Raw genomic sequence first — 57,671 nt, 5'->3', positions numbered from 1 at the left:
TGGAGGACGTGGGGGGCGACCAAGTCGGCGCCGCCGTCGTCCCAACGCACGGCCTGGTAGGCGTAGGGGGCGGTACCGTCCGCCATGCCGAACGTGGTGCCGGTGCGCTCGTTGCCCTTGGCGCGCATGACTACCCGGGTGCCGTCCGCGTAGTAGGTCAGCTCCTGGTCGAACATGGTCGCGGCCGTGACGGTGTCGGCGGCCAGGGGGCGAACGCGCCGCTCGATGTCGGCGACCTTGGCGGCCTGGGCGTCTTCCGCCGGAGTAGCTAGGGCCTGCTCGGCGACGTTACCGGCGGGGGCCGCGGTCTCGGCCGACGGCTCGGCGGCCAGGGCCTCCACGGCGCGCTTGCACGGGCCGCACGCCTTGCCGTCGGCTGCCTCCTTGGCGGTCAGCTCCCGGGACACCTGACGCTTGCAGCCGATGGTGTGGGAGTGGAACGTGTCCTTGCGGACGTAGTGCACGGCCTTGCCGTTGCCGACCTGGGCAGGGGCGGTGGTTATCGCGGACATGGATCGGTTCTCCTAGAGCGTAGTGAAAACAAAGGGGACAGGGCGCGCATCGTTCCTGTGGCGCGCCCGGCCGTCGGGCCGGGCGCGACACGGCGTGTTCATCGGCCCACGGCGGCCGGGGTTGGGTGAGGTCAGCCGGTGGCGGCGGCCAGTTCCCGCAGCAGGTTGAGTGCCTGCTCGTCGTCGGGGTCGCACAGTCGGCGGGTCTGGGCGTCGTCAAGTGCGAGGAGCCGCTGCGCGGTCTCCCGGACGGGGGCGGTCATGCGGTAGGGGCCGATCGCGTGGGCTTGGCCTGGCACGATGTGGAGCGTGTACCGGCCGAGGTGGCAGATGATCGCTGCAGCGGTCATCGTGACGCCGGCCGTGACAGGGTCCTGATCCTTGGAGAGGTGGGCAATGCGGCTGCCGGAGTGGGCGTTGAGGCTGCCCATGCCCTGCTGGTCGTGGATACCGGGGTGGTTCTCGATCCAGTCGAGGACCTGCCGGGCCAGCAGACCCTGGTCCGTCTCGGACAGCAGTCCCTGTGGCCAGGTTCCTTCGCTGCGGGTGCGCTGTTCGCGGCGGCTGTCCTCGGCCAGATGCTGGCTGGCTGCGCGGTCCAGGGCGGTGGCGGCCGGGCAGTAGGCGAAGGTGCCCTGGTACCCGTCGTCGGTGAGGACCGACTTGCCGGGGCCGCAGCCTCCCCCGGAGGCTTCGCACTGCCGGGCGTGAGCAACGACGGCCGCGCCGGTGTCAGCCTCGGCGGACGACAAGGAACCGTTCGCACGGCGGGCGAGAGTGAACACCGGCAGGACCGGAATCGTGTCAGGCATGCGGGGCCTTCCTCGTGAGGATCAAGTGGTGCCGGGGCGGAGCGGCGGGGGGATTCACCACCCCGTCCCGACACCTGCAAACTATGTTGTCATGCGCAGTAGTTCAATAGATGCGACGTGCGCGCCACTGAGCGGTACGAGGCTTCCGTCCAGGCAACTGGTACGGGCCGGGGCGGGACGCAGTCAGGCGCGCTCCGCCGCTCGGTGAACGGCAGTTCAGTCGGTGAGGTCGACGGCGAGGTCCGCGCCCTCGTCGGGGTGCAGCAGCCCGGCGAGCGTGCCGAGCACGGCGGACAGAACATCGTCGTCCAGATCGACGGTCTCGGCCGGGCCGTCCTGCTCGTCCTCGGGCCCGTCGTCCTGCCCGATTTCGTCGTCGTACAGCTCCACGTCGTGAACGCAGTAATCGGCGTGGCCCATGCCCAGCTTGGAGTCCCGGGCCGCGAAGACCACACGAGAGTAGGGGCGGCCGTCGGCCGGCGCGAGCAGACGGACCCGGCTGGCGATCGTGTCGCGCAACGCGTCCTCCTCGGCTTCGGCGACGGTCTCCCGCAGCTCGGTCAGCATCGCCAGACCCACACCGTCCAGAAGCCGCCGCAACGCCGCCTTCCGGGCCCGGGCGCGCGCCCCGTCGACGGCGACCTGAGCGCAGCACTTAACACGCCAGCACACGCACCGGTGACAGTCCAGACAGGACTGGGCCCGGTCACAGCCACAACGGCAGTCGAAGGGACGGCAGTAGGCGCCGTGTTCCGTCTTCGGTGCATCGGGGATGACAGCCAGGGAGCGGGATATCTCGGTGAAGTCACGGTCGTCTTCCACCAGGTTCGCGGCTAGGGCCTGGCCGCCGTCGCGAAGCATCGCGGCAAGGTGGTCGCAGGTCTGTCGGCGTACCACGAGGGCGTACGCCTCGACCTGCGCGCCGACGAGGAGGGGGAAGGAAGCCGGGGCTGGGTCGTCGGTGTCGGTGTCGGTGTCGGGGAGCGCCTGCTGCGGGACGGTGGCCGTGGCGCTGATCTGTTCGATCTGGTGGAAGTGCTTGTTGATGAGGCGTTGAGCGGTGGAGCGCAGGGCTTCGTCGGGGATCTCGTCCAGGGAGTGAACCGTGTGGGCTGGGCCGGTGGTGAGGCCGGGGTAGTCCGTGGTCTGTGGGCTGCCGTCGTTGGTTCGGAGGGTGAGGACGGTGAGGGGACCGTCGGGGCGGATGCTGATGGTCCAGCCGGGGGGCAGGGCGCGGTCAGTCGACAAGGGGGTGCCTTCCGTGTGCTGGGCGGGGTGGGGTGCTGTGGGAGGAGTGGGGCGCGGCACGGGTGCCGCGCCTTCGCCGGGGGCGGCCTGCGGGGAGGCGCAACTGGCTCCTACTGGTCGGCGTCGAGCCGGGGCAGGGCGCAGCAGTCGGCGGCGTGGGCGCGGTGCGTGGCGCACGTGGTGCGCTCAGCCGGGGTGATCACGCCGTACCGCTGACATGTGTCTTCCAAGGCAAGAAGGAGCACCAGGTACGTGCCCTCCCGCGGGTCGTAGTCCGGGGCGATGAGGTCGGCGTGGATGGCGGCCAGGGATTCCACGGCGACGCGCGCGAGCTTGGGGGGCTTGAGGTCGTTCCCGCGTTCCCTGGCGGCAGCAAGGGTCGCAGCTAGGGAGCGCGCAACAGGGCGGCGGAGCCCTCGTCCCTGCGCGGCTCGGAGGCGTCGCGGTGCTGCTGCTCTCGTTCGTGCTGGAGAGGTGTGGCCTTGGCGCCGGCTGCGGTGACGGGCGGCGTCGCGGGGATGAGGTCAGGCGCGATCATGGCTGTGTCCTCCGGGGGCAAGGAGCGTGGGTGAAGGTGGAGGGGCCGGGTGGGCAGCGGAGGGTGCGCGGGGCCGCCCGGCGCTCTGCGGTACGCGCCGGAACCGGCTCATGTTCTCGGGCAGTTCGTCGTTGGTGGTAGTCCGCGGGCCGGTGACGGTCCACTGCGGAAGCGCGGCGGTCTGGGGGTCCATCATCACGGTTCCTTTCACTGAAGCGGCGGGAGCGGGACGCTCCCGCCCCGGCGGCCGACCCACCGGCCCCCGCCGGGAGCGGGGCGGCCAGGCGGACCGGCCGAGAGCCGGGCGCAGCGCCGGGGGCTACTTCGAGGCGTCGTACAGGGCCTTCACTGCGTGGATCAGGGCCGCCAGGTCACCCCACAGGGAGCCGGTGTAGGTGAGGGGGATATTCGTCTCGGGGGCGTCGGTCTCGTGGGAGTCGAAGTCGAGCCACTCGCGGTGGACGGCGTCGAAGCGGAGGTAATCGGCGGCCGGGCGGGCGGCGTTCTCGTGAGCGCCGTCCCAGACCTGGACGCCGGATCCGTCCGGCAGCTCGATCGTGACGTTCGTGACTGAGTTGCCGTCGTGTACGGCGGTGATGCCGTGCGCCTGGAACGCCCGCTCCAGCACCAGCCCGAGGCTCCCGCCGAACCAGCTGGTGAGGTCAGTGCCGCGCTCGACCTCGGCGGCGTAGCGGACCACGGCTTCGGCCGCCCACGCCGCGTCGGTCGCGGAGTCGATGTCGGCGGGGACGTCCTGCTCGGTGGTGTCATAGATGACGGTCCAGCCCGAACGGGCCGACCAGCGCGGGCCGTTGGCCGACTCCACTACCGCCAGATAGACCGCAGTGCCATTGATCAGGTCGACACGCAGCCCCCTGCCATGAGGGTGCACGGTCAGACGGTGCGCGGTCAGCGTCTTCTGCATGGCCGTGATCGCCTCGTCCGGTCCGGAATGTCCTACGGTCATGGTGTGGGCCCTTCTCGGTAACAGGCGGGAATCGTGTGGGCCGGGGCGGAGCGGCGGGGGGATTTCGCCACCCCACCTCGGCACCTGCAAACTATGCTTTCCGGCTATCTCATTCAATGCATGGAATGCCGCAGCACGCCCGCCCCTCACCCCCTCCCCGCCGACCGTGTGCGCCGGTAAGCGGCTGCGGTGATGCCTCGCGCCAGAGGGAAGTCGACACTGACCCTCCCGCCCGCTCCCCCCTTTCTGCTGCTACCACCCACCACAGGCGAGGCGCGCATCCCGTAGGTACGACGCCCGACGGCGAGCGAAGGGCGACCACTGCCGGGCGTGAAAAGCGAGCTTGCGGATCAGGATGTGACGATGGCCGCGCTGGCGCTTGGCCGCGACCGCTTCGGGCGGTCTGGGTGGGCGCTCCCTGGGTCACCTCCTCGCGCGTCGCGATCCCATCGCCGAACCAGACCCAGCCACCGTCATCGCGGGTGCGGTGGCGACGTTCCCTTTTAGGCTTGGTGGCGTCGCGCCCCTTAGACCTCTGGCAGGCCACATCGCAGCCGCCCGGACTGCGTCACGTGAAAGCAGCGGGCATGGGTGCTCACTGGGTCACGTCCTGCCGCTTGGTGCGGATCTTGGCTACCTCCGCGGCCATCGCGTCGACCTTGCGCTCGGCCTGGTCGGTGGCCTCCCGCAACACATACAGCAGGCCGTCATGCAGGCTGTAGGGGTTGTGCCACCCGGCCAGCATCCAGCTACGTCCGACCGTTACGTCGCCGACCTCGACCGAGGCGAACACAATCACCTCGTCGCCCTCGGCCGTGGCGGTGTAGAGGTCGCGGTCTTCCTCGGTGGTGTAGCGCACGAGGACGTCAACCAGGTGACCCTCGTACTGGAATCGGGCGGTACCGTCGGGGTTGAGACGAAATCCAGGGTCGGCCTGCGGGAACGGGCGGAGCTGCTTCCAGGGCAACGGCGGCTGCGTCACTGTTTCTCCTCGGTGGTTTCGGTGGTGAGGTTCAGCGCGGGACTCTCCAGGCGGCCCGCGCCCGGCCGGCAACTCCGGCGGGCGCGGGCGGCCCAGGCATCTGTCAGGCGAGGTTCGCGGCGGCCAGCACCAGGGAACCGAGGGCGGCGAACACGTAGGCGTCACCGTGGCCGTATCCGGCTTTGAGGCCGTGGGCTCGGGCGTTGGCTAGATGCGCCATGCCCCGGATGCTGTCGTCGTCGTCCATGTCGCCGTACTTCGCCTCCGCTGTCTGGATCACGTCCGCGATGAGGTCGGACAGGTCGGCGGCGGTGCGCATCTCCCACCGGGCGGGGATCTGCACGACCGTCCCGAACGTGGCGGGCGCCCACGTGGCAAGCTGCACCCGGACAGTCTCGATCAGCGCCGCTTCGCTGATCTTGCGCTGGTCGTCGTTGAACGGGTCCAGCTCGAAGCGGCCCTCGTAGCCATCACGCAGGTAGGCGCGGGCGACGATGAGCGAGTACAGGGCTCCCAACAGGTGGGTGTCACCGCGCCCGTGGGCCGCGTACAGGCCGTCGGCGTGCGCGTTGAACAGGTGCGCGATACCCCACGCCTCGGCGTCTCCTTCCGCCTCCACGCCCCAGACGCGGACACGCTCGGCCACATCGGCGATGAGCCGGGAAACGCTGTCGGCTGGCGCGGCGGCGATCGCCTCCGGAGCGGGGACGGTGATCCCGAGCTCGGCAGTCACCCAGGTCCGCAGCTGCACCCGGATCGCTTCGGCCAGTGCCTCCGCGTCCAGGACCGGCTTCGGGTGCTGGTAGGTGCTCATCCCTGCCGCGATGCCGTCGGCGACGTAGGTGCTGATGGTCTCGGACATAGAGTGATCTCCATTCGTCAGGTTTCCGATACCCGGTCGGACACGGAAGCCGGTTTGGGGCGGCAGCGCAGTTCGCACCCGCCATTGCCTGCAAACTATGTTTTCTATTAATCCCATTCAATGGCAGGCGCGGACAGCATCGGGAAAGGCGCAGCGCGCAGGTCGCGCAGGGGGGAGCGGGACGACACGGGTGCGGCGGGATACCGCACCCGTGAGCGTTGACTGACCAGGAGGACCGGGGGTGGGGAGGCTCAGCCTGCGCTGCGCACGTCATGCAGGGTCACGCGGCACGCGGGGCGCCGCCGTGACCGAGGCCGGGTGACGTTGGCGGCTGCACGGGCCGTCACGCACCCGGTTGCACGACGCCAGCAAAGGGGCGCGGCGCAGTGTAGGGGCGCAGAAGGCGTTCGCTGTGGTCCTCGTCTTCGGCTTCCCACCGCTCGGGTCGGGCCTCACCGGACAGCAGCAGGCACGGAATGTCGCCCTCGTCGTCCTGGTCGTTGCGCAGGTCTTCGGGGAAGTTGTCGAAGTCTCCCCCGCCCAGGCGCAGGGTCCGCAGGAGGTGACGGACCTGGAAGACGTCGGCCGGCTCGTGACTACCCCATAGAGCGCGCAGCGGGTGCGCGCCAGGCAGCGGCGGGAGGGGATCGGCCTCCGTGAAGTCCGTCAGTATCCGGCCCCCGGCGTCACGGATGCTGTCGGGGAAGAGGTCCGTGGCCGTGTCGCGTTCATGGTCGATCCACAGGACAAGGTAGGCAGCCTGGGGGAACTGGACGCGCAGAGTGTCCGCGATGAGACGGGCCACGCCTTGCGCGGCAGCACGCTGGGCACGGACAGCCTCCATCCAAGAGACGATATCGATAGCGTCGGCGCCGGGTACGGCCCGGGCGCTGGTCTGGCCGGCGGGGTGATGCAGCTTCATTAGGGCAGGTTCCTTTCCATGACGGGAAGTACAGACATATGCGGGAGGGGCGCAACGAGGAACCGCGCACCAGAACCGCAGGCTCCGGTGCCGTAGATGGCGGCGCGGGCACCTTCGGTGATACACAGGCACAGGTCCGCGAGCTGGACGCCAGAGCCTGACGGCAGCCGCGGCGATGCCGCGGGGCCGCCGCCTGTCAGCGGCAGGTGATGGCAGCGAGAATCTCGACCGCGCGGGCCATCGCGGGCCGGGCGGCGAGTGCTGTCTTAGAGCAGCGTGGCCCGCTCGTCCTCCGCCCACTTCGGCGGGAAGAGTTCGGTCAGGGCCTCAAGGGCCGCAGTTGTCTCGGGGTCGTCGCCGAGGTCGAAGGTGCAAAGCTCGGTGCCGTCCTCGGCTATGAGACGGACGTCCGCGTTGTCCCAAACCGGCCCGCGCTTGCCGTCCACGGCCCAAAACTGTGCGATAGCCGGGACCGCGGGATAGACCGGGTGCAGGTAGGCCGGGTGGCGGCGGATGTTGTCGGCGAGGATTTCTTCCCACGCGGCCTCGGCGGAATCCCGCGTCTGCCTCCACCGCTTCATGAGATCCTCCGCCGTACGGTGGGACGTCATGTTCCATGGGCAATCGCCCGCGTCCGTGAAGTGGGCGCCGATGACGACGGGCGCGACCGTTGAGCACCGGTTGGTGCTCACGTTGGTGATCAGGATCATGCGCGGGTCGTCCGGGCAGAACCCGGCGTAGATGAACGCGGGCGCCGATCCCGGGTCGTGGCTCATGGTGTCCGCGGGGAAGCTCACACGGTCACCCGGACGGATGCGCTCGCCGTCCACGTCCACCAGAGCCCGCACCCCGGCCGTGACTGGCTGTCCCTTAGGGCCGTCCGTGCCCGATTGCAAAGCCGTCCACTGCGCCTGGTGAGTGCTCATGTGCACTGATCTCCTTTAGTGATTGGGGCCGCCCCCGGATGGGGCAGCCCTGGCTCCCCGGCCCGGCTCGAACGAGCTGCCCAGCCGTCGGCCGCTCGGGCGGGGGGCGGAGTTGAGGTCAGAACGGGGCGCCGTCGTAGGGGCGCACGAGGTACAGGCAGCCGTCGTGCACGTCCAGGCGCTGGCCGTCGGACAGGTCGAACGCGGAGTGGTCGGCGGTGTACAAGCGGTGTCCTCTCATCTCGTGTACGCCCGGCTGTTCGCTGCACAGGCCGTGGGGCGCCGACGACCCGGGGCCAGCCCCGGCCGCCATGACCGAGCGCCGGGGCGGAGCGGCGGGGGAATTTGGCCACCCCGTCCCTGGAGCGCCGCCTGCGGTGCAGGTGACTCACGCGCCGGTCTCGCGCTGTTTGGGAACGACCAGGTGGAGAACGTTGCCCCTGAACTCCAGCGCCGTGAACGTCTCGCCGCCGGACAGGTCCACGTCGGGGTAGGCGGCGGCCGGGTCGAGGATCTCGTACTCACAGGCCCGGCAGACGTACGCGCCCTTTCCGGTGAGGGCCAGGGTGCCGATCTTCTTGCAGTCGGGGTCGGGACAGTGCATGGGCTGGGGGCGGCCGGGCGCGGCGGGGATGACGGGCCGCTCGATGGTGAAGCGGACGGGCCAGTCGGCGCGGCGTCCGAACTTCGCGCGGGCGTAGTCGTGGGCGACGGTGATCAGGTCGTCGTGGATGCGGCGGTGCATGGTCGGCGCGAGCGGGGTGGTGACGCGTCCCTTGGTGTCGAAGCCGAGGAAGAGCGTGAGCTTGGACCGGCCGCCGTTGTTGATGAAGTGGAGGGCCTGGGTGCCGGTGTGGCCGCGGTCGTCGGTGTCGAACAACTCGACGGCCAGGGCGGCGGCGCGCTCGGGGTCGGGCTGGAGACGGGGCATGAGAGTGTCCTTTTCGGTACGGCTGAGCTGGGCGGTGCTGCGGGATGGGGCGCGGCAGGAATGCCGCGCTCCTTGGGAGTGGCAGATAGTGAGTCACCTGCAAACTATGTTGCTGACTATGTCCATTCAATGCGCGGCGGGAAACGCCGGGCGTGGTGGGAGATCAGCGGTGCATGCGGCCAAACATCACGTCGGCCACCGAGTGGGAGTGGTCGCCGCCCCCTGAGCCGGGGAGGCTGCCGTAGACGACGCCTTCGCCGGGGCCACGGTCGTGCTGTGGCCTGGTCGCGAGCCCGGCCGACACGAGCGAGTCGCGTAGCCCCGCCAACTCGTAATTGCGCAGCGTACGCAGAGCTCGCGCGGTCACCTCGGCGTGGTCGGTACACGAACCCAGCCCGAGACCGCTGGTAGCGGTGACGACACCACCGGCCTGCCCATCACCGCCGGCGATCTCGCACGCGATGCACGGCATCCGGAAAGAGCTCGCTATCTCCTCGAAGCAAGTGGCGAACTGCCCAGTCATCGAAGCACTCCTGTTCTGAACTTGGATAAGTGCGCTGTGGGGCCCGGACGATTGGCCCCCCGCGACCCCGGCCACACCAGCTCGCAGACATAGGCCACAACCGAATCTCCTGCCCGTCTTCCTCAAACCGGAGCCAGGGGCCGAGTACAAATTGAGCCTCCGTCCCGGCGGCACCTCAGGGCTGCCGTCCAGTAACGGACCGGAGCAGAGAGTCCGAACGCCCGTCAACTCTGCACGACCTCGCTCACGCGGCCGTGGCAGGTCACCGAACAGTCGGGCTCGGCATAGCGAGCGGCAAGTGCTGACCCGCCCCAATCCTCAGTCTTCACCGATTGCACCAGATGCCCCAAGGGACAAAGGACGAGTACGCGGCCATAGGAGGTTGGCCGGATCACCGGGCGTCCCGTATGAGGCTGCACGTCGACCGTGCGACGTCCCGGGAACAGCGGCGCGTGGATCTGGTCGTGCACCTCACCCGCGCGGCTTTCACCGATCCCGTACAGAGCGAATTCCGCCTCTGCCTCAGCCAGGCGCTGATGTGCCTGGGTTGCGGCCGACCGCGCCCTGTAAACCTCTGCCAAGGCATGGGCGGCGGAACGCTCGCGCGAAAAGAGCAGCAACGGTGCTAGGTCACTGCGGTGGTCTTCCACGATCTTCGCCGCTGCCAGCTCTGCCTGCGGGCGAGTCTTTCTGACCGACTCAAGCCAGTTGTCCTGATCGCACCTGGAGCTAACCAACTTCCATTCGTCACCGTCGCATTGGCGGAACAAGACGTTGAAGACGAGGGGGATCCGGTAGCGGGTACTTACCCGCACGGCGACACGAGGCACCAAAGCGTGGTTCTCGACCTCGGCCAGTGCGGGCCTCAGCGTGAACTGCGCTTCGCGACCTGCCACGGAGCCAGCGATGCGCAGCTCCGGCGGAAACGCCGAGTGATCGTAGTCCAGGGCTTCTGTCTTTGAGAGAGTCACTGAAGGCTCCGTCATGGGTAGTAGGGCGTGGTTGTACGTCGGTAAGCGGCGGGGCGCGGGACGCCAGCACAGCCGGCCGTGGGGGCGAGCGCCGGGCGGATGAGAGACCGCTGCGGGCCCCAACACGCGGACGAAGCCGGCTGGCGGTGTCATGCCGCGCGGGCGGCTTCGGCTCTCAGCCGTTCACGGGTCTGTGTCAGGGCGAAGCCCAGCAGGTTCAGGCCCCGCCAGCGCGCCGGATCGGTGCAGCACGGGTCCTCTGCCGCTCGGCCGATCCCCCAGATGCGGTCGTAGCGGCTGGCCTCCACGAGCAGGGCGTCGCCCGTGCTGAGCAGGAAGTCCCGCAGGTCGGGGTGCTGGGTGAACTTCAGGTGGGTGCCCGTCAGGACGATGCCGTAGCGTTCACGGATCCATACCTGCTCGTTGAACCCCCGGACTCCTCGTCCGGCCCGTTTGGCCGCCACGGGGGAGGCGTCGGCGAGCACTGCGCGTTCAGCGTCTGTGTCTCCGAACAGCCGGGCTTTGGCCGCCATCATCCAGTGCTCGGCGGTCGCGTAGCGCACCCCGTCGTGCGTGAACGCGGCTGGCCACCACTGACTCAGACAGCCGGGTCCCGGCGTGCCGTCGGATTGTTCCCGGTGCCCGTAGAAGGGCAGAACACTCGGACGCACGTCCGTGCACCAGCGCACATCCCCCGCTTGCTCCGGAAGCCGCCCGTTCCAGGACCTCATACATCCTCCCCAAATCGTGCCGAAAAAGGCGGGAACCGTCACTGATATGAGCGTCGGGCGGAGCGGCGGAAGCACTCATGGCCCAACACAGGCAAACTATGCTTTCAAGAATCCAGATTCAATACAGGACGTCGAGGGCGGGCTGGTGGAGCGGGCTGCTGGGAGCGGAATGTAGGAGCCCGCTCCGCCGGAAGGGTGGCTACCGACGTAAGGAACCGGCGGGTGCCTTGGGTGCACGTGGTGGTGGAGCGTCGGGGGCGGCCGGCCGGGGCGTCAGCCGCTCATGCACTGGCATCGGGTCAGGCGGTCCCAGGGCACGCGCGGGTGCTGGTGGACGGTCTTCCCGTCGGCGAGGGCGTTCGTGGGCTATCTCGGCGTCGACATCCCTCAGAGGCGCCTGGGATGCGTCCGATGACATGGTCGCGCCCTGTCTGGTCACGCGGCCGGGGAGCGGTGGGCGCTCCCCGGCGGGCGGCTGTCAGGCGGACGGGCGCAGGTCGCGCACCGGCACGTCCTCGGGCGGCTCGCTCTGCCACACCACGTAGGCGGTCTTGACCTCGTCCACGTCGCGCCATAGATCGACGACGGTTCCCCGTACGGCGGGCCGGTGAGGCATCGCCACCGTGTCGCCGTGTGCGAAGCCGTACATGTCCCGATTGGATTGCGCAGTGTCCGCGTCGACGTGCCGGACCATGCTCGTGGGCAGAGTGACGGGGAACACGTCGCCGTCGAAGCGGACCGTCACCGCGCCGTCGACGGCGCCGGTCACGGTGCCGTGCTGCTCGAACCGGCGGGAAAGCGTCTCGTGGTGCGGGCGCCGTTCGGCGATCCGCTCAACGCGGTCACCGGCGGCGTACGTCGCCGGGGCCAGCCCCGCAGGGACGACCAGCGCCAGGTCGTGGCCCATCCACTGGAACAGCATGCCGTCCAGGGTGAACAGGTCGCGGTACCGGTGGTGCCGTGCGGGCAGCGCGCGAAAGCAGACCTCCCCCACGCGGGCGGTCGGCATCCAGCGACGACCGGGTAGCTCGTCAAAGTAGCCAATGACGAGATCACCACCACGGACCATGTCCGCACGCGCCACCCGCACATCCCCTGGGGCGACCCCCTCTGGCAGCGGGCCGAGGTCCTCCCGGCCGATCACGACGTTCCACAACGGCAGGGACACAGCGGCGGTCACGACGGGCAGAGCAACACTCACAACAGAATTCCTCTCGCATGCAAGACGGGGTGCGACCGAATGCCGCACTCCTCGGGAAGGGCTGTGGGGCGGGGACGGCGGGAGTACGCCACGCCAACGGATGCGGCCAGGCCGCGCAGAGACAGCCAGCGGCAGAACAAGGGGCCGGGGGGCCGGGGCTGCGGGCCCCAGCCCCTGGGGCGGGTCAACCCTTCCAGAGCATCCGTCGGCCGCCGAAGAGGTAAGGCTCGGCGCCGGTGTCGTCCAGGACGTGCGCGTCTCGGGCGGCGTAGCCGTATCCCCATGCGGCGGCGAGCTGCTTGGCAGCGTCGATGGCTTGCTCGTCGGAGGTGAAGTCCGTGTACTTCTCGGACGTGAGGGTGGCGCGGCTCTCACCGTTGCGGCCCTGAACCTCGTAGCTATAGCTGACCTTCGCGTCCAGGGAGACCGGAGCGAAGCGGACCCAGAACGAGGGCATGTGGCTGCGGTCGGCCCAGCGGACCTCCCCGCGGACGACCTTGCGGGCCTCGTCGCGGGCGTCCTCGAACCGCGCGAACGGATCGGCGATCCGGTGGCCGTCGGTGAAGACGTAGAACTTGCCAGGGACGGCGGTCGGGGCCCACGCGAGGTGCGTGGCGACGATCGCGTCGCTGTGGATCTCCTCGGTGCCGGAGAAGAGCCCAGCCTCGCCGAGGTGGACCGCGCCACCGAAGGGGTGGGCGTAGTCGCCCAGGATCTGCGCCATAGGCGCCCGGCTGCTGGTCGTGATCCGGACAGGCATCAGCTTCCCGGCGACGCGCATGTCCCGTGCGACCTCGGAGTGCGCGATCCGCATGAGGACGGTGTCCCCCGGCCTGACGATCGTCTTTCGGCCCAGAAGAGAAACAGACATTGATGCCTCCCGGTGTTGTCCCGATGTGATGCGGCGGGTTCACTGCGGTGCTTCCCGCATTCCCTCGCTGCACCTGCAAACTATGATGTTGATTAACTTCATTCAATAAATGCACGAGATTCCGTGAGAGCGCATCACGCAGGTCAGAGGGCCGGGCGTACGGCGGGAAGGCGGCAGGTGACCCGCCCGGCCACCCCCTCCCCTTCTTGCTGCCTCGCTCTCCCCACCCGCCAGCCATGCGCCGGCGCCGCACCCCCCAGTCGGCAACAGAAGCCGAGTCCACGGTCCGGGAAGGCGTAGCCGCGGTGAGGAACGACGGGCGCGTCGCTCATAGCGCCAGCATCGGAGAATCGGCCGCAAGGGGGCCGTTAGGGGCCGCCCGCCCGAATCGGCAGGCGGCGCGAGTCGGATTCAGATTCAGCGGTCGAGGACGTAGTCGACCGGGACGTCCACTCGCAGTAGGGGGTGCAGGACCATGCGCGCGTTGGTGGCGCCATCTGTGCGGCCTTCCGGACAGAAGAACGTCTCCACGATGGGTGGGTGCGCGGGGATGTGGCCAAGGTGTGTTCTGATACCCGCGGTGAGTGTGGCCGTGATGCTCCTGCCGCCAGTGTCACTGCGGCAGAGCACGCGGATGTGCGGCGAGCCAGTCTCAAGGGCGGTCAGTTCCTCGGGCGCGCCGGCGGCGGCGTGGTAAGCGCGGGCCGCCGCGCGGATGCCGTCGGCGGTGACGGGCATGTGGGCACCGTCCATGCGCGCAGCGTGCGGGGCGACAGTCAGGATCACTGCGCGCGCCCGGCTCACCGTGGCGCGCGCCGTGTCGTGGGATGCCTTGCGGCTGGCGTCGTTGTCGGCGACGCGCAGCAACTCCCAAGCCTCCTCTGCGTCGTCGCCGGCTGCGCGCAGCTCGGGATGGAGGCGGGTGGGGGCGGCCAGGGGCAGCACCTCCAGGTGGCATGCCAGGGTGTGCAGGGCACGCGGAGACAGGTCGAGCACGGCTTCTTGGGCGGCTTGGTGCGCCGCCAGGGCGGCGAAGAGCGGCGCAGCAGCGACGGGGGGCCTCGAGGCTGCGATGGCCTCACGGATCAGGGGATACAGCCCAGGCCGGGGCGGCTTCACACAGGATACGAACGCGGCCCGCAGCGCCTCGTCGGTCGGCTCCTCAGTGTGCTTCTCGGCCCACCACTGCCCGGCCCACCCCGCCGCTCGACGACGGGCCTTGTCCTCGTCAGTTACTCGCTGGCGGACACTTTCACAGCCGGTACAGGCCGGGGCAGGGGCGGTGTACTCACTCACGGAACCTCTCCTGATGGTGGTCGGCGGGGGCAGGCGCACGGGGCAGACAAGGCGGGCTACCCCGCGAGATGGGGGCAGGGAGGGGTACTCCCTGGTGTGATCGCCAGAGGACACCGCCGGGGTGCTCGTCGATGCCGCCTGGGCGTGCATCACCTTCCTGCCCTCTGCACCCAATGCACGGAAGGCATCGGCATAGCTGTCGAGCGCCTCGTTGCGTGCGGGTGTGTTCTTCGCGGGGTGGGTTCAGGGGCAGAGAGGCAGGGACAGCAGCGTGGCTCCAGTTGAGGTGCTCGGTGTGGTCGGGTTGGCCTGGGGGAGGAGCGGGATCCCCTCCCCTCCCCCAGGCAGCCGGTGGGTGCGTCTACGCCATGGGCTCGGTCGGGTCGAGCGCCTAGACACCGGAGCAGGGAGCCTTACCCCAGACGGCTTGTAGGCTGCCCAGTTGGGCCTCGCTGCCTTGCCGCAAGGTGCTCCTTACGCATTCGGACTGATGAACTCGGGCTCGTCGCCTTCTGGCTGGTATCCGCGCCCAACCACATCGGTCCAGGAGTAGCCGCCCGGTCCGCGGGCGGTGTCGATGCAGAGGCGGTCCGGGTCGAAGCCAAGGCTTACGGTGCCGCGCACTCGCACCGTGTAACCGGTCCCGCTCCACTGGTCGAGCAGGAGTAGTTCGGGGTCGGTCCACTGGACCGTGACCTCGGGCGCATGATCCTTGAAGCGCACCGTGCACACGGCGTCGTATACGGGCTTGATATCGCCGCGCCACAGGACGTGCAGACTGCCGCCGCAGCTGGCATTCGCCACCAGCTCCCGCAAGGCCACGCAGTTGTCCCAGAAGTCGACGCCTGCCGCGGCCGCCAGGGCGCGCGCGGCGCTGCTTAGCTGCTCGTCGGAGAACTTCCACGTGCCGGACTCGGCATGGGCGTCGAGCCGGTAGCGGAACAGCTTCGAGCCGGTCCCACGCATCAGGTCGCGGATCGGGTCGGACTCGTCGCGCTCTTCGATCGCTTCGCGCACCTGCTCCAGCGCGCCGTGTTCGTCCAGGAAGCCACGGGCTTCCTTGTCCAGCAGGCTGTCCAGGACGGCGTTAACGCCGTGCCACCTGTTCTCGCTCACCCAGTCCTCGTCCAGGACCTCCTCATCACCGGCGAGCAGCTTGCGGATCTGGTCGTCGGTCAGACGGTCACCGCGGTCGACATAGACCAGTTCGTACTTCTTGTCAAGGTGAGAGACGGTCAGTGCGACCGCAGCCTGCGCGAGATCGGTCATCAAAACCTCGGCCATGGGATTCCCTTTCCTTGATCCATCCAGACGGCTGCAAACTATGCAAATGGCGATCTGCATTCAATATGTGATCCTCAGAGCCTGTATGGGCGTCAAGGCTGCCTACGGGCCGGGATGGGGTGTCAGAGCAGGCCGAGGGTGGGCAGGAGCAGTCCGTCGCCGCCGTGGAGGAGGATCGCGTCGTGGGGGTGATCCGGGTCGTGGTGCCAGGCGCGCAACATGTCGGGGTCGTCGCGGGTCGCTTGGGTGAGTTCGACGCGCATCCGGTCGCGCCAGCCCAACAGGTTGCGGCGCAGGTCCGGATCGAGGACGACCACGCGGATTCCGCCGGCGTAGACGAGTTCGTCGCCTGCCCGGACCTGTTCCAGCAGGCTGAGTTCGACGAACTTGAGGGCGGTCAGGTAGTGGCCGAAGCGTTGGATACGCCGCCAGTAGGCGGTGGTAGTCCGGTTCGATGCACCAACCCGGCCAGTGCGGTAGAGCCTGCGGATCTGACGTTCGTTGTCGAAATATTCGGCGCGGCGGGCGGAGCGCTGGCCCGGCAGAGCGAGGAGTTCCGTCACCTGGATGCGAACCGTGGGGCGGGGCCAGGAAGTGTCGGTCATCAGGGCGACTTCGACGTTGTCGGGCGCCGCGTACACCTTGCGTACGGTGCCCTTTTGCCGGTAGGGGGCTGTGACGTGTCGGCCGTTCCACGGGGAGGCGGGGATCTCCACCAGGTTGGGGCGCACCGGGTCGAGTTCAGACGTGCGGTGGCCGGGTGCCGGTAAGGGTGCGTCGGGCGGCATACAAAATCCTCCGATGGGGCGTTTTGGCCTGCGGGCCGGTTGGCTAAAGACGGCGCGGGCCGCGCCTGGTGCCGGTTGGCCAAGGGCGCGGCCCGCAGGGGCTCGGACGAGGGCGCGCGGTGCGGCTATTCGTCGTCCTCGTCGCTGCGCTGGGGCAGTTGCAGCCGGACCTCGCCGCCGTTGAGGTCCTGCCACTGGACGGTGCCGGATGCGTTCAGTTCGAGGAGCGCCTCGTGGAGGGCGTCACCGGTGACCACGATGACAGTGGCGGGCTGCTGCCCGGCCTCCCCCTCGACCGGGCCTGTATTGAGGAAGGCGGTGTCGCTGAGGAAGCGGCGGGCGGCTTCCTGGGTGTGGTGGGCCTCGACCTGGTTCAGACCGGACTGGAGGGACTTGGACTGTTTGAGCCACCGTGCGTTGCTGTTTCGGGCGTCCATCAGGCGGTCGATAACCCGGTCGTCGCCGTATGCGCTGTTTCCGTTGTCATCGAGGAGGAGGGCCCGGTTGTAGATGGTGAACAGGGCCCGGGTGGCGATGAACGCGTCGTGGTGCTGGGTGTCGAGGTCGAGGGGCCGGTTACTTGCGAGGTCGGCCAGTCGTTCGCAGGCGGCACTGAACGCGGCGTGGGCGCTCTTGGCGTAGGTACGTGCGATGGTGGCGGGGTTCGGAGTGGCGGTCATGAAGGGGGCTTTCCTGTGAGATGTGGGGAGGCCGCCGCCCTGGCGCCGGCGCGGGCGGCAGAGCGGCGACCGGATGAACGGTCAGAAGGTGCAGATGCGGCGGCGCGGTGGTCCTGGCATGCGGTGGCGCGGTGCTCGGCCAATGGATTCGGGTTCTCCAGCAACACGCAAACTATGTACGCAGCGCCCACCATTCAATTGGATGCCGTGATTCGCTACGTCGTCATCCGTGGTCACGGAGCAGCGCGGACGCCGTCTCTGGGCGGGTGATGCCCGCTGTCTCCTCGAAGCGCTCGATGAGGCGGGTTGCGGCTTCGATGACGGTGGGAGGCTCCACGTCCGGCATGTTCCCGGCCGCGCCGATCGCCTTGCATGTGGCGAGGATGTCCCGGCCGAGTTCGTCCCACTGCGGCCCGTCGACGTTGCGGAGGGCGAAGTAAGTGAATCCCCACATGTCGTGGATGCTCTTGTGCAGGCTATGCGCGGCTGCGCGATTCGGGACGGCGGCGTAGGCGGCAAACGCCATGCGGGTGCTGTCCGCGATGACGGTGGCCGTACGAGGGTAGATGAGGCGGTTTATGGGGTGTGTGCCTTCCGTCTGTGTGCCGGGGTTGCGCTCTTTGAGGGCCTTCTCGCACGTCTGGCAGCCGCAGGTCGCGATCATTGCTAGCGCGGTGGCGTTGCGGAAGGCGCCGAGTGCGTCCCCGATCAGCGCCAGGGCCGCATGACGGCTCTGGAGGCTGTCTGGCAGGTGGTCTTCCATCAGGTCGGCCAGCGCCTCGGCAACATCGATCAGCTTTGCGTAGAAGTCCCGTGCGGGCTCCGGCATTTGGTCCACCGAGCTGATTGTCAGCGGCTCTCCGCCGGTCGGGGCCTGCGCCAGCAGGGCGCGTACCTGACGGGCGAGGGGGTCCAGGGCGCTTCGGAACATGGTGTCTGCGTTCCGCTTCTGGAAGGCGTTCTGCCAGGCCTGGAGGGCAACTGTACGGTCAGGGATAGAGGTGGTCGGCATGTTGGCGGTGACGGGTTTGCTCATAGGGGTTCTGTCTCCTTGGCAGTGGCCCGGTGTGGAGGGGCCGGGGCGTGGTGAGCAGGGGCAGCTTGCGGAGCCGTACGGCTTTGAGAGCGGCCTGTGGGCGGATGACGGGCTGCGCGAGGCTGTCGGGGGCGCGTCAGGGCAGAGGGGTCACGCGGGCTTGGGATGGGAGGCGAGTGCGTCGCGTAGTGCGCTCGGGCCCTGGGTGTTGCCGATGTGGACGGCATTGACGATGCCGAGGACCAGGCGGGGGTCCTCTGTCCATTCGGCCTCGGTCCACATGGCGATCTCGTCCTCGCCGTCGCGCAGGTAGACGGAATCGGTGTCGAAGTCGACGTCGAAGCCAGGTTCGGTGCGGTACCAGCTGAGGAATTCCTGGGCGCGGGCCTGGGTGAAGCGGACGGTGAGGGTGCCGGTCTCGGTGAGCTCGCGGTCGATGCCGTCGGTGGCGCTGTCGGGCCATGAGGCAATGAGGGTGAGGAGTCGGCCTGCGGAGGGGCCGTCAGCGGCCAGGGTCATGGTGAGAGCGAGGGCCTGGTGGTCAAGGTCGGTTTCGATCCGGCAGCCGGGGACGGCACGGTGCAGCCGGCCGGTGAGCTGGGACCAGTCAGGTACAGCGTCCGAGAAGGCGTCGGCGTTGGCGTGGACCGTTGCCCGTCGTGCGGCGTAGTTGTCGAGCAGTTCCAGGGCTGCGGCGCGCAGGGCGTGATCTGTGATCTCGTCCAGAGCGCGGACGGTGAGTTCGGGGCTGCCCAAGTCGGTGCCGGAGTGGTAGCCGATCTCGCAGTCCCTGCCGTCACTGGCGCGCAGGGTCAGAACGGTCAAGTTCAGAGCGGCACTGAGGTGGATCGTCCAGCCGTCGGGCAGGGCACGGGCGTGAGCGGACGTCATAGGGGTGGCTCCTGAGTGTGGTCGCACTGGCGGGCGCTTGGGGCCGCGCGGTTGGCGTGGGGCGTCTTGGGAAGCAGGCGGGGGTCGTCCCCGGCCCCGGGGTCCGGGGCGGGGGATCGCTCGTCGGGTCGGCGTGTGCGGGTGCGCTGTTGGCCGGGTGGGCAACGCTGTCAGGCGACGGTGGCGCCCAGGGATTCCTTCAGGTCTGCGATGCGGTTCGCAGCCTCGGCCGTGCTCGTCGTGGACCAGTAGCCCACATCGATCTGTTCGCCATCGCAGTGCAGGGTCCAGCTCCACCCTTCATCCTCCGGGCAGAACACTTCGAGATGGAGTCGCTCAGAAATGGGCACCACGGCCACCCAGCAGGTGGAGCCGGTGTTGGCGGTGTCCGCCTCGACGCCGATCTCCCGCAGGCGGGCGGCCATGCGGGCAGCGAGCTCTGCCTCGCCGACGCGGCGGTCGGTGCCGTCGACGTCGACGGGAAGGCCAGAGTCGTTGCGGTACCAGTCGAGGAAGATGCGGGTGTGGCGGGCGTCCAGGGTGACGGTGAGGGTGGTCGTCGTATCGAGGTCGGCTGTGACGCCGTGGGGCAGCTCATCGTCCCCGGCCCGGGCGTAGGGTGGCCAGGCTGCAAGGAGGGTGAGGAGTCGGCCGGCGGCGGCTCCGGTAGCGGCGAGCATCAGGCTGAAGCGGCCGGTCTCGTCGGCGCGGTAGGCGTCGGTGTGGCAGTCGGGGACTGAGCGGCGCAGCCGGGCAGTGAGGGCATCGAAGTCAGGGATTGCCTGTCGAAGCGCGGCGGCGTCGGCCTGGGTGTGGGCGAGGCGTTCGAAGTAGCTGTTGAGGAGCGCTTGCGCGGCGTCCCGCAGGGACGGGGGGACCTTGTCCAGGGCGCGGTAGATGTGCAGGGCGGGGAGGCTTTCCAGGGCGCGCAGGATCGCGCGGGCGTCGGGGTGGACGGGTGGGGCGGTCTGCTCGTGGTAGTCGGTCTGGCAGAACTCGTCGGCGTCGTCGTAAAGGGTGAGGGCGATCAGGCCGAGGGCGGAACGGGTTTGGATCGTCCAGCCGTCGGGCAGGGCGTGGTCACTCATCGGGTGTTCTCCAGGGTGTTCGAAGGTGTGGGGAAGTGCGGGCGCTGGATGCTTCGGTCCGCCCGGGGAGCTAGGTGTTTGGTGCGGGGGCATGTGCCGAGGGGGCAGGCCGGGGGCGGGCAGTCGTGCCCGCTCCCCGGCCGGGCCTGGCGGGCGTCAGTGGTCTCCGGGGGCGTCCGGGTGCTCGGGGCACGGCCCGTAGGCACCGGGGCGGCCCGGGAGAGCGGGGTGCACGTGCCGGATGCCGGACAAGGAGCAGGCGGTTGCCGGGTCCTGGTCGCAGTGCGTCACGCAAGTGCAGGCATCATCGGGCAGGAGGGCCGTCCAATCCTTGAACTCGCCCTCATCGTGGAAGCCGCCGTGCCAGGGCGCCTCGGGAAGGCCGGTGCGCTCCCAGCCCACGGCACGCCAGATCCCGCGGTCGGGGTGACGCATGACGTGCTCGACGAGGAAGTAGCGGACGTCCTCGGGTGCGGTGAACCCGTCACCGAGGGCGTACGTCGAGCCGGGTACGAAGAAGTCCTCGGGGACCGCGCCAGTGCTGCGCACGAGGCGGTCCAGCAGGGTACGGGCGTGCAGCAGGTTCCTGCGGGCGGACAGCGGGGCGCCGTCCTGGTCATAGGTCTCGGCAAGGTCGATGGCGTTCTTGACCGGGGTGAGGTTGAAGAGGCCGGGCGCGCTGCTCAAGAGTTCTCCTGGAGGTCGGCAGCGAAATGCCGGGGTGCTGCTTGGAAGGGGGCAACGGCGGGGCCGGGCGTCGCCGTTGCCCCCTCCTGGACTTTGGGTCAGGCGAAGTGGCGTTCGGCGGCGGAGGGCGTCAGGTACAGGCCCGCGCGGGGCGCGTCCGTGTCGGGGCGGGCAAGCGGCTCGGTGAGGACTCGGCCCTGACGGGTCACCCACCACCCGCGGTCGACGGCCTGAGTGAACACCTGCGCACGGCCCCGCAGGATTCGCGAGACATGCCCGGTCGCGGGGTCGTAACGGACGTCCAGGAGGTATCCGGCAGTGATGAGCCAGCCGGTGAGGGCCTCGGCGTCCTCGACCGTGATGCCGAACGTGGAGGCGAGGGCTCCTTCGACCGCGTTGCGGCCGTGGAAGGCGTCCCAGGAGAAGGTGCCGCCCAGGTAGCGCATGGCCTCCTCGGGCGTGGGCAGCCCGGCCGGGGTGTAGGGGCTGGCGGGGCTGCCGCTCACTGGGCGGGAGTGGCTTTCGGAGGCGTGGGCGTCGACGGACATGTGGCATGTTCCCTTCGGGTGGTGGGTGGGCAGTACGACTAATAGCCGCAAACTATTTTCTCAATTGTCTTCATTCAATAGACGAGCAGGACTGGTCTCTTGATGTACTAGCGGGGGCTCCCCCTGTCTGTGGGGGACCCGGTTGCTGGTGCTGAGGCTGGGCCGGGAGCGGGCGACGATCTATCCAGTTCAATAGATTGGATGGGTCGGAGAGCCGCCCCGACTCCCCTCGGTCGCGGTCGGCTATGCGAACCGCTCGCAGGCGGGATGTACGCAGCTCTGGGGCTGGCGGGGCGGGGTCCGTGCCCCGCCCGAAAGCGGCTGGTCAGGGGGCAACGCGGTCAGCCTGGAAGCGCGCACATGCATCGTCGTAGAGGGCGGAGCCGTGTTCGCTCCGGAAATGGCCGCACTGCGCACACTCGCGATTGGCTAGGTAGGAGGGTGCGGGCCAGTAGAACCACACGGCGTGGCGGGTCGGATCGGTCATCGTGACCAGTCCGCCGGGGTATTTCAGGACCTCACCGCTGCGCTCCAGCGTCCAGGCCGCGAGTAGCCGAACGTAGGTCGGCGAGTGGTGGGGGGTGTCCCGGTTGAGGGTGACGTGTGATTTCCCGACGACGGCGGACAGGTATCCGCGGGGGTGGTCGCACTGCTCGGGCAGCACCACCGGGATCGGTTTGGCTTCCAGCGGGACGGTGGTCGCCCCCCGCCAGTCGAACACGCCTGGGCAGACGATCACCGAGCGCCGCTCACGTACGAGGTCCCAGTCAATTCGCCAGATGACTTCCAGTCCGTTGTAGGCGACCGCGCGGGCTACCGCCGCCTGCTCGTCGTCCTTCATGGGCAGGGGATGCATGGTGATGCGCACCGCGGTCTCGTCACCGGTGACCAGGAAGCCGCGTTTGCGGCCTCGTTCGGGCTGGTACCGGTCGATGCGGGTCGTCTCCAGGCCGGCGCGGCGCAGAGCGTCGGCGACCAGGCGCCGGGCGACCGCCCCCCGGCTGGCGGCATTCACCGGGCCCCAGGTGCAGATGCCTGCGGTGCGCTGGTGCTCCCAGTCTTCCTGGACGCGGGCCTGGGCAAGGCGACGGAGGGTATCAGTGTGAAGCATGGAAGTTGCGGCCTTCCTTGTCGCAGAAGCCACCCGTGAGACGAATGGGTGGGGGCGAGCGAACGTACTTGTGGTGTTGTCTGGGCCTGGCAACGAGGTGCGCAGCCGAGGTGAGCCGCGTGCCCACCTCAGCGTGGGGAGGGAGCGCCGTCACGGCTGCCGCTCCAGGGCATCAGGGCGGCCTGCAGGGCGTGGGACGGCTGCTAGGACGCGCGGGCATCGAGGGCCTGGAGCACGGCGGGAGACCGCCGTACGGCCTCCTGCGCCATGGCCCTCACCATGCGGATGCCGAGGACGTCAGCAACCCGGCGAACCGTTTCGTCGGAGAACATGCCCAGCTCGGGCCAATCGGCCTTTGCCGCGGTGAGTTGCTCGTCGGAAAGACGGTCGATGGTCCACGCCGATGGGGCGGGGCTGTCGATGACCCGGCGCTTGGACATCTCCTCGTCGATGACGCCGAAGTCCTTCACGATCGCCGCGGCAATGTCGTCACGCTGCTCCATCAGCTCAACGTCCCAAGCGATGCCCTTACCCTTCCGCTCGTCGGAGAGGTGCTGGTCCAGGCTGGCTTTGAAGGCCACGGTGTTCTCGCGGAGCCGGGCGAGCGGGCCGTTCAGGTCGGGCTTCTCGTGCACGGTGATGTCCTACCTTTCAGATGTGGGTCTGATCTGGTCATTCGTAAGATCGGAGGGCCCAGGGGTTCTGGGTATGGCTGGCATGGTGGAGACCGTTCGATGGCTCAAGGAACTTGGCCGCCCGGAGCCCCGCGACGACTCGACCGCCAATTGGGAGATGCGACTCCGATCGCTGCTGTAGGACAACGTCGGCGAGGTCGTCTGTGGGATCGATGTACGACGAGCTGGCGGAGGGGAACGTGCCCGAGATCTGGGCCGGAGTGGACATCGGCAAGACGCATCACCATGCGGTGGTGATCAACGCGGAGGGCAAGCGTCTGCTGTCCCGCCGGGTCCAGAACGACGAGACCGAGCTCCTCGCTCTGATCGGCGACGTCCTGGAGATATCGCGGGATGTGCTGTGGGCGGTGGACCTCAACCATGGTGGTGCCGCGCTGCTGATCGGCCTGCTGACCAGCCACGGTCAGCCGGTCGCCTACCTCACCGGCCTGGCGGTCCACCGTGCTTCTATCACCTACCGCGGCGAGGGCAAGACGGACGCGAAGGACGCCTTCGTCATCGCCGACCAGGCTCGCGTTCGCCGTGACCTCGGCCTGCTGAGGCCCGGCGACGAGATCGCCGTCGACCTGCGCACCCTGACTACCCGTCGTCTGGACGTAGTCTTCGACCGCACCCGCCAGATCAACCGCCTGCGTGCCCAACTCCTGGAGATATTCCCTGCGTTGGAGCGGTCCTTGGAGCTGACGAACCACGGTCCGGTGGTGCTGCTGACCGGCTTCCAGACCCCGGCGGCGATCCGTCGTGCGGGCGTGACCCGGATCGAGACGTGGCTGAAGAACCGCAAGGTCCGAGGTGCCGCTGCATTGGCGAAGACGGCGGTGGAGGCCGCCCAGTCTCAGCACACCGCGCTCCCTGGCGAGAAGCTGGCCGCTGCCATGGTGGTCCGCCTCGCGAAGGGGGTGATGGACCTCGATGAGGAGATCGCCGAGCTCGACGCCCTGATCGAGGCTCGGTTTCGCGAGCATCCGCACGCCGAGGTGATCCGGAGCCTGCCCGGCATGGGGACCAAGCTCGCCGCAGAGTTCATCGCCGCGACCGGCGGCGACATGGACGCCTTCGCCAGTTCCGACCGCCTGGCCGGCTTCGCCGGCCTGGCCCCCAGGCCCCGTGACTCCGGCCGCGTCAGCGGCAACATGCGCAGACCCCGGCGCTATCACCGCGGGCTGCTGAGAACTATGTACCTGTCCGCGATGGTCAGCCTTCGGTGCTGCCCCGCATCCAAGGCGTACTACGACCGGAAGCGGAACGAGGGCAAGGGGCACAAGCAGGCGCTGCTGGCCCTCGCGCGCCGACGCCTCAACGTTCTGTGGGCGATGATCCGTGACGGAGAGTGCTTTCATGCTTCACCTCCCGTCACGGGAGCAGCTTGACAACACGATTGGGAAGTTCCTTCGCTCTGGGCGTTGGCGGGGTGCTCATCCGCCAGTGGGCCCGGGGCGCCCGATAGTGGGCGCCCCGGAAGTCTGTGGGTTCAGGCGGTCAGCATGAGAGTTGCCTGTGATCCGGGCAGGAGTTCAGCTGCTGGCGGACGTCATTCACGAGGAGCGGCTGACTTTGCCTGACGGCTGGGTGCTTTGGTGGCTGACAGTACTGTCCTGGGGTCGTTCACAGCTCGCAACTGTGATCAGGAACCACAGGCATGCGGCGATCAGCTCGGGCGCAGTGTTTCGTCCGAACGCCAGGCCGGCGAGGCCAGTCAGGGTGAAGCCTGCCGACATGGCCAGCAGCCAGCGGTGGGCAGGTTTGGGGCCCCAGACCGCAAAGATCACGAGGGACAGGCCGAGAAGTATGCCGGTCAGTAGAAGCATCTGGACGGAGGTCATTGCGCCCTGTTCTTGGGTGGGGTGGTGGCGTGGCGGGAATAGGGAAGGCGCGAGGGCAATGGACGCGGCCTGCCATGAGCAGGCCCACAGGACGTGCCAAGCGCCCGCAAGGTGCGTCGGTTAGGCCGCATGGTGCGCGACGACGTTGGGGCAGGAGTCTCCGTCAACGACGCCACTTCCATGGCAGTTGACGCACTCCCGGGACAGCTGGAGCTGGTGCAAGGTGCAGAGGCTTGCGAGCGCCGCGGCATAGCCGGAGGCGGACCGGTCGTAGCGCTTCTCAACCGCATCGGCGAGTAGGCCAGCTGTTTCGAGGGCCAGCGTGTAGCTCTCGGCAGCGGTCTTGGGCTGGGCAAGTCCCTTGGTGGTCATGGCGTCTCCTCATGGAATGACTGGGATAGCTGAGCGGATCGCTCACGACCTGCAATCTATTTAGCTAGGTATTTTCATTCAATGGTTTGGGGTGGCAGTTCTCGTGACTGCCGCAGAGGCTCGCCACCGGTCCGACAGGCCACCCAAAGGCTGTGGCTCCGCAGGCGCTTAGATGCAGTAGCCGCCTCACCCCGGGCCCCTTTTGCTGATCCGCCTCAGCGCGGCGTGACGGGCTGACGGAGTCGAACTTCACTGTTCCCTATCCATCACGGTCGCAGGACCGTTCGCGTCCCCTCGAACGTGAGCCGGTGGGCGGAGAGCGTCCAAAGACCCAGATTCCAGGCTCGCTGCGGCCAGTGGTGGCGTGGTGAAGGTTCCAGTCGGGAAACGATGCGACGACGGTGAGATCGGAGCCGGCTCCGCCCATCGCGTGCTCGAAGTGAACGCTTGCCGGGACGCGTGGGTGATCGCGGTGGCGAACCGCGACGGCGCATCAGGCCTGGCCGTATGGATCCGCTCGGGTGGGTGTTGCTCATCCCTCCCGCTTGGTGCCGCCGGTGCGCCGCTCAGGCCGGTGCGGCCATAGCAGTGTCCAAGCCATAGGGGTCGAGGATTGCATCCCAGTCGATGGCATCAGCTCCGTTGGCCAGTTGGCCGAGGGCATCGAGTGCGGCGGCGCGTGTCAGGTCAGGCGAGAAGAGCTGGGCTGCATCGAGTGCATCGAGGCTCAGCGCGTGGCCGGCATGCTGCGGCACGGCATGGGCGTGCTCGTTATCGGCCTGGCCGTTGAGGGCGCGGGCCTCGCGGAGTGTTACGAGGGCCAGGTCCTCAGTCGTGGTGAGGTCGTCGTGCAGGTGGGCGTGGACGCGTCGTGCGAGCGTGGTGTTCGGCATTGGTGGTCTCCTGTAGGCGTCGGGTGATCCGGGTAGCAATTCGTGCGGGTTGGGGCCAGTCAGCGCTACGGCTCACGGCCCGGGCCTCACGGGGCTTCCGGGGGTGGGGGTCGGAGGTATGTGTGGCTGGATGGGCGGTCTCGGTGGTGGAGAGGTGCTAGATCGTTGAGGTGGCGGCAGTGGTGGGGGCGGAGGAAGGGACGTGCGGAAGTACTCGGTCCGATTACGTGAGGCCTGCGCGGAATCTCGTGCAAGCGCTGCTAGTTGTGCCGCTGCGGGCGTCAGCGCGGGAGGGGCCGGCCGAGTGTCAGGTGCGCGTTCCTGGGGCTGAATCGCTTGCTCGGCCTTCACGGCGGGAAGAGTGAGTCGTGCAGCTGCGCGTTCGTATGCCTCGGCCTGCCGGCGGGGGCCGACGGCCAGGACTTGAAGTCGCGGCCGACGGTCGGTGTCGTGCGGGGTGTCAGTTGGAGGAAGGAAGCGGTACACGATGCGGTACCGGGGAGCCTGTTGGTTGAGACGACGACCGATGTCGTGTTCCTGGAGGTCGAAGTACAGCTTCCAGCAGTTGCCAAGTTCGGCTGGCCAGGAGCGTAGCTTCTTTAGCCGTCTTCCTCGGATTTCCTCGGCGGCGAGCTGTCCGATGCGGATGAGCGCAATTCTCTGCAGTTGAATGTCGCCGAGGGCCGCGATGTCAGCGCCCACCTGCGGGAGGTGGTGGCTTCGGTAGCGGTCTGCTCGCATCGTCCTGGCCTCCGTCAGCCGGGCTGGTCCTCGTCGGCGGGGCCGAGACCCTGCAGCAGTTCTGCTGCATTCTCCGGGTCGTGGGCCGCCACAAGCCGCGTGAGTTCCTCTAGGCTGACGCCCTCTTCCTCGGCCTCGGCGGCTCGCTTGCCAGCAAGGTCGACAATGTCGGCGTTGTCGACGCGTTCAGCTCGGAGAAGCGCCACGAGCATCGGCAGGGGCATGAGCACTGCAACGGGCTCGCCGTCTTCGGCAGTAACGATCTCGGGTTGGGCCCGGTCAGGGTTCGCGACGAACCCATCTACAACAGCTCGCAGATTTCCTTGCAGCCATTCAATGCTTGTCACTTCGGCTCCTTCAACATCACTCAGGGTACTGACGCTCCCGATGTTCGCGAGGGTTGCGGGGCGGTTGATGATACGGGGATCTTGGCGCCTCTGGCGGTGCGCTCAGAATGGGACGAACTCCGAGCAGTTCACGCCGAGGAGCCTGTGCTCGCGGTGCAGGTGGGCTTCGCAGGCGGCGCACCTACCGTCGGGCAGACTGTCGGGCGCACCACAGGATGTGGAGTCACACACTGCGCAAGGCAGGTTTGTCGAGGCGAGCGGCGACATCCTGATCAGCAGACGGCCTGCGATCATCTCGGCGCCGAGCTCGACCAGGCCGGCGATGGCGGTGTCGAGCAAGGGGGCGTGCTCCGTGTCTAGGTTCACCGACCGAGCGCCTCCTCCATCGTAGTGGAGCACGAACTGTCCGGTCCGGTCGGGCTGGACCAGTGCACGCGCCAGGCCGGTCTGCGGGGGGGTGGGCGGCTGAAGGAGATCCCGTAGTGCGCTCGCGGCAGCTGCCTGTCGGCGCGCGACGAGTAGCTCCGTGACGCGTGCCCTGATGATGGTGAGTTCGGCGTCGGTTCGGTCCCCCAGACGACGCAGATCAGCTACTTCGGGTGGGCTGGAGGTGGCGCCAGGCGGCGGATTGGACAGGTCCATCATTGGTTCCTCTGGTCGGGCCCGGGCGCCGCGGTCGCGCCGCCGGGGCTCTGTGTTTGGGGTGCTGAATTCGCGGTGAGTTGACGTTGTGGGTTGGGTCAGATGTGGAAACGGCGTGTGGTCTGGGCCTGTGCTTCTTGGCTGATGAGGGCCTCCCACTGGCCTCCGGTGATAGCAGCCAGGTCGACGGGCTCACCCGCGGCGGACCGTTGGAGCAGGCCTTCGACGGTGGCCACAGAAAGCCACACCCGGCCGTCGTCGTCACAGTCCAGGGCAACGTGAGGCTCTGGGAATAGCCCGAGCGACGGATGGTGCAGATTGAGCTGCCCCATGACCTGTGTTCCGTCGGCGTAGCCGATGCCGCTCCAGAAGCGCCAGGACGCCCCAGGCGCGCACTCCATCAGGGCGCTGACCGTGATCGTGTGGGCGAACTCGCGTGTGTCCGACGCCTCGTCGGTCCCAACGGGAAATTCGTCGCAGGTGTACAGAGAGTCGTCGCTGAGCTGTGTAGGCATGGAGGGGGCCGGCACCTCGCGGAATCCGCGACCGGTCAGCAATGCATGCAGTTGGGGCTGTTCATCGGCCGGGCAGGTCGCCAGGTGCAGGTAAGCGCGGCGGCGTTCATTTCCCATGGGGTCATCCCTTGGCGTGAGGTTGGCGATGCGGCGGCCCGCGCAGCAGGGCTGGGTCGCACGGGGTGAGGTGGGGGTGAGGTGAACGTAGGGAGGTGGCTGGGCGCATTCAAGAGTTGGGTGGGGAATTCCTGTGACCCTGCGCTCGGTGCCGGCCAACAGCTGTGTGGTCCAGGACCTCGCTGCACGAGGCATGGGCGGGCCTGGCGAGTTCCTGCAGGCCGGGTCTAGCCCGGGCGTCACGGCTCTCCGCTCAGTCAGCAGAGGAAGTCGGGGGCGATTCAACGTGGCTCGTTCGATCTCTCTTGTGATCCGTCCTTCGGCGGGCCAGCAACCTTGAAGGACTTCCCGTACAGCGGGACTTAGGCGATGACCCTTCCCGCCTCACAGGAGCCTCTCAGTTGCCCTGTTTCAAGCGCTTGCTGGGCTGCGTCCGTTTGGGAAGCGTCGACTACCGCGCTCTCCGACCTCAGGTCCAGGGCCGCACACGCCCCGCCCGTCGTAGTCCGAGGCAAGGAGTTGACGTGAGCAGACCTGACCATCGCCGAAGTGCCAGTGATCGGCCGGCCGACGTCAGCTATGCGCATCTGCTTCGCACGCCCTACGCGGCACGTTTGTTGTTCTCCACCCTGGTGGGGCGTCTACCCAACGCTATGGCCCCGGTTAGCCTGCTCCTCGAGGCGCATGACGAGCACGGATCCCTCGGCTTCGGTGGCGCGCTTTCGGCTGTGTACTTGATGGCGTTCGCCGTTGGGCAACCAGCTCTCGGACGCATCGCGGATCGGCGAGGTCCGGCCCTCCCGATCGTGGCCGGCGCGGTCACCGCCTCCAGCGCACTCGGGGTGCTGGCCGTTGTGGGCACGCGAAGCACTGGCCTTAGTGTGCTACTGGCGGCCGTGGCCGGACTCTCGAACCCGCCCCTGGAGTCGGGGCTGCGCACACTGTGGCCGAGGATCCTGCCCACTCGGTCTGGGTATCTCCGCGCCGCGTACGCTCTGGACAACGGCTCCCAAGAGGCTGTCTACGTGGTAGGCCCACTGGTGGCCGCGCTGTTGGCCGCTCTTGCCTCTGGGGCGGCGCTTGCTGCGACTGCGGCGGTCGGGGTTGTCGGAGGTCTGTCCCTGGGACTGTCACGGCCTGCTCGTGAGCTGCGGCCCCTCGCCGTGGCGGAACGCCATTGGCTCGGTCCACTGCGCAGCCGGGAGGTGCTCGTGCTGCTTGGTGCTCTCGTATGTGCTGGAGGGGCAGTCGGCGCGGTGCGGGTCTGCGCGGCTGCTCAAGGCGAGTCCGTGGGTGTGGCCTGGTTCGCCGGTGCCCTGCCAGCGTTCATGTCCTTCGGTGGCCTTGTCGGAGGGCTCGTCTATGGTGCGCGGGGCTGGCCTGGCGGCCCGTTGACCCATCTCGTGGTGCTGGCCGTCGGTCACGTGGCGGCATGGGTGCCAATGATGTGGGGCCTGGGCGCAGCCCCATCCGCGGCTCTCGTCATCCTTCCGGGGGTGTGCTTCTCGACTCTGGTGTGCGCAGCCTGCCTAGTCATCAACACAGTGGCGCCGACCGGAACGGCCACTGAGGCCTTCGGCTGGCTGATAGCTGCGGTCAACTTGGGAATCGCAGCAGGATCGGCCGTAGCTGGTTGGACTGACGGCAACTACGGCGTTGCGCTCGGGGCCTCCGGCGCCGCCGCGCTGGTTGTGCTTTGCTCTCGCGGCTGGCTTCGCGTCCGGGCCGCCGATGAAACAGCGGCGGCCCGGACGGCGCCATCTACTACTCCGGCCAGGAGGGCCGACGCGGTCGCGTCAGCCTGATGGCCGCGGCCCCAGGGGCCAGTCGCAAGACCGGCCCCTCCCCCGGCCTGTCCTGTCACGCAGCCAGGTCGAGCCGAACAATCGGCACTGGGCCATTGAGCCGCTCGCTTGCGACGGGAGTGTAGTCGCGCAGCGGCGGATACCAGGTGCCCGAGCGGCCTGTGGTCTTCAGCCACTTCTCCTTGAAGCCAGGCCGTTCTTTGTCGGCGATACCGACAGGGGCCGCCACGAGATATGCCTCGGCACACGGATAGCCGCTGTCCCGACGGAGGTAGTGGGCGCGCTCGACGCCAGAGGTCGCTCCCCGGTCCAGTTGAGCTCCCCTTCGGGCCGCGAACTTCCGCACCAAGGCTTCCGCGTCTGAGCGCGGCCCCTCGAAGAGGGTCCGCACCGACCGCCAGGCGACCCCCTTCTTCGCCTCTCCTCGGCACTGAACGGGGCCCTCGCACCACGGCGGGTCGAACCGCGTGATGGGAGCGCCCTGCTCGTCATGCCCGACGACGTGCTCAAGTGGAGGGTGCTCCCGTCGGCAGGCCTCGGTGCGGGGCTCGTGGCACCACCACCGCGGGGTGCCGCACTTCTTCCCATGGTGCTGGCGGCAGTCGTCTGTGCGTGCGGCGTCGTAGATCCGGCGCACCTCGTAGACGGCGTGTGGCGCTGTCTCGAGGGATCGGCGGTAGGTCTCGATGATGGCTTCGTTGGCGGGATCCTCCAGCAGTCGGCTGAGGAGCGTGGCGGTCGCGTACAGCGAAGAGTTTTCGTTGAGCGCGAGCGAAGCCTGTTCCATTCGCAGCACATAGGCAGCGTGTTCCGGGTATTGCCGCAGTCGGGCTTCGTGCCGGTCCCGGGACGCGGCCACACCCGAGAATGGGCACATCCAGCAATATGATTTATTTACGACGATCCCTGCGTTCTGAAGCACATACTGCTCTACTTCCGCGCGTCCCATCTTGTCATCGATGAGTGGGTAGTACGGGGTACAGACGATCCTTCCTGCGGCCTGGTTCACTTGATCCTGAATCTGACTGTCCTTGAGCATTCGGGAGATCTCGTCGTTGTTGTACCCGATGGCACGCCTGCATTCGTCTCCCTCAAGCACGTGGTCGAGAATGTTATCCAGCACCCAGCCTTTCGAGCGTATCGAGCAGGTCCGGCGGCCGTTGGCGACTTGGGGAACGGTCCCAGCGCGCATGAGCCAGTCCGACAGACGCCATGGTCCCTGCTGAAATATCTTGCGGGGCTGCCGGGTGTCTGCGAGAACGGCGATTCCATCCGCGTCAGAAGAGCTCATTCGACTCACCTGCACCATACGGACATTGGCCTCCCGGAGGCGGGGCAGCAGGTACTTTTCCGCAGTAGTAAGGGTGTCCGGGAATTCGTTACCCGTGACCGCGTGGACCAGCACAAGGTCGGACAGGTCGGGCTTCAGGCCGTATTTTTCCGGGTTATCTAGGAACTTGAGCGTGATTGCCCAGCTGTCAGCTCCGAGTCCGGTCGTCTGAACCGTCTTCACCAGCTACTTCCTCTCTAATATCTCGCCAGCTCTTACGGTTCGAACGGTATTCATTGAGGCGTCGTCATTCAATGAATTCAGGAAATATTCAAAGCGCTACAGGAAAGGTGCGGCACCTGCTCTTTAGGCACCGCGCTCGACCCTCATTCTCTTTTTCTCGCTGCTCTGATCTAAGTAGAACCGCAGGCGAAAAGCCTTTTGAGGTTGCAGCCACGTATGGCACGTGTGCCCCCGACATCGTTTCATCGGTCTGAGTGCTTACGTCTTCTTCCTTGTCGCCATTCGAGGACCGACTGAGGATGTTGCGATAGGGAGAGACGTTGACTTCCTTGATGCCGCGCGCCTCGCTCAGGAACTGATCGACGCTCGACGGAACCAAGGCCGACGTCGCCCGGATCATCGGCCGTGAAGCAGCCTGGTCTCCCAGTTCTGGTCCAAAGGCAAAGGCGCCGGCTACATCGATGGCATGCGCCAGTCCCTGGACGCCGTCCGAGTCGGCGGGGTCACCGACATCGACACCCTGGCGGAGATCGCCGGCCGCAACATCACCCGCCGCCACACCAAGCGAGGCAACCGCTCCCGCGTCCGCAAAGGCGCCGGCATCAGCACCACCGCCGGCTCAGGCAGATGGCCTTCACCGTGCGGAACGCGAATTCGGCGGCTTCGAAGCCGCCGGTTTGCCTGGATCCATTGGCTTCCGGTGCAGATTTCGAGTTCGACGATGGGGCCGGCGCGACGGTGACCCTCCCCGTCCGGGGTGCCTGCCGCCATGCGGCGGCCGACCGTCACTGGCAGCGCCGCTATCGATGGTCAGCGTCTCGGTGTGAGTCGTGACCGCAGGGGCGGGGAGCCCCGTGACCCTGATCTGCAGATAGCGAGGGGTTACATGACCGCCGCCAGCAGCAGCCACGACAGGACTGCGCGATCACGTTGAGTATGGCCATTCCGCGACCTGATCATGGTCCTGTCGGGGTCATCTGCAGCGCGCTGCAAGCGGACCTACCCTGTCAGTGTGGCCAAGAAGTCGCTCCGCGACCTGATCGTGGTCCTGCCGGGAATCACCGGCAGTGTGCTGCGCGCGGACGGCCGCGACGTGTGGGCACTCAGCATGCAGGCACTTTGGTCCTGGGGCGCCACCGGCGGCGAATCGCTCCAGCGGCTCCGCTTGCGCGATGGTGATCCCGGCGAGGTGGTGGCCCAGCGGTTGATGCCTACCGCCCACCTGATCCCCGGACTCGTTAAAATCGACGGATACTCGATCCTGGTGCGGCTCGTCCGGGAGACCTTCGAGATTGTCCCCGGCGCAAACTTCATCGAGTTCCCATACGACTGGCGACTCGACAACCGCGTGGCTGCCCGGAAGCTCGCGCAGACCGTAGAGCGAGCGCTGCATGAGTGGCGGCGACGCACGGACAACCCTGCCGCCAAGGTCGTCTTCCTAGCCCACAGCATGGGAGGTCTCGTCGCGCGCTACTACCTCGAGGCGCTGGAGGGCTGGCGGAACTGCCGCGCTCTGGTCACGTTCGGCACGCCCTACCGGGGCTCCCTCAACGCACTCGACTTCCTGGCCAATGGCTACAAGAAGGCGTTCGTGAATCTCACGGACGTGATGCGCTCGTTCCCGGCGGTCCACCAACTCTTGCCGATCTACCGCGCGCTCCGGGTTGGCGACGAGTACGTGCGGGTGGCGGAAGCGGGTGGCCTGCCCGGGATCGATCCGCTACTGGCCGCTGACGCGCTGGCCTTCCACCGCGAGATCGAGACCAAGGTGACCGAGCACCGTGATGACGACGAATATCGTCACGAGGGGTACACGATCGTTCCGATCATCGGCACCCGCCAGCCGACGAACCAGTCTGGAGTTCTCACCGACGGCCGGGTGACCGTCGGCCGGGACCTGCCCACCTGGATCGACGCACAGCTCGCCGACGGCGATGGCACCGTTCCGCGGGCGTCGGCCATACCCATCGAGCTGACCGATGCCTACCGTGACACATTCGTGCCGGAGCGCCACGGCTCGCTGCAGTGCAACGCCGCCATTCTGGCCGACGTGCGCGGGCGCCTGGAGCAGTCGCAGGTACGTGGCCTCGGGACGATTCGAGGGCCGAAAGAGAGCCCGACCGCAGCCGACCGGCCCGCCATCGCGCTGGATGTCGAGGATCTGTACCTGCCCACCGAGCCGGTAACAATCCGCACGGAGTTGATCAACACTACGCCAGCCCTGCCGCTGCGCGCCCGCGTGGAACCCCTCGAGCCGCCGACCGCGTCGGCGCCACGAATCGTTGAGATGGCACCCCGTCCCGGATGCGCCAAGCTGGAACTGGCCGGGCTATCGCCGGGCCTGTACCGGGTGACGGTCGAAGCAACCCAAGCCGGCCCGGCGGCCCCTGGTCCCGTCCACGACATCTTCGCCGTCGCTGGACCGGGCGATGAACCCGGATAACGGCGCACCAGCCTGGCCTGCCTGGCCGCGCGCCGACGAGCGCGGGCTCGTCCGTTTCGTCACGCCCCGCGCGAGCCGCTGGCAGCCACTCCAAGTCAGCCGCTTCGACCTGTCCGACCAGCGGGACCGGTGCCGGGCTGTCGCGGCGGCCATCTACGACGCCCTCCGCAGCCGGGACATCCGGTACGCACTCGAGGAATACCACCCGTCGGACGCCATACAAACGATCCGGACGCCCGCCGAGGTGCTCGTCGCGCCCCGTGAGGGCACCTGCCTAGACCTCACCGCCCTGTTCTGCGGGCTGTGCCTGGCCTATGAGGTGCTCCCCGTCCTGGTGGTCCTCGACGGGCATGCCTTCACACTGATATGCACCACGCACGGCCTGCGCGAATGGAATGGGTACGACCGTCCCGGCCGGGAATTGTTCGCCGCGGGACCGGTCACCGACGCGACGCGACTCACGGGACTGGTCGACAGCGGCGCCTACCTGCCTGTCGAGTGCACCGGGGTCGCCCGCAGCGACCTGCTCGGTCAGTACCCCGAACTTCCGGAGGCGCGCCACCGCACCGACGGTCTGCTGCCCTTCCACCAGGCGGTGGCAGCCGGCCGTGAACAACTCAGCCGGTCCGACCGCCCGCTGCGGTTCGCGATCGACGTCGCGACGGCGCACTACGCATGGAGGATCGAACCCCATCCGCTCGAGGCGCTGCCGGGCGCGTACGCCACCGACATCTTCCGTCTGCTCGCACAGGCGCCCGCCGCCCTCGCAGACGGACTGAAGGTGCTCAACAGCGAGCAGATTGTCGCCGACCGCACCCGTGACTTCGTTGGCCGCGACTTCATCTTCCAGGCGATCGACCAACTGCTGGCCAACCCAGATTTCCCGTGCGGGTACATCCTTATCCGCGGTGAGCCGGGCATAGGCAAGACATCGCTGATCAGCATGCTGGTCAAGAATCGTGGCTACGTCCACCACTTCAACGTCGCGCAGGCGAACATCAACAGCACGCGCCAGTTCCTCGCCAATGTCTGCTCGCAGTTGATCGTCCGATACCAGCTCGACCATGTCGCGCTGCCCCCTGAGGCAACGAGCGACAGCACGTTCCTCAGCCAGTTGCTAAAGGAAGCAGTGGAGAAGGCCGACAACCAGCCGGTCGTGGTGGTAGTCGACGCGCTCGACGAAGCCGAGGACGACGGGCTGACGCCTGCGGCAAACAGGCTCTATCTGCCGCCGGCCCTCCCGCCCGGCGCCTTCTTCGTGATCAGTTCGCGCGAGCAGACAAACTACAGGCTCGTCGTCAACCGGCGCGAGGATGTGTACCTGCAGGACACCAGCGAGCAGAACCTGGCGGATATCCGCACCTACATCGTCGCCCGGCTACGGGCACATCCCGACCTAGGGCCGCCGGTGAACGAGGACGAGTTCGTCGACGTTCTTACCGCGAAAAGCCAGGGCAATTTCATGTACCTGGTCTACGTGCTCGCGGACATTCGAACTGGGAAGATCACGGTCGACTCGATGGACAACGTCAACAACCTGCCGGTTGGTCTCCGGGCGTATTACGAGCAGCACTGGGCGACCATGCGCGCCCAGGACCGAGACCGCTTCGAGCGGATCCATGAGCCGGTGCTGCGGATCCTTGCAGCCATACGCGAACCGGTCGGGCTGGCGGAAATCGAACAGTGGACACAGGTGCCGCCGCCCCGAATCAGGGACGTGATCCGCGACTGGCGGCAGTTCCTCAACGAGACGCCCTCCGAGACAGGTGAACCGCTATACCGCGTCTACCACACCAGTTTCCAGGACTTCCTCGCCGTCGAGGGCATCGGTCTGCGTCCCTTCCACGAGCAGATCGCGAGGACTGCCCTGGCTAAGATTCCCGGCTTCCTCGATCATGGTTAGCTTCCCGATACGACTCTTGCCGACACTGCGGCAGCAGGGCGGGCCACCCGCGCCAGCCGCCCCTGGACGGCTGTCCGGCCTGAGCACGTACGAGCTGCACCACCTGGTGCCGCACCTCGCCGATGCCGGCCTGAACGCCGAACTCCACCGCCTACTGGCCCTACCCGACAGCGGGCAGAACGCACTTTGGCGGGCAATGGACGACCAAGACGATACGCAGGGCTTTCTTGACGCGGTCGCCTCGGCCCAACGAGTCGCGATCGCGTCAAGTACGATCCGCCTACCCGAGGCCGCCCGCTACGCCCTGTACACCGGCTCAGTGCGCAGCCTTTCCGAAGCAATGCCGGCAACCCTGCTCGTGCGGGCGGTGGCGTGTCGAGTGCTGGAAGCGCGCCAAGCACTGACCTACGCACGCCAGATCCCGTGGCCCGCACGTCGGGCCGCCACACTGGCGCTGCTGCAGCCGGAACTACCGGCGGAGTATGGGAAGGAGGCTACTCGGGAGGCCGTCGAGGCCACCCGGGCCGCTGTCGACCCCACTCAGGCCGCCGCCACCACCCGAGCCGCCAATGCCGCCGGCTACTACACGCCCGGCAATGCCTTTCCCGATCCCCGCAGCCCGCTCGTGCAGGTCGCCAACGCGCTTGCGGTGGACCACCTGGCCGACGTTGTCGCCGCCGCCCATGAGATAGACGACGAGGAGGTGGCCAGTGCGGTCATCGCCGCCGCAACGGCACGACGCCCTGATCTGCTGCCTGACGCCCTCCAATGGGCACGGGCACAACGCAATCCGGCGATGGGTGCGCTCACCCTGACTCGTCTGATCCCGCTGCTTTCGGAGACTGACCGCGGCACGGTCGTTCAGGAAGCGCTAAGTCGCGCACAGAACTACCCCCGAGCCCTGGATGAAGGACAGGTGCCCATAAGCGACGGGGACGACGGATACATGGCATATGTCGAGGCCCTTGAACAGCTGGCCGAGCACCTCTTCCCCGAGCAGCTAGACATCGCGACAGCGGCCGCGAACGCACTTCGGACGGCTGCTCACCGGGTCCGGGTGCTCACCGCGCTCGCGCGGAGCTGCCCCGAGGCTGAGCGCGCTGCGTTGGTGGACCAGGCCCTCGCGATTCTGGCCGACACCCCGCGCCCGCTGGAACGCGACCAAATTGTCGGGCCCCTCGCCAGGCTGCTGCCGGCCCGCTGGGCCCGCAAAGCTTTCCGTCAGGGCTGGTGGTGGGCAGGCGGCGAGGGGACCGCCAACCGGCTGGAGGAGTCGGCCCGGTACGCGGGCGGGAAGCTGGTAGCTCCCTACCTGGCCGCGAGCAGGCGCATTCGGTCACCAAAACACCGGGCTCCCGTGCTGGCCGCCATTGTCCCAATCGTTGAGGCCGCCGACCGGCCCCGCGTGGCGGCGCAGGCGTGGCTGTCGCTGCGCCGATGGATTCCTCAGTCGCAGGACGACACCCGCAGCTGGCGCCAGTGCATCGAGCAGATCGCTCCACACCTCAATCCGGCGGACGTGCAGGAGGCGTTGTCGGCCGCGGCAAGAATCGGCGACGCCGATCTTCGGGCCCGCGCCGTCGTCCTGCTGTGTCGCTACACACCCGGCGACCCGGACGCCCTGGCATCGATTGCGCGTATCGACAGCGAGCCGGAGCGGGCCGAGCAGTTGGCCGACCTGGTACCCGGTCTTCCTCCAGCCCAGCTCGCCCGCGCCTTCGCCCTCGCGGCACAGATAGATCCGTTCTGGCGGGCGACCCCGCTGGCGGCGTTGGCCCGCCGGGCCCCCACCGAAGACCGACCGGCCGTGCTGCGGAACACCCTCAAGGTGATGACGAAGAACAACAGGCACGACATCAAACCGTTGCTCGCCATCGCGGACATGCTTGAGGGGCCCATTCTCGACCAGGCTGTCGAAAAACTGTTCATGGGTTACGCCTGGGACTCCGTAAGGACGGCGGTTTTTGCGCTGGCCCCTAGATTGACCGCCGAGCACTGGCGGCGGATCCTCAGCTCGCGATACCTAGGCGCCGTGGCCGACGGGGTGCCAGCGAACATGGTCGCCGACACGTTGGCGGTGGCGCTGGACCGGGTCGACGACCGCAACGGTGGCGTCGAGGCGCTCTGTGTGCTGGCCCCGCGGGCCAACCCCGACCAAGTGCAGCGGATCCTGCAAGCCGCCGACACATGCCGCTTCGCCGACGACCGAGCGGCACTGTTCGCGGCGGTAGCACCCTACCTGGCCGACGACCTCGCCGTGGACGCAGTGCGTAAGGTGATCACATATGTACTGGAGGAGCAGCCGTCCGACGAGGTCCGGGCCAAGCGATTGCGGCAACTCGGCGAGGGCTGGGGCAGGCGTCCGTGCCCGATCGCGGTGCAGCGGCTGCTACTCAACGCTGTCTTCAAAATCAGCACGTCTAGCCACCGGGCGGACGCTATCCGGGGCATCTCCGGATGCCTGTCGCCCGGCCAACTGCGGGAGTGCCTCAGCCGGGCCCGAGAGGGCGGAAGTCCGCGCAACGACATGATCGCTATGGTCCCGGCTCTGCCGGGCGACGAACGCGATCGGGTGGTGGAGGAGCTCATGGCCGACTCGCCGTCCCGTTCTGAACTGCACCACCTAGCTGTATTGACCTGAAGCGTTGTTCACACGGCTGATCGGTGGGCGGCCGCCGAGTGCGGTGTGGCAGCGGTGGTGGTTGTAGGTGTGGAGGAAGTCTGCCAGGGCTTCGCTCCGCTCTTGGTTGGTGGTGTAGGGCCGCAGGTAGGCCCACTCGTCGAGCAGGGTGCGGTTGAAGCGTTCGACTTTGCCGTTGGTCTGCGGCCGGTAGATGCGGGTGAGCTTGCCGGTCGCGCCGAGGTCGGCAAGGGCCTGCCGCCAGGCGAAGCTCTTGCGGTATGGCCATGCGTTGTCGGTCAGGACCCGCTCGATGCGGGCGATGCCGCAGGTGGTGAAGAAGGCAGCGGCCCGGCGGAGGAAGGCGGCGCAGGTCGCGGCCTTCTCGTCCGGATGGATCTCGCTGTAGGCCAGGCGGCTGTGGTCGTCGACGGCGGAGTGAACGTAGTCGAAGCCCACGCTGCTTCGCCGGGCCCGGCCGGCCTGTCGGCCCAGGACTTTGTGGCCGCCGCCGTCGGGGATACGGCCGAGCTTCTTGACGTCGACGTGGACCAGTTCGCCGGGCCGGTCGCGTTCGTAGCGGCGGATGGGCTGGCCGGTGGGCCGGTCCAGGAAGGCCAGACGGTTCAGGCCGTGCCGGGTGAGGATGCGGTGCACGGTGGAGGCGGGCAGACCCAGGATCGGTCCGATACGTGCCGGGCCCAGCTTGCGGTCCTGCCGCAGCCTGCAGACATGTGCCTCGGTGGCGGCTGCCGTCCGGTGCGGTGTCCTGCGGGGGCGGCTGGAACGGTCGACGAGGCCGCTCTCGCCCTCGGAGCGCCAGCGCCGGATCCACTTGTGGGCTGTGGGACGGGAGATGCCCATCTCTGCAGCAACGTGGGCGACGGGACGGCCGGAGCGGACACGTTCGACGAGCAGCCGCCTGCCGTGAACGGTCAGCCGGGCATTACGGTGGGACACGAAGGCCTCCGTGCGGTGAAGATTCGACACCTCCACCACACACGGGGGCCTTCGCCACGATCAAGACCAGCCCGCGTTAACAACGCTCGTGATCAATACACCTAGCGGCTCTGCTCCGCCCTGAGGAAATCGCCAATCTCGCCGCAAACGGATCGCTGACCGACCTGCCGGGTGCCGCACTGGCGAGATTGCCGCCTGCCGCGGCGTCCGCCTTGCTAGTGGGGGAAGTCTCGGTCGACGAAACATACGCCTACCAGGCCGCCGTCTGGGAGCCGTTGGTCCGAGCCCTCGAGAACGCCCCGCCCGATCTGGTTCGGCCGGTCCTGCTGGCGTGGCTGACCCGGGCGCACCGTGTACGCGAGCAGTTGCTGGTCGAACTGCGTTCCCTCTATCCGCTGTTGGCCGACTGTTCCCACCCGGTCATCCAGGCTCTCAAAGAGGCGGGGCAGTGGTGGCCCTAAAGCCAGCCCTCTCTTCAGTCAGGTTTACCCCGTGAATCCCTGCGCGTCTGCCGCCGATATCTCTCCCCTCGGTCGAACAGGCCCTTGACCCCGGAGTACGTCATCGCCTGTCCGAGCGGCTCCGGCAAGAGGTTGGCCAGCACCTGCTCGGTGAAGTCGGCCTGCGGGACCGCCGAGCGCTCGTGTAGGTAGTCGGCGTAGCAGATGCCGAACTCGGGAGATGAGTGCAGGGGAGGCCGGCGGTAGCTGGTGCGTTGTGGAGTGGCGTGCTGCATGGTCTGCGGCCGATGCGGCGTGACCGCCTCGGCCGCAGACTTAGGCTGTGCTGACAGCTACTTGAGGCGGTCCATCTCCGCCTTGATGAGCGCCGTGACCGGTGAGAGCCACTTACCCTCGGCGTCGTAGGGCGTTCGACCGGCGGCCATGGCCTCGACGGCATCAGCCTGCGCTGCGTAGGCGCCGCCAAGCTCACGCAGGGCGCGAACGGCCCTCGCGGCTCCGGACGCGAGGGGTTCACGCCAGCTCAGGTCGCGCTTGTTCCTGACGTGGTACAGGGGGCCTTCGACGGCGATGTGGGCGAGGTAAAAGACGGGCGGGTGGATGCCAAGGAGACGGCCGAGCGCTTCGGACTTGGCGTACTCGGGGAGCGTGGCGAATCCGTGTGGGCGTCGGTATCCGGCGGGGTGTGGTCGGGTGATGAGCCCGAGGTGACGCGTCTGCAGGGCGAGGGGCTTCATGAGTTCGGTCAGGGTCTTGCCGGTCTCCTCACGGACGGATGCCAGACGCGCAGTGGCAAGGTCCGCAAGCAGACGGCGTGGTTCGGGCGCTTGTGTCTTGGCGTGCTCGCGCCGCAGGGTGGCGGTGCTCACCGGCTTGGCTTCCCGATGGGGGGTGGTGAGGTAGGCCCCGGCGGGCAGCTTCTCCGCGTCCCAGACCTCTGCGTCGAGGAGCGGGATCTTCCGGTGCTCGCGGTTACCCAGCTGGGTGAGGGCGAGAGAGGCGGCCGTGCAGAGTGCCCTCTCGAAGTCCCGGGTTCGGTCGAAGTAGCTCTTGAACGCGGCGGGGGTGCGGGCAGCATGCCGGTGGCCGTACTCGTGGAAGAGGGTTTGGAGGGTGTCGGTGAGGTCGTCAAGGAGGTGGTCCTGTATGCCGACCGTGTCGGTTGTGGGCCAGTAGGCGCCGCGGGCCGAGCAGCCGTTGAGCCCGGCCTCGTGGTGGGTGAAGACTCGGAGAGTGCCCAGGCAGCCACGTTCGAAGGTTGCTTCCATGATGCCTCGGGCCAGGTCCAGGGTTCGGCGGCGTGAGTGGCTGAGCTTGGCGGTCGTCGTCCAGATGGTGGTGCGGGCGGGGGTATCGCGGTTGCGGGAAGCTGCCTCGGCCTGGGGAGGGTCTCCCACACCGAGCAGGTGCATGAGGGCCCTGTGCTCAGCAGGTTTCAGTCCGCTGGTGACGCACTTCCATCCCCGGTCTTGAAGGCCGAGTTCAACCTCCTGCGCGAGGCGGCAGGCGTTGTGGTAGACCCGCCCGTCGGGCCATCGGTTCTGGCCAATCTCGCGGAACGTCTGCCGGACTTCATAGGAGGTGACACTGGTGAAGAACGCCTCGGCACCGGCGAGTTCGCCGTCGTTGAGGGCGTGGTCGACGAACCTCGTCAGGACCTCGGAATCCGTGCACTGGGCGAGCGCGGTCTGGATGTGCTGTTCCAGAACCCGGCTGCTGACGATGGTGCGGTCGCGGTTTTGGTGCTGCTTTGCAGTGGCCAGAGGGAGGTCGTAGCTGGCGATCAGATGGGGGTCGGTGGTGACCAATATCCCTCCGATCCAGATGCGTCCTGGCTGGCCGTCAAGGACGATGGACGCTGTGTTTTGAGGCGGGCTGTAGTTCGCTTCGTTGAGGTAGCGGATCTCGGAGAGGCATTCTTCGGCGAGCTGCTGTTCGCACTCGACCGTGATGCGTGTGCCTCGGACGCGCTGGCTGTCCGTGAACGTGAGGGTCAGCACCCGGGGGCTGTTTGTGCTGCCGGACGTCTCGATGTTCTTGAACAGGTCACTGTCCTCCAGTTGAGCACTGAAGGAGTAGCCCACGGTCTCCACGGCCACCGCGCCGATCTGGGAGTCACGAGCGAGGACGAGCAGGGCGAGTTTCTTGCCTTCGCCGAACTGTCCGATGTGGCGAGAGTCCTTGGCCGAACCGCCGAACAGCAGGCCCTCGTAGGGAATGCCGGGCCCCTCGTCCTCGATCGTGAGGAACCCCTCTGACCAGGTGGCCCTGAATGTGGGGGACGCGTCGATCGCGTTGGAGATGAACTCCTTGAGGGCCCGCTTGGGGGTCCAGTCCTTCACGTAGTCAGACGCCATGGGGTATTCGAGCTTGCGTGCCCTGTCGGGTGCAGATGCGGCCGGGGCCATGGTCATGGAATCTCCAGGTGGTATCGATCAGGAGCCGGGTCCGGTCCTGGTCCGATCTGGACACCTGCAAACTATGTTTCTGATGGATTCCATTCGATAGCTGTCGCTGTTGAATGCGCGAGATTGGTCCGTCTCATAGGCCCTGCGTCAGCGTTGCACCCCTTGGGCTCCACTGCTCCATTCCGGGCTGTGGCTGGGGCCCGAAACTGAGGGCGTCAGAAACTGGCGGCACCCAAATTTGGTGTCCTGGCGTCGAGGTGAATGCGGGTAAGAGGAGAGTCCTCCGCCGCGATCGATCGGTAACGGGCCAACGCAGCCTTGTCCCATGAGCCGACAGCTCTGCCTCTCTGATGCCATCCGGGCGCCCGGGCTCTCCAGAGGGTCAGGGACCGGCGCAGCTACGCGAAGACGTCGGCGGGCCCGTGGGCCGCAGCCGCGTGACCAGACCGGCCCCAGGCAGGAGCTAGCGGCAGCGCCGACCTTCGCCGCCAGTGCGTCGGCTCTCGGCTCCTCGGTTCATAGGATGGACGGGGAAGTTCGGCACCCGGCCCAGCTCAGCCAGAAGATCACCGGTGCTACTGCAGCGCGCTCCCCATGATCGGGCGACTCCCGTCGTGGCGGCCATGGCCGGCCCGGCTAGTCCTCGATGGAGAACTGCTTCTTGAGCCAGTCGACGATCGAGCTGGTGTCGTACTCATAAGCCGTCCGGCCAACCTTGAGCTGCCTTCGTCCCAGGTGGGCGGGCGCGCCCTTGCGCCTCAATCTCTTGGCGACCCAGTCCTCTGAACGCCCTGCCGCTTGGGCGATCTCGGCTCGGATGCAGGTATCGCCGACTTGCTGCGCCCATTGCTCGAGGTGGCTGACGGTCAGCGGGCCCACGCGCCGACTTCTCTGGTGCTCCCCCCGGTAGTAGCTTGCGACTTGGGCTGCGTCGTACTCGTATTCGCCTTCGCCGTGCCCCTCTTCCACCGGGTCGTTGTCGCGGCCCGCCGCGGTCAGACGGTAGGTGGTCCTGGCATCCAGTACTGCATCGCCTCGCGCGACCATGGCTGCGAAATTCGTGCGCGAGATGCCGACCTTCATGATGTCGTCAATGGGCAGTGATCGGGGATAGCACTGCTTGAGGAGTTCCCAAGCGAGATACTGCTGGGTGCCGAGGCGAGGCGAGTTTCTGCGGCCCGCCGGGGTGAGCCGGTAGCGACTTTCCCGTGTGCGCTCGAGCATTCCGTCATGGGCGAGGCGTTCGAGGGTCTGCCGCTTGACGCCGTGCTTGAGCAGTTCCTCTTCCAGCACCGCGTCTGACTGGCTTCCTTCGATGAGAGTCTTCACCGTCCGCCACGCGCTACGTACGCCTGTCGGCTCGGGGAAGCCGTCGCTAGAAGCGGCTTTGTGGACCGCGGTGATGCTGACCTTGCGTAGAGCTGCAATCTCGCCGGCGGTCAGGCTGAGCCCAGGGGTGTCGGGGATCTCCCCGAGGGCGTCGGCTGCCTTGGGACCGGGCGCGGTGCCGGCTTCTGCTGCAGCGAGTTTCTCTTTGATGTAAAAGGCACCGAACAGGTCACGGTTGAAGCGCCGGGCTCCCTGAGGTCCCTTGCGATCGACCAGCGGGGGGAAGCCTGGCCGTTTCTGCCACCGCCGAACCGCGTCCACGTCCCGAAGGGTCACTTCCGCGATCTGCTGGAAGGTGATGAGTTCGGGCAGCACACTGAGCCGTTGGGCGAACTGATCGCTCAAGCTCGGGGTGCTCGACATGGCGCGCTCCGTCTGTCGGTTTATCGTTTGGGAGCGGTGTGCAGCTCCGTTCCGCCACAGGTGCCCATTCTCCGGCATGGCATGGTCTTGCCGTCGACGCGCCGAGGCCGGATGCAATCTAGCTTGTCAGTGGAGTCTGGTGCAATGAAGGGGCACCTTGGCGGAGCATCCGTTCGCAGGCGTAAGAGCCCGCGCAAGGTGGGCCGGGTGCCCGGCCCCACCTGTCTGCGCGGGCTCTAAGCGTGGCGGACCTGGATTCCCGGTGCGTCGACTGCGGTGAAGATCAGGTCGGGGAAGGGCCACGGCCTGCGGACGCAGAGGCTGGATGCACTGTCCGCTGCTGCTCCGACTGCGTAGCGACCGTGCGGTCGCTAGTACGAGGCGGGAGCGCAGCGCCAGATGTGTGGGCTGCTCGCCGGGTGGCCTCGGAGGCCAGGCGGCGCGCGGCAGCACGGACATCCGGGCGGTCTGCGGCCTGCTTCGAGCGGACGGTGCTCAGTGGTGGCTGTAGTGAGGCACTCATGGGGGATGTGGGAGGCGAGTGCTTTTCATACGCGGCGGCCAGGATGACGAAGAGCTCCGCCTGGGCAGCGGTCGCTGGTACAGAGGAAAGATCCCTGGCCCGCCTGCGGAGGTAGTCGCCCAGCTCCTCGATGATTCTGGGTCGTAGGGAAGGTGTCGTGGGGTAGCCGGCGATCCGGTTCCCGTTCTGGGGGATGAGTCCCTCGGGTGGTTCTCCATGGTGGGCCTTGTAGTGGTTGTGCCAACGTGCTCGGTTGAGGAGCCACTCCTCTTGGAGGGCGTGTCGCTGTTCCAAGGGGAGACCGGGTGTGGCCAGCTGGGTCTCGATGGTGCGCTGGGTGGTGGCGTAGGCCTGGAGCCGCTGGTCGCCGCGGGGCGCCAGCAGAGGCGCGGCGGGTTGAGGGCGGGTGCCGCGCAGGCGTTCTGTGAGCTGCTCGATACGTTGGCTGGCCGCCGGGGCATGCAGTCGGGCGGCGAGGTCCTTGAGGCGTTCCGCTGTGCGAACGAGCAGGTCGAGTGCTCTGATCAGGAGCGTGGGGCGTTGGCTGGCGTGGATTGCGTTCACTTGCGGCAGTGTCTGGTCGATCTGCGCGATGAGGACGCCCAGCTCGGTGCGGAGCCGTGGCGTGGTGCGCGGGGAGTCGTTGATCGCCTCAATGTAGGTGTTCAGGTCCGCTCGGGCACGGGTGAGGGCTGGGGGCAGGCCTAGTCGGGCTGGCTTGGTTTCCTGCGCTGCAGGTGCGCCGAAGGAGGCGTTTACCGTGGATGTGCTGGAGCCGCTGGCTGAAGCAGCGAGGGCCTCGAACAGTTCACGGAGGGCGTTGAGGTGATCTTCGGGCCGGTCGTGGCGGTCGCGGGTCCTGCGGGCTCGGTCCTCTGTGGTCGAGACCGCTGCCTGAAGGCCTTGTTTCTCCGCGACGGTGCCGACGTTCCCGGCAGGTGGCGCGTTGACCCCCTCTCGGCGGTCAGCACCCTCTGTGCGCGACTCCGGGGCGCGTTCGACTGGTGACGTGGGGCTGGCCTGAGTTGCCTCGGTGCCGGCGGGATGAGTCTGAAGCAGGTCCGCGCGAGGTGGGGAGGGCTCCGGCCGGACTGCCGTTGACCCTTGGCGCTGTGAGGCGACCGAGTCGTCGCGGCGCTGACGTTCAGTCATATCGTCGCCATCGTTGTCCTGCGCCGGGCCGTCACGGACGTCGTCATCGGCGTCGGCGGCGATTTCGGGGCGGGGGGCGGCTAGTTGGGTCTCGTCGGACTCACCCGTTCCGCCGCGGGCACGTGCGCCGCGGCGAGGTGTCACGGTGTCTGGCGCGGGGCTGGTGCTCGGCGGGCGAGGTTCGCCGTTGGCGTCCTGCACCGGCTCCCTTTCATCAACCAGCTTGGCCGGGGCGGGCTGCTGCGGGCGAAGCCACGCATTCCACTGCGCGGGAGTGAGGCGCTCCACGAGCCCGCCGGCAGGGATGGTCGCGTAGTGCTCGAGCCCGTCTGCTTCCCACTCCCCTCGCATCTCGTTCCAGGTCACCAGCTCAAACTGCACGGGCGTGCTGCCCAGTTCGTCCCACTTGAGATCCGGCATGAGGAGACGGCGGAAGCGCCCTGTATAGGGCTTCGTTTTGTCCCCCGGCTCCATGGGGTCGCGGCCCAGGAAGCTGATCAAGTCTTCGCCGGCGAGGTCCCACGGGTGCAGGAGCGCCCCGCCATTGGGTCCGTCTCCGAGCAGTTGTGGGCGGCGCTCGGGCAGGGTGGTCAAGGCTTGCTCGATGCCCGTGCCCATATCTTCCAGCTGCGCCCGGACGGATCGGGCATGAGCGGAGTCCGGCATGTGACTGTCGTACTCGGCCAGGGCCTGGGCGACATCCCCGAGGAAGTGGCGTGCTCGACGGAGGTCTTCGCGGGCATCGCCTGTTACTGGATGTCCTTCACTGACGCTGCTGAGGGCCCGTGCGGCGTGCTCGTATGGCTGCAGGACGCGCCTGTCTCGCTCCGTTGTCACCGCGGCCTCGCTCGGGCGCCTGCGGGCCGGCTGTGGCAACTGGGGAAGCTCTGGGAGTTTCTGGCGCGCTGTGCGAGCGATGGACCTCTCGTCCAGGGGCGCGGGCTCGTCGGAGGTCTTCGCTGCTGCGGCGGCTGCTGCGGCGTGGTGTTCTTGCTGACTGCGTCCGCCGACTGGCGCTGCCGTGTCGGAGAGGTTGACCAGTCCGGGTTCGGCGGCATGTGCCCATGTAGAAACCGCGTGCTCGAAGTCTGGGGCGGGGATGCGGGAGAGGTCCGCGTCGGAGATGACCGCGATCGGGATGTAGGGGTTGGAGGTGTCGTCGGTCAGCCCCAGGTAGAGCCATCGGGAGCCGACCTGGGCGTCGGCTGCTTCCGGCGGTACCGCACTGACCATGTGGTAGAGGGTGATTCCATTGAGGTCTGCGAGCACGGTGGGTGCCGCGGGTGCTTGTTCGCTGCCGAGGACCGAATTGGCGAGCTCGTACAGAGCGGCTTTTTCCTGGACCGGTTCGGCTTCGGCCATCTTCGCGTTGTGAGGTTCAGGCCGCTCGGGCGTGTCTGAGGCCGAGGGCGTGTCGTCGGGCGATGGTGCGGGGTGTTCTGCGGCAGGCGTGGCGTCTGTCGCAGCGGTGCGCGCCGCCACGTCCTGGCCCCGGACCGTGAGGTAGGACCGCAGTGGCTTTGTCCCGTCGGGCGTTTCAACCGGGGTGTCTGGAGGCAGTGATTCGCTGCGTGCCGCCTCCCAGAGTTCTCTGACCTGTTCAGGGCGGGTCGCGGCGGTAGCGGCGTCGGCGATCTCTTGGGCGCGGCGTTGCCTATCTGGATTAGGGCGTGGCGCAAGCGTCGCTGGTGTGGCGGCCTGTTGGTCGGCGGTCTCCTCTGGGTTCGGGTGGGCCGCTTCGGGAGCGGGTGTGTCGCCTTCAGAACGAACCGCACCGATGCCAGTTGAGGCAGCGCCCGATAGCTGGTCTGTGGGCGGCAAGGCGGTGGGCCTGCTGCTTGTGGCTGCCGGCGCGGGGGCGGGACTGGGGCCTTGACTGCCGTTGGTGAGTGTTTGTCCCGATGGTAGCTGCGGGGCCTCTTCGGCGGCCGCCGTGGATGGGTGAAGCCGGACCAGGAGGTCGGGCTGCTCTATGACCAGGTCTTGGGCCAGAGTGTGTCGCTCTTGGGCTGCTGTGACCAGGCGGATCTGGCTGAGGCGTATCGAGTAGGTGTCGTCGTCGCGTGTGCTGAGCTTCGCTCGTATTCGCGATCCGGGGTCCCGAAGTTGTGGATGTTCCAGGGACCGCTGCAGCTCAGGGTCCAGATCTACGGGGTCGAGTTCTACCCAGGCTCCTTCGGGGACGGCCCAGCCAGCCTGAAGGTCCGCGTAGGCCACTCCGTTGGCGGTGACTGGGCGTGTGGTGTCGCTCGGCACGGTCATATTGCGGGCAAGGAGGACCGTGTCGTCCGTGTCGAGGACGAGCTTGACGAGGCCGCTCTTGCTGATGGTTCGGCTTCTGATGTCGAACAGCCTGAGTTCGTCATCCATCTCGAGCAGGACCAGGTCTCCGGATTCCAGCTGGTCCGCCCACTGGTGGCCGGCCGGTGCCTGCGGTCGTCTTGCGCCTGCTTCGAACTTGAGGTATTCCGTGGCCGCGTGTGAGTCGGCGCGGCCGTGAGATCGGTCGAAGTCGGCACGTTCGCCGAGCAGGGCAAGGTACAGGGGAGCCCCGTATTCGGTGCGCCAGGTCTGTGCAGCCACAGGGAAGTCCGGAGACGCGAAGTCGATCGTTCCGGGTCCTCCATGGCAGAGGACACTGGTAAGGCGGTTCGCGAACTCCTTGGCCTCGTCGGCATCAGGGAAGCCCGCCAGGGGCCATGGCGGCTCGCCGTCGAAGCCGTAGATGTACTCGCTGGGCCAGATGACCGTGGCGGTGGTGGCGGGGAGGAGTTCCCAGCTGCGGTCGATCTGCTGGTGCAGCGCAAACTGCCCGTCGGCGATCAGTTTGAGTGTGTCCGGGTCGTGCACCTGCCGGATTTGTGGTCCCTCGGCCCAGAGCTCCCGGAGCAGGCGTGTGGTGATGGGGCGCCCGTCTGCGGGAGCCGTTACGGCGGGGTGGGTCGTAGGGTGCGCGATGGTGACGTGCGCAGTTGGTTCGAGGGTGACCCTCCTGGTTCCGCCGCGGGGCCCCGCCAGGGTGAATTCCAGTCCGCTGCCGGCCTGCTCCCCCGGGCTGTGGCTGCGGAGGCGTGTGACCTCGAGGTATTCGGTGACCTCCTTGTCTTTCACGCTGCGGGTGACAGCCAGGCGGTCACCGGGGCGCACATACCGTGCGGGAAGGACAGCGACGTCTTCGCCGCTCGCCTCGGACCCGTCCAAAGCCGCCCAGCGTGCCACTTCCTCAGGGTCTTCGACACCGGGGTACCGTGGGGTGCCCTGGCGGCTGATGAGCGCCGGATGAACGACCATCCGACTTCCATTCTCATCGAGCACGACCTGCCACTCGCCGGTCCCGAAGGGAGCGGGGGCCGCCCCGTGCGCTGTCACCGGATGCGAGGTCGCCGCCTTGCCAGGAAAGGACTGGTGCAGGACCAGAGACGTGCCGTCGGCGTGAAGCAGCCGGCCGGGACGTAGGAGTGTGTCTGCTGGTCGTGCGCGCGGCACCGGCGCCCTGGAGTCCTCCAGCGGTGCGGTGGCGACAGCTGGAGGCGCCTCTCCAAGGGTGAGCACTGGGTGCGGGCGCGGTCCCGAAGCAGCATCTTCGTCTACGTCTACCAGCGGTCCGCTCGCATGAACTTCGAGGGGATTCAGCGCTGAGTTGTTCCTGACATCCAGGACCGCACCGTCCTGGTCGTCGACATCGGACGAACCACCCTCGCCGGTGGTCGGTCGGTCTCCGCCCGGGCCAGCCGTTCCGACCTCCGTGACGTTGGGGCTGTCGCCTGCGTCAGCCCCGTCGACCTTGGCCATGGTTGCTGGCGATGTCTGTCGGATTGGAGTGTCCGGGACCTGCGCAGTGTCTGTGCTCGTGTCGGCGGCTGCCGAGCCGTTGCTGGTCTGGTCCGGGCGCCGCCAGGCGTCCCATTGCTCCGGGGTGAACTTCTCCACCAGGCCGCGCTGCGGCATGGTGACAGTGTGGCGGATGCCGCGGTTCTCCCACTGCTGCCGGTCTTCGTTCCACTCCCGGCCCTCGTAGGAGACTAGGGTGCGGCTGCCGGACGTCGACGAAGCGCCGCAGAATGTGCCGTAGTACGGGGCGATACGGTTGTTGACGCCGTCATCTGCCTGGAAGGAGACCAGGTCGCCGTCCTGCAGATCCCATGGGTGGTACAGGGTGCCGCCGTTGGGGCCGTCGCCCTGTGGCTGCGGGGCGCGATCGGGGAGCGTCTGCAGCGCCTCGTCAAGGTCGGTGCCGAGGTCGAGCATGCCTGCGCGGGCGACGCTCACTTGCTCGTGGTCGCCAAGAAGTTCTCCGGTCAGGCGCTGTGCGATGTAGTCGAGTTGCTCGCGGACGCGGCGCAGGTCCTCGCGGGCGTCGGCGGTCGGCGGGTTCCCGTCGCGGATGCCATCCAGCGACTCCCGGATCTGCTCGTAGTCCTTGCGGATACGGCGTATCGCTTCCTTATCCTGGTGGGACAGGCCGGCCAACTTCGGCAGCGGTGGGAGATCGGGGAGCCGGTTCGCGACCATGCGTGCTGTCGCTGTCTCATCTTGCTCAAGGGCATTGTCCGGGGTGGTGACGGGCCTCTGGGACTCCGGCTGAGCAAGGTCGAACAAAGCCCCCTGCTCCTGCTGTCCTTCCGACGGCTTCGGCTTCTCCTGCGGCTTAGGTGCGTGGCGGGCGGGTCGGGGCTCCTCTGCCTCAAGGACCTGCAGGCGGGTGCGACCGCCACTCGTCTCGGCCGACTCACCGGCGGGCAGCGCGGGCCGTACCGGGTCCGCGATGAGCGTGAGCGGTTCTGCCGGAAGCACGACCGGCGCGGGGTCAGCCTCGGCGGCCGGCGTGGCACGCTGTACAGGCGCCGACCGGTCCTCGTCCCACGGGCCACTCCGCTCCCAGCCGGCCGCCGCTAGCGCCGCATCGGCGTCCGCGCCGGTCAGCGCCTCCACCTTGAATGACTCCACACTGGCCGACGTGGCCACGTGTTCATCCGCGTTCACGTGCTCCTGACGCGGACCGGTGACGTGAACGAACAGGCCCGCCTTGCCCGCGTTGAACATGTACGCCCGCAGCTCTTCGACCGGCGCCGCTTCCGGCGCCTCTTCCGGAGCAGAGTTGACGTGTTCGGCCGCGAGCCGTTCGGCCATGTCCGCGTCCGCCTCCGGCCGGTACTGGATCCAACCGCACACACACCGCAGGGAGTGACCCCGGTTGTATGCAGACACCTTGTCACCGTCGTGACAGATGATCCGGACGTCATGTTCCGGCGCCTCCTGCCAGGGCTCTTCCCCGTCGAAGGTGCGCCGCTCCGACATGAGCGGGTAGGCGTCGCGCTCTGCCTTCGACACGCCGAACGAGTTGTCCTTCACCGCGGCCTCGATCATCCGCAGGCGCCGCGCCTGGTTGTAGAGCTTGCGCGCGGCCTCCGTCTCCGGGGAGAGGGTGAAGCGGCGGGCCCCGTTCGTGTCCAGGTCGACCAGCAGGTGGCCGGACGCCCACAGGTTCAGCACACGGTTGCGGTTCAGCTTCCGGGAAACATCGGGCTTGTCGTAGGCGACATCGAGGGCAAAGAACCCGTCCGGGTACTCACCGACCTTGCCGTCTGCGACCCAATTCACAATGTCGGACTGTGCAGCCGACCAGTTCAGCGCCTCCGCACGCTCGATCTCGGCCGGGGTCATGACGTCCGCATCTCGACGCGCGTGCGCGTCCAGGTGCAGTGCGGCTGCGTGCTCGGCGTCCGCGCGGGTCTCGCACCATCCGGCACGGTGCTGCGGGCACGTCTCGCCGTGCATGTCGACCCACACGGTCACCGGCCCGTGCCGGTCACACTCGACACCCCACGCGGATTCCGCGAGGTCGACCGCCGCCGCACGGGCAGCCGGGACCGCCATGTAGACGCTCGGGATCGCCGGCGCGGCTGGCGTGTGGGCGTCGTCATGTATTGCCGACGGAGAGAGTTCTGCGTGTTCGGTCTCTGCCCCGAACTCGTGGGCGTCGGCTGCTGACATCTGCGGGTCGTGGGCCCGCTGGTGCGCCAAGGCCAGCGCCTCACCAGCGGGGGCACGGTCGGCGAATTTGGCGACGTCGGCGCGCTCGGTCCAGCCGCACACACACCACGCCTCGACCCATGACTGTCCCGGCCCCCCAAGGGTGACGGCCGCCCGGTGTTGCACCTCATCAGCAACTGCCCGGGCGTGGAGGCGGAGCCGTTCCAGCATCGGCACCCATGCGGACATGTAGCCGTCGACGGCGGTGCAGGATGCGACCAGGGCACCCGCCTCGTCCTCGACCAGGAGCGGCGCAAGGTCGTTGGAGGCGTCGCGGCCTTCCCACGCCCGGCGGACCGTGTACCGGGCGCCGGTTTCGGCGGTGATCGTCCACGAGCCGTCAGGGTGGTACTCGATCGTCTCCGACTCCCCGACGTCTGGCAGTATCCACAGCCCGGCGTCGTAGTGCATGCGGCGGGCGGCGGCGAACCCGGCCGCCAGATCCCCGCCGGTCTCGGCGGCATGTTCAGCGACGGCCGCCAGGGCCGCGCCCTTGCCCTCACCGGATCCGATGCTGATCACGTCCCACCGGCCCGACGGTTCTACGCCGTGCCAGTACGCCCGCCACATGATCCCCCGGGCGTCCTTGCCCTGGCAGTCGTGGGAAATCTTGTACTCGCCGACGGTCAGCCCAGGGCCGGTGACGGTGAACTCATACCGGGACGGCTCACCGTCGCGGTCTTGCGGGGTGACGGTCAGCGCATTGACGTCGACGACCCCGGGCGCCTCCTCGGCTGGCTCTGGCGCAGCGTCACTACCTTCCGCCCCCGGGCCGGCGGGGCCGGTGAGGGTTGCGACGGCCGCGCGGGCGGCCTCGGTCGCCGCTTCCATGTCCGCGCGGGCCTCGTCCTCCGTCGGCCCGTACCCGGCAGCGGTCGCGGCCTCGGCCGCTTCGATGGCGGTGACCGCCCACTCCGACGCCTTCCCCGCTGCCTTCTCCGCTTTGGCGCGGTCTCCCGCCTCCAGGTGTCGGGCGGTCTCCTTACTGGCCGACTCCGCCCGGATCCGAGCCGAGAACGCGCGCCCGGCTGCGCCCTGCCCGGCGACCAGCGCGGCCCGATCCTGGCGCGCCGCAGCTGCCTCCTCCGCAGCCCTCTTCTGCGCCTTCGCGTCCCCACCCGCAGCCTTGACCTCCGCCCGCGCTTCACGCTTGGCGCGGTCGTCCCCGGCTTCGCACGCCTCGGCGATGATCTGATCGGCCAGGGCCTGAGCGGGCCACGGGGCGACCTCCCCGGCGTCCAGCGCAGCCGACAGCATCTGTCCGGCAACCTCGGCGATCCGGTCGGGCCACTGCTGCCAGTGCAGGGCGCACACCTTCGGATCCCCCTTGGCAAGGGCCTGAGCGAGGCTTTGAACGTCGCGGTGACCGGTGCGCCCGTCGCGGCCGTCCTCCTCGTTCAAAAGCCTGTGAGACAGGCACCGCGCGCACACGGTGTAGCGGCCAAGCTCGGCTCCCTGGTCGGTGACGACGGCGACCGTGTACCGGGAGCCCGAGCGCTTCGCACTGCACTTGCCGACGTACGGCGCCGAAGCATCGCAGTAGGCGTCCGGCGTGCCAGTCATGTCGTCCGTGAGCTGGGCTACGACGCGGAGCCGCGCGTTCGGAATGGCGCCCTGGGCAAGGTTCCAAATCTTCCACTCAGCGACGTACTGCCGGTTATCCGGGCCCTTCCGGGACCAGTCCTCGCCGGTGCGGCCCTGTGCGCCGTCCGGGTCGGTCAGGTGTTCCCAGCCCCACCGGCACGACGCAATAAGGCCGATGGAGCCGAACCGGCGGACCAAGTACACGCCCTCTTCGAGTTGGACGCGGTCTGTGGTCGTCTCGAACTTGGGGGCCTGCGCCGTCAGGTGCCCGTACCGGGCCCACAGGGAAGCGAACCGGGTGCGGGTCGCCGAGTCCTCACGGATTCGCGCCAGCACGGCGGTAAGGGGCCGGTCGTCCAGGTTCGCAGCCCACCAGTAGGAGCCGTCACCGTCGTGGCCGGCTTCCCACTGGTTCTCATCCGGACGGGAGTACGTCACGGGGCGCAGCCGGAACGTATGCCCGCCCGCCGTTGTCAGGATCCAGCCCGCCGACGGTTCGCGCCGGTCGGTGAACGACACGGGGGCGATCGTCTCGCCCTCGATGAGCGCCGCCCGAAGCTGCGCCCCATGTACGTCCGTCTCCACGTCCCCGACCGCCTCCTGGCCGTCCGTCTCGGCGTCCGCCTGGGGGGTGTCGTAGCGGCTGGCGTGCGCCTCGGCCGCCGCCAGCTCAGCCGCTGCCGTCCGCCGCGCCAGCTCCCCCGACGGCCCTACGGCGTCCGCCACAGTCGCGACCATGCCGTGCGCCCGCTCCACCTGTTCGGCCGCCAGCTCAGCGCCGGACAGGGACGCGATCCGCCCGCTTTCCGCCTGCCGGGCAGCCTCGCCCGCCTCGGCCTCCTGTGCGGCGATCAGATCGACGACCTCACGGGCGTACATGCGGATGAGCTTCCGGGCGTCGGCCGTCCCGTGCGCGTGCCCGATGATCGGCGCTGCCGGACCGAACCCGCCACGGCGCGCACGAACCTCCGTGATGTCGTGCACCGTGTTCGGGTAGCCGTCGCCCCACAGGGACTCATCCCGCCCGTTGTGGCTCACGGAGTAGAGCCGGCCCCCGCACTCCCACACCCCGCGCTCCCCCTCCACAGGCCGAACCGGGGAGCCCTTCGGCTGGCGCGTGCCCTTGGCCGAAAACTCGATCGCCTGCGTACGGGCCTCTACGGCTTCACTAGCCCATAGGGGCGACAAGTCTGGCGGCGCCGCGCCCGCCTCGGCCGTTTCCGGTTCGTCTGCGACCTCCGGCACCTCCTCCTCGACAGGCGCGGCCTGCGCCACCTCCTGCCGCTCCGCGCGGCTGGCCTCGTACGCCTCGGCTGCCCGCCGGTCCATCGTCACCGGGATGCGGGTAGCGAAACCGGCCGTGCCGTCCTCGGTCGTGACCAGGACGCCGCGCGACCACTGGTCACGGTCGGCCGAGGCTGCCAGGCCACGGGCGGCCAGCGCGTCGTCAATGTCCCAGTCGGTCAGGTCAGCCATGCCGGAGGGCTGCTCACCCCTGAGGCCGCGGGAGCGCAACGGGAAGTACCCCGCGTGCACGGCGCCACACTGGCAGACGACGCGGCCAACGACGCCGGGCGACTGGTGAAACGCGATCACCTCGACGACGGCGGCGGCCTGCCCGGCGACGTCCGCCGCGCAGGCCGTCTGCCGGGCCTCTTCGGCCCTCGTGGCGTCCTCGAACGCGCACCCGTAAAGGTTCAGCGTCTCCTCACGCCCCGATTCGGCACGCTGCGCCGCGTCTTCCATCCGTACACACTCGGCCACGTAGTCCGCGAGCCGTCCGGCTTCTCGGTAGACCTCCGCCGACTCCGCGTAATGGTCGGCGTCGCGCTTCGCACTGTGGACGTCGTCGTACGCCTCACGGCAGAACCGAACGGCCGACCACACGTCATCCGCCAGCTCGTCAGACTCGCGTACGCGCTCCCCGCATGCCTCGGCCCGCTCCACATCCCCGGCTGCGAGAGCCGATGCCTCATTCACCCGCACACGGGCCGTTGTGAACCGCTCGACGGCCGCGGCCCACTCCTCCGCCTCGCGCCCCGACACCCGGCGCGCTTCACGGGCGGCCGTGAGACTGGCGAGCCCCTCGGCGTCCGCTTCCCTGATCTCCTCGGCCCGTTCAGCCGCATGCTTCCGATCCCATACAAGGGCGTGTCGGAAGTGCTGCACACCCGCATACGCCCGGGCCGCAGTCTCGTACGCCTCCCACAGCTCCGGCGCATGCTCGGCGAACCCGGCCGCCCCGGGCCGGTAGTTGTCGCCGTGCGGGTACGTGACCCACTCGGCAAGGTGCTTGCGCTCATTCGCCGTGGCAAAACCCTTCGGGTTCCGGCGCACGGCCGCGATGTCGGCGAGGAGAGCACGGGTGCCCCGGCCCATCGGGGATACGTCGTCATCGTCCGGCGCCGCGATGTACTCACCGACCGCCAGGGCGAACGCCACGGCCGCTGCGCTCTGCCGGTCGCTGGCCAGGTTTGACGCGTACGTGTACCGCGACGGGAACGACACCTGACGGCCGTTCGAGCGGGCGGCCCTTTCGGCCCCCCATGCGTCGTACTGCGCGACCATCGACAGGGAGGCGTCACCCTGGGGGTCGTGGGCTACGCCGTTGTTATCCGTGTAGCCATCGAACCAAGCCGCCCAGTCGCGTGCCGAGTCCTCGAGCATGTAGATCAGGGAGCCGTACCCGCGCGCCGTCGGCGTACGGCCCTCGGCCGCCAAGCGCTCACGCCATGCCGTCTCTTGCGCGTTCAGCCTGTCCTGAGCTTCCGCGATCACGGGGGCAGCGAGTTCCTCGCACTCCGCGCGGTCGACGGCGCCCGCAATCCTTTCGGCCGCGTCGGTCACCCGCTTAGTGGCGAGGACGATCACGCGCCGCCAGGCAGCGCACCCGCGGGCATCCTCGCCGTTGGAGTCGGCGAGCCACGCCCGGGCGGCCTTGACGGCGTCGACGGCGCGCCGCTCCGCATCCGCCGCTTCCAGGTAGGCGGCCCCCGCTATCTCGACGGCCCGATGGCCGACCGGCCCCGTACCGTCCAGTGCGTTGTACGCGTCGCGTACGTCCGCCAGACCGGCCGTGATCTTCGCGGCCGCCGTGTCCATCTCACGTACCCAGGTAGCGGCATCCCGCCCCCACACGGTCCGGCCGGACTCTTCCGCCTCACGGCTCACGGGCATCTGGGCTGCAACGGCCGACCGGACATCTTTGAAGCCGGCCGACGACGCAGACGGCATATAGCCGCCTTTGTCTTCCGACCACGCCGCTACGTGCTCTACCTCCTCCAGCCCCTTGGGCACCATTACAAGCCCCGTGATCACGATCTGGCGCACCCATGCGTGGCCCGTCCAATGGCGCTCCGCGCGAACGTCCCAACCCCGGTCGGCCGCCTCGTGGAAGAGCACACCCGCATTGCGTGGCATGCCCGCCAACACCTGAGCGGACGTCTCAGTCGGCTCTCCGTCGGTCGGCTCCTCGGCCACCGTGGCCCCCTCTGTGATCTCTTCCGGCGACTTCTCGGTGCGGTCGCCAGAGCTGGCGGTGGGTTCGCCTGTCGGGGCGTTGGGCGCGGGTGTCGGTGTCGCCGGGGCCGGTGCTGGTCCCGGCGTGGGCGCGGCGGGCGTGCGCAGTTCCGAGGCTGGGACAAGGGTCACGGGTGCGGAGTTGTCGGAGTCCCATGCCCCGCGGCGCTCCCATCCGTGCGCGGACAGGACCGCATCTGCAGCTTCGGGAGTCAGAGAGGCAACCGCGAACGCGGCGATACTGTCGCTGGTCGCCATGTGTTCAGCAGGGCTGGTGTGCTCATCGCGGGGACCGGTGACGTGTACCCACAGTCCGGCCTTCCCGGCGTTGAACAAGTACGCCCGCTGGCTGAGCGCCTCGTCGCGGATTGCCGGCGGGGGAAGCTCTTCCCTGCGGCCAGTCGGAATGGCCGGCATGAATTGCCCGCCATCGACCGTGGCACC

The 57,671-nt window shown here is 68.2% G+C and carries 45 protein-coding genes (2 of these 45 running past the window's edge); 5 read left to right on the top strand and 40 right to left on the bottom strand.

All coding sequences use genetic code 11. The features are described from left to right. From ACWC0C_RS19920 to ACWC0C_RS19790, 27 genes are all read right to left on the bottom strand, one after another. On the bottom strand, nt 1-512 hold the start of the coding sequence (locus ACWC0C_RS19920) for a hypothetical protein (protein ID WP_450865094.1). The gene continues 1,528 nt to the left of window position 1, outside the view; the window shows 512 of its 2,040 coding nt (coding positions 1-512); it begins with the start codon at nt 510-512; its stop codon lies off the left edge, out of view. Between the two features lie 131 nt (nt 513-643). Next, nucleotides 644-1,324 (bottom strand): hypothetical protein, encoded by a 681-nt coding sequence (locus tag ACWC0C_RS19915; protein WP_450865093.1) that lies wholly within the window; start codon nt 1,322-1,324, stop codon nt 644-646. A 216-nt stretch (nt 1,325-1,540) separates the two neighbouring features. After that, nucleotides 1,541-2,572, bottom strand: a complete 1,032-nt coding sequence (locus ACWC0C_RS19910) for a hypothetical protein (protein ID WP_450865092.1) — start codon at nt 2,570-2,572, stop codon at nt 1,541-1,543. A 110-nt stretch (nt 2,573-2,682) separates the two neighbouring features. Further along, the gene (locus ACWC0C_RS19905; RefSeq protein ID WP_450865091.1) at nt 2,683-2,889 is read right to left on the bottom strand and encodes a hypothetical protein; all 207 of its coding nucleotides are present in this window, start codon (nt 2,887-2,889) and stop codon (nt 2,683-2,685) included. 68 nt (nt 2,890-2,957) lie between these two features. Beyond that, a complete protein-coding gene (locus tag ACWC0C_RS19900) occupies nt 2,958-3,110 on the bottom strand; it encodes a hypothetical protein (RefSeq protein ID WP_450865090.1) in 153 nt (50 codons plus the stop codon). A gap of 319 nt (nt 3,111-3,429) precedes the next feature. Beyond that, on the bottom strand, nt 3,430-4,077 hold the full coding sequence (locus ACWC0C_RS19895; protein ID WP_450865089.1) for a hypothetical protein: 648 nt from the start codon (nt 4,075-4,077) through the stop codon (nt 3,430-3,432). Between the two features lie 595 nt (nt 4,078-4,672). Next, a complete protein-coding gene (locus ACWC0C_RS19890; RefSeq protein ID WP_450865088.1) occupies nt 4,673-5,059 on the bottom strand; it encodes a hypothetical protein in 387 nt (128 codons plus the stop codon). A 103-nt stretch (nt 5,060-5,162) separates the two neighbouring features. Then, nucleotides 5,163-5,921 (bottom strand): hypothetical protein, encoded by a 759-nt coding sequence (locus ACWC0C_RS19885; RefSeq protein ID WP_450865087.1) that lies wholly within the window; start codon nt 5,919-5,921, stop codon nt 5,163-5,165. A 343-nt stretch (nt 5,922-6,264) separates the two neighbouring features. Continuing rightward, on the bottom strand, nt 6,265-6,843 hold the full coding sequence (locus ACWC0C_RS19880) for a hypothetical protein (RefSeq protein ID WP_450865086.1): 579 nt from the start codon (nt 6,841-6,843) through the stop codon (nt 6,265-6,267). A gap of 266 nt (nt 6,844-7,109) precedes the next feature. Then, nucleotides 7,110-7,769 (bottom strand): hypothetical protein, encoded by a 660-nt coding sequence (locus ACWC0C_RS19875; protein WP_450865085.1) that lies wholly within the window; start codon nt 7,767-7,769, stop codon nt 7,110-7,112. 388 nt (nt 7,770-8,157) lie between these two features. After that, complete coding sequence (locus ACWC0C_RS19870) at nt 8,158-8,700, bottom strand: hypothetical protein (RefSeq protein ID WP_450865084.1); 543 nt, start codon at nt 8,698-8,700, stop codon at nt 8,158-8,160. A gap of 163 nt (nt 8,701-8,863) precedes the next feature. Then, nucleotides 8,864-9,223, bottom strand: a complete 360-nt coding sequence (locus tag ACWC0C_RS19865) for a hypothetical protein (protein WP_450865083.1) — start codon at nt 9,221-9,223, stop codon at nt 8,864-8,866. A 224-nt stretch (nt 9,224-9,447) separates the two neighbouring features. Further along, entirely contained in the window at nt 9,448-10,194 is a 747-nt protein-coding gene (locus tag ACWC0C_RS19860; protein ID WP_450865082.1) for a hypothetical protein, read from the bottom strand. 149 nt (nt 10,195-10,343) lie between these two features. Further along, the gene (locus ACWC0C_RS19855) at nt 10,344-10,865 is read right to left on the bottom strand and encodes an NADAR family protein (protein ID WP_450865081.1); all 522 of its coding nucleotides are present in this window, start codon (nt 10,863-10,865) and stop codon (nt 10,344-10,346) included. A gap of 538 nt (nt 10,866-11,403) precedes the next feature. Next, nucleotides 11,404-12,105 (bottom strand): hypothetical protein, encoded by a 702-nt coding sequence (locus ACWC0C_RS19850; RefSeq protein ID WP_450865080.1) that lies wholly within the window; start codon nt 12,103-12,105, stop codon nt 11,404-11,406. 205 nt (nt 12,106-12,310) lie between these two features. Beyond that, entirely contained in the window at nt 12,311-12,997 is a 687-nt protein-coding gene (locus ACWC0C_RS19845; RefSeq protein WP_450865079.1) for a hypothetical protein, read from the bottom strand. A 417-nt stretch (nt 12,998-13,414) separates the two neighbouring features. Further along, nucleotides 13,415-13,993: a hypothetical protein gene (locus ACWC0C_RS19840; protein WP_450865078.1), complete on the bottom strand. Its 579-nt coding sequence runs from the start codon at nt 13,991-13,993 to the stop codon at nt 13,415-13,417. A 774-nt stretch (nt 13,994-14,767) separates the two neighbouring features. Next, on the bottom strand, nt 14,768-15,577 hold the full coding sequence (locus tag ACWC0C_RS19835; protein ID WP_450865077.1) for a hypothetical protein: 810 nt from the start codon (nt 15,575-15,577) through the stop codon (nt 14,768-14,770). Nucleotides 15,578-15,699: 122 nt separating this feature from the next. Continuing rightward, on the bottom strand, nt 15,700-16,365 hold the full coding sequence (locus ACWC0C_RS19830) for a hypothetical protein (RefSeq protein ID WP_450865076.1): 666 nt from the start codon (nt 16,363-16,365) through the stop codon (nt 15,700-15,702). Between the two features lie 125 nt (nt 16,366-16,490). Beyond that, nucleotides 16,491-17,045: a hypothetical protein gene (locus ACWC0C_RS19825; RefSeq protein ID WP_450865075.1), complete on the bottom strand. Its 555-nt coding sequence runs from the start codon at nt 17,043-17,045 to the stop codon at nt 16,491-16,493. A 223-nt stretch (nt 17,046-17,268) separates the two neighbouring features. Continuing rightward, nucleotides 17,269-18,081 carry a hypothetical protein gene (locus ACWC0C_RS19820; protein WP_450865074.1) on the bottom strand — a complete coding sequence of 271 codons (813 nt, stop codon included), beginning with the start codon at nt 18,079-18,081 and terminating at the stop codon, nt 17,269-17,271. Between the two features lie 150 nt (nt 18,082-18,231). Further along, nucleotides 18,232-18,972 carry a hypothetical protein gene (locus ACWC0C_RS19815; protein ID WP_450865073.1) on the bottom strand — a complete coding sequence of 247 codons (741 nt, stop codon included), beginning with the start codon at nt 18,970-18,972 and terminating at the stop codon, nt 18,232-18,234. A gap of 170 nt (nt 18,973-19,142) precedes the next feature. After that, on the bottom strand, nt 19,143-20,060 hold the full coding sequence (locus ACWC0C_RS19810) for a hypothetical protein (protein WP_450865072.1): 918 nt from the start codon (nt 20,058-20,060) through the stop codon (nt 19,143-19,145). A 156-nt stretch (nt 20,061-20,216) separates the two neighbouring features. Continuing rightward, on the bottom strand, nt 20,217-20,747 hold the full coding sequence (locus ACWC0C_RS19805; RefSeq protein WP_450865071.1) for a hypothetical protein: 531 nt from the start codon (nt 20,745-20,747) through the stop codon (nt 20,217-20,219). Between the two features lie 98 nt (nt 20,748-20,845). Beyond that, complete coding sequence (locus ACWC0C_RS19800; protein WP_450865070.1) at nt 20,846-21,295, bottom strand: hypothetical protein; 450 nt, start codon at nt 21,293-21,295, stop codon at nt 20,846-20,848. A gap of 325 nt (nt 21,296-21,620) precedes the next feature. Next, nucleotides 21,621-22,406, bottom strand: coding sequence for a hypothetical protein (locus ACWC0C_RS19795; protein ID WP_450865069.1), 786 nt, complete (start codon nt 22,404-22,406; stop codon nt 21,621-21,623). Nucleotides 22,407-22,609: 203 nt separating this feature from the next. Then, the gene (locus ACWC0C_RS19790) at nt 22,610-23,041 is read right to left on the bottom strand and encodes a hypothetical protein (protein ID WP_450865068.1); all 432 of its coding nucleotides are present in this window, start codon (nt 23,039-23,041) and stop codon (nt 22,610-22,612) included. Nucleotides 23,042-23,253: 212 nt separating this feature from the next. Between ACWC0C_RS19790 and ACWC0C_RS19785 the strand changes: the two genes are divergently transcribed. Next, nucleotides 23,254-24,471, top strand: coding sequence for an IS110 family transposase (locus ACWC0C_RS19785; RefSeq protein ID WP_450865067.1), 1,218 nt, complete (start codon nt 23,254-23,256; stop codon nt 24,469-24,471). A 165-nt stretch (nt 24,472-24,636) separates the two neighbouring features. On the opposite strand, the gene ACWC0C_RS19780 is transcribed toward ACWC0C_RS19785, so the two are convergent. The 9 genes from ACWC0C_RS19780 to ACWC0C_RS19740 all read right to left on the bottom strand — a co-directional run bounded on the left by ACWC0C_RS19780 (nt 24,637) and on the right by ACWC0C_RS19740 (nt 32,428). Then, on the bottom strand, nt 24,637-24,924 hold the full coding sequence (locus ACWC0C_RS19780; protein WP_450865066.1) for a hypothetical protein: 288 nt from the start codon (nt 24,922-24,924) through the stop codon (nt 24,637-24,639). 120 nt (nt 24,925-25,044) lie between these two features. Further along, the gene (locus tag ACWC0C_RS19775) at nt 25,045-25,296 is read right to left on the bottom strand and encodes a hypothetical protein (protein WP_450865065.1); all 252 of its coding nucleotides are present in this window, start codon (nt 25,294-25,296) and stop codon (nt 25,045-25,047) included. Between the two features lie 566 nt (nt 25,297-25,862). Next, the gene (locus ACWC0C_RS19770; RefSeq protein ID WP_450865064.1) at nt 25,863-26,189 is read right to left on the bottom strand and encodes a hypothetical protein; all 327 of its coding nucleotides are present in this window, start codon (nt 26,187-26,189) and stop codon (nt 25,863-25,865) included. Nucleotides 26,190-26,944: 755 nt separating this feature from the next. Continuing rightward, entirely contained in the window at nt 26,945-27,277 is a 333-nt protein-coding gene (locus ACWC0C_RS19765) for a hypothetical protein (protein ID WP_450865063.1), read from the bottom strand. 102 nt (nt 27,278-27,379) lie between these two features. Further along, the gene (locus ACWC0C_RS19760) at nt 27,380-27,922 is read right to left on the bottom strand and encodes a hypothetical protein (protein WP_450865062.1); all 543 of its coding nucleotides are present in this window, start codon (nt 27,920-27,922) and stop codon (nt 27,380-27,382) included. A 95-nt stretch (nt 27,923-28,017) separates the two neighbouring features. Next, nucleotides 28,018-28,551 carry a hypothetical protein gene (locus ACWC0C_RS19755; protein WP_450865061.1) on the bottom strand — a complete coding sequence of 178 codons (534 nt, stop codon included), beginning with the start codon at nt 28,549-28,551 and terminating at the stop codon, nt 28,018-28,020. Between the two features lie 1,130 nt (nt 28,552-29,681). Beyond that, nucleotides 29,682-29,975 (bottom strand): hypothetical protein, encoded by a 294-nt coding sequence (locus tag ACWC0C_RS19750; protein ID WP_450865060.1) that lies wholly within the window; start codon nt 29,973-29,975, stop codon nt 29,682-29,684. Between the two features lie 436 nt (nt 29,976-30,411). Further along, nucleotides 30,412-31,869: a hypothetical protein gene (locus ACWC0C_RS19745; protein WP_450865059.1), complete on the bottom strand. Its 1,458-nt coding sequence runs from the start codon at nt 31,867-31,869 to the stop codon at nt 30,412-30,414. 88 nt (nt 31,870-31,957) lie between these two features. Then, nucleotides 31,958-32,428, bottom strand: a complete 471-nt coding sequence (locus ACWC0C_RS19740) for a hypothetical protein (RefSeq protein WP_450865058.1) — start codon at nt 32,426-32,428, stop codon at nt 31,958-31,960. A gap of 453 nt (nt 32,429-32,881) precedes the next feature. Here ACWC0C_RS19740 and ACWC0C_RS19735 point away from each other — a divergent pair, with 453 nt between their 5' ends. The 3 genes from ACWC0C_RS19735 to ACWC0C_RS19725 all read left to right on the top strand — a co-directional run bounded on the left by ACWC0C_RS19735 (nt 32,882) and on the right by ACWC0C_RS19725 (nt 38,856). Further along, nucleotides 32,882-34,312, top strand: a complete 1,431-nt coding sequence (locus tag ACWC0C_RS19735; RefSeq protein WP_450865057.1) for a lipase/acyltransferase domain-containing protein — start codon at nt 32,882-32,884, stop codon at nt 34,310-34,312. Then, complete coding sequence (locus ACWC0C_RS19730; protein WP_450865056.1) at nt 34,299-36,215, top strand: AAA family ATPase; 1,917 nt, start codon at nt 34,299-34,301, stop codon at nt 36,213-36,215. The genes ACWC0C_RS19735 and ACWC0C_RS19730 overlap by 14 nt, the downstream gene beginning before the upstream one ends. Before the next feature lie 196 nt (nt 36,216-36,411). Continuing rightward, the gene (locus ACWC0C_RS19725; protein WP_450865055.1) at nt 36,412-38,856 is read left to right on the top strand and encodes a hypothetical protein; all 2,445 of its coding nucleotides are present in this window, start codon (nt 36,412-36,414) and stop codon (nt 38,854-38,856) included. Here ACWC0C_RS19725 and ACWC0C_RS19720 read toward each other — a convergent pair. Then, nucleotides 38,839-39,795 carry an IS481 family transposase gene (locus tag ACWC0C_RS19720; RefSeq protein WP_450865054.1) on the bottom strand — a complete coding sequence of 319 codons (957 nt, stop codon included), beginning with the start codon at nt 39,793-39,795 and terminating at the stop codon, nt 38,839-38,841. The two genes, ACWC0C_RS19725 and ACWC0C_RS19720, sit on opposite strands and share 18 nt — an antisense overlap. A 275-nt stretch (nt 39,796-40,070) precedes the next feature. Here ACWC0C_RS19720 and ACWC0C_RS19715 point away from each other — a divergent pair, with 275 nt between their 5' ends. Further along, nucleotides 40,071-40,256: a hypothetical protein gene (locus ACWC0C_RS19715; protein ID WP_450865053.1), complete on the top strand. Its 186-nt coding sequence runs from the start codon at nt 40,071-40,073 to the stop codon at nt 40,254-40,256. Nucleotides 40,257-40,588: 332 nt separating this feature from the next. Here the strand turns inward: ACWC0C_RS19715 and ACWC0C_RS19710 are convergent, their stop codons facing one another. The 3 genes from ACWC0C_RS19710 to ACWC0C_RS19700 all read right to left on the bottom strand — a co-directional run. Beyond that, nucleotides 40,589-42,613 (bottom strand): hypothetical protein, encoded by a 2,025-nt coding sequence (locus ACWC0C_RS19710; protein WP_450865052.1) that lies wholly within the window; start codon nt 42,611-42,613, stop codon nt 40,589-40,591. A 687-nt stretch (nt 42,614-43,300) separates the two neighbouring features. Then, a complete protein-coding gene (locus ACWC0C_RS19705) occupies nt 43,301-44,416 on the bottom strand; it encodes a hypothetical protein (RefSeq protein WP_450865051.1) in 1,116 nt (371 codons plus the stop codon). A gap of 283 nt (nt 44,417-44,699) precedes the next feature. Beyond that, nucleotides 44,700-57,671 carry the 3' portion of a hypothetical protein gene (locus ACWC0C_RS19700; protein WP_450865050.1) on the bottom strand. The gene runs 2,925 nt beyond the window's last position, so 12,972 of the gene's 15,897 nt are visible here — the last part of the coding sequence; the start codon falls outside the window, past its right edge; the stop codon is at nt 44,700-44,702.

The organism is Streptomyces sp. NPDC001709 (genome assembly GCF_053596375.1).
This window is presented reverse-complemented; position numbering and strand designations above follow the sequence as displayed.

Excerpts from the sequence above, each read along its gene's own strand:
- ACWC0C_RS19915 (WP_450865093.1), bottom strand. The coding sequence starts at position 1,324 with ATGCCTGACACGATTCCGGTCCTGCCGGTGTTCACTCTCGCCCGCCGT.
- ACWC0C_RS19900 (WP_450865090.1), bottom strand. The coding sequence starts at position 3,110 with ATGATCGCGCCTGACCTCATCCCCGCGACGCCGCCCGTCACCGCAGCC.
- ACWC0C_RS19895 (WP_450865089.1), bottom strand. The coding sequence starts at position 4,077 with ATGACCGTAGGACATTCCGGACCGGACGAGGCGATCACGGCCATGCAG.
- ACWC0C_RS19885 (WP_450865087.1), bottom strand. The coding sequence starts at position 5,921 with ATGTCCGAGACCATCAGCACCTACGTCGCCGACGGCATCGCGGCAGGG.
- ACWC0C_RS19880 (WP_450865086.1), bottom strand. The coding sequence starts at position 6,843 with ATGAAGCTGCATCACCCCGCCGGCCAGACCAGCGCCCGGGCCGTACCC.
- ACWC0C_RS19875 (WP_450865085.1), bottom strand. The coding sequence starts at position 7,769 with ATGAGCACTCACCAGGCGCAGTGGACGGCTTTGCAATCGGGCACGGAC.
- ACWC0C_RS19870 (WP_450865084.1), bottom strand. The coding sequence starts at position 8,700 with ATGCCCCGTCTCCAGCCCGACCCCGAGCGCGCCGCCGCCCTGGCCGTC.
- ACWC0C_RS19865 (WP_450865083.1), bottom strand. The coding sequence starts at position 9,223 with ATGACTGGGCAGTTCGCCACTTGCTTCGAGGAGATAGCGAGCTCTTTC.
- ACWC0C_RS19845 (WP_450865079.1), bottom strand. The coding sequence starts at position 12,997 with ATGTCTGTTTCTCTTCTGGGCCGAAAGACGATCGTCAGGCCGGGGGAC.
- ACWC0C_RS19835 (WP_450865077.1), bottom strand. The coding sequence starts at position 15,577 with ATGGCCGAGGTTTTGATGACCGATCTCGCGCAGGCTGCGGTCGCACTG.
- ACWC0C_RS19830 (WP_450865076.1), bottom strand. The coding sequence starts at position 16,365 with ATGCCGCCCGACGCACCCTTACCGGCACCCGGCCACCGCACGTCTGAA.
- ACWC0C_RS19825 (WP_450865075.1), bottom strand. The coding sequence starts at position 17,045 with ATGACCGCCACTCCGAACCCCGCCACCATCGCACGTACCTACGCCAAG.
- ACWC0C_RS19820 (WP_450865074.1), bottom strand. The coding sequence starts at position 18,081 with ATGAGCAAACCCGTCACCGCCAACATGCCGACCACCTCTATCCCTGAC.
- ACWC0C_RS19815 (WP_450865073.1), bottom strand. The coding sequence starts at position 18,972 with ATGACGTCCGCTCACGCCCGTGCCCTGCCCGACGGCTGGACGATCCAC.
- ACWC0C_RS19810 (WP_450865072.1), bottom strand. The coding sequence starts at position 20,060 with ATGAGTGACCACGCCCTGCCCGACGGCTGGACGATCCAAACCCGTTCC.
- ACWC0C_RS19800 (WP_450865070.1), bottom strand. The coding sequence starts at position 21,295 with ATGTCCGTCGACGCCCACGCCTCCGAAAGCCACTCCCGCCCAGTGAGC.
- ACWC0C_RS19795 (WP_450865069.1), bottom strand. The coding sequence starts at position 22,406 with ATGCTTCACACTGATACCCTCCGTCGCCTTGCCCAGGCCCGCGTCCAG.
- ACWC0C_RS19785 (WP_450865067.1), top strand. The coding sequence starts at position 23,254 with ATGTACGACGAGCTGGCGGAGGGGAACGTGCCCGAGATCTGGGCCGGA.
- ACWC0C_RS19780 (WP_450865066.1), bottom strand. The coding sequence starts at position 24,924 with ATGACCTCCGTCCAGATGCTTCTACTGACCGGCATACTTCTCGGCCTG.
- ACWC0C_RS19775 (WP_450865065.1), bottom strand. The coding sequence starts at position 25,296 with ATGACCACCAAGGGACTTGCCCAGCCCAAGACCGCTGCCGAGAGCTAC.
- ACWC0C_RS19770 (WP_450865064.1), bottom strand. The coding sequence starts at position 26,189 with ATGCCGAACACCACGCTCGCACGACGCGTCCACGCCCACCTGCACGAC.
- ACWC0C_RS19760 (WP_450865062.1), bottom strand. The coding sequence starts at position 27,922 with ATGATGGACCTGTCCAATCCGCCGCCTGGCGCCACCTCCAGCCCACCC.
- ACWC0C_RS19755 (WP_450865061.1), bottom strand. The coding sequence starts at position 28,551 with ATGGGAAATGAACGCCGCCGCGCTTACCTGCACCTGGCGACCTGCCCG.
- ACWC0C_RS19730 (WP_450865056.1), top strand. The coding sequence starts at position 34,299 with ATGAACCCGGATAACGGCGCACCAGCCTGGCCTGCCTGGCCGCGCGCC.
- ACWC0C_RS19725 (WP_450865055.1), top strand. The coding sequence starts at position 36,412 with ATGGACGACCAAGACGATACGCAGGGCTTTCTTGACGCGGTCGCCTCG.
- ACWC0C_RS19710 (WP_450865052.1), bottom strand. The coding sequence starts at position 42,613 with ATGGCGTCTGACTACGTGAAGGACTGGACCCCCAAGCGGGCCCTCAAG.
- ACWC0C_RS19705 (WP_450865051.1), bottom strand. The coding sequence starts at position 44,416 with ATGTCGAGCACCCCGAGCTTGAGCGATCAGTTCGCCCAACGGCTCAGT.